The sequence below is a fragment of the Taibaiella soli genome (assembly GCF_003236175.1).
In the GTDB taxonomy this organism is placed as follows: Bacteria; Bacteroidota; Bacteroidia; order Chitinophagales; family Chitinophagaceae; genus QKTW01.
On record NZ_QKTW01000017.1, the window covers coordinates 1 to 57671 of the forward strand.

Genomic DNA, 57671 nt, shown 5'->3' on the forward strand with positions numbered 1-57671 from the left:
AAGTAATGCAATCAGGAATAAAATGGTGCTAAGGGTCGTTGCTGTCATCAAGAATCAAAGAAAATATGTGAATAACTATCAAAAAGCAGCATAAAAAGTATTTCGTTAAGTCATAGCAATCATTGCGATGAGTTGGCAAACAGCAAAGCTGTGGAAATGAAGTGGCAACCTGATTTCGCGACGGGAAAAAGTAACACAATAACTAAAAACAATTCCTCGCACTGGAAGTCCTCCTCCTCGGAGGAGCAAGAGGAGGTAAAAACTATATTATGAAACATCTTCACGGAGGCCGGAACATAAAACGCTTCCGCGAAATGCTGGGCATCAAACAGGAAGCACTCGCCTTTGAGCTTGGCGACGACTGGACGCAAAAGAAAGTATCGCTGCTAGAACAAAAGGAATCGGTGGAACCTGCGGTGTAACACACTTATTTCGCGGGATCTCTCCTATCGTCGAGATGACCGTATTATTATATACCTTCTAAAGCGAGAAATAAGTGCTGCGTTTATTTGTCATGCCGACGCACAGCCTAAGTCTTTGGTATATTATACGTAGCGCTATATAATACATACTAATAGGTATAGGTCACCTAATTGAAAAAAACTACATTTGGAACAATGTGGCAATGGTGAATGGTGAATAGTCAATGGCCAATAGTCAATGGTGAATCTCATGTGATTGTACAAATACCTGAGCAACACCATCTGCGGGTCATTGCGAGGAGTTTCCTAACAGCAAAGCTGTGGAAACGAAGTGGCAACCTGATTTCGCGACTGGAAAAATACGTTAACAACGAACAACTATATTATGAAACATCTTCACGGAGGCCGGAACATAAAACGCTTCGGCGAAATGCTGGGCATCAAACAGGAAGCACTCGCCTTTGAACTCGGCGACGACTGGACGCAAAAGAAAGTATCGCTGCTAGAACAAAAGGAATCGGTGGAACCTGCTGTATTGCAACAGGTGTCTGCTGTGTTGAAGATTCCGGTAGAGGCTTTTGAGAATTTTGATGAAGAACAGGCGATCACTTTTATTTCGAGTACACTAGGTGATAATGCCTTCAACTATGGTACTATTCATATCAATCCGATCGAAAAGATCATGCAACTGCATGAAGAGAAGATTGCTTTGTATGAAAGGATGTTGAAAGAGAAAGATGAGATGATGATGAGGTTGGAGAAGATGCTGGGGAAATAAGTTGAATACCTAAAGGGCATTAAAACACAACATGAAATCAGATTGCCACTTCGTCGTTCCTCCTCATCGCAATGACCACCTTAATATACACTCATAATAAGTAACACACTTTCAGGGTCATCACGAGGAGCCACCTAACAGTGAAACTGTGGAGGCGACGTGGTGATCTGATTTCGCATGAGACCAGCGAGGGCATCTGCACTTGTTGGGTACAAAGACCGCACTATTATAACACTTGCGTTGAGTAACACACTTTCCGGGTCATCACGAGGAGGCACCTAACAGTGCAAACTGTGGAGGCGACGTGGTGATCTGATTTCGCATGAGACCAGCGAGGGCATCTGCACTTGTTGGGTACAAAGACCGCACTATTATAATACTCGCCTTGAGTAACACACTTTCCGCGTCATCACGAGGAGCCACCTAACAGTGAAACTGTGGAGGCGACGTGGTGATCTGATTTCGCGTAGGTCCCGCGCGGTATCTACACTTGTGGTTCACGTTTATCTACTATTACAATACTCGCCTTGAGTAACACACTTTCAGGGTCATCACGAGGAGCCACCTAACAGTGAAACTGTGGAGGCGACGTGGTGATCTGATTTCGCACTGAAACTATTACATCGCGACGTTCACGTATTAACGCCAAACAGCGCGAAATCAGGTCGCCACTTCCTCGTGCCTCGTCATCGCGATGACCGTATTATTATATAACCGTGGGCATCACCTCATTCATTTATCTCTTCCCACAAATCCTTCCAATCAGGATTTCGCTTTTTTATCAGCACAATTTTAAATGCACGACTTCGACTCTTTAAGCGTTTTTCCCCGGCAATCGCCTCAGCTATTGTATCAAAGCGATAGTAGTAGACAAGCTTTACACAATTGTATTTTGCAGTGAAGCAATTGGGATAATACTTAGTGCGATGCTGCCACACTCGTTGAGAAAGAGTTGATGTAACACCGACATATAGTACGCTATTGGTAATTGTGGTCATAATGTAGACGAAACCAGCTTTTTGCATACTTCAACAATGTGCAAATCACATGCCAGTTTTGCCTAGCGCGAAATCAGATCGCCACGTCGTTCCCACAGCTTTGCTGTTTGGGAACTCCTCGCGATGACCCGCGGGAGTCATACACATGTTATCGCAAAAAACTCTTCAAAAATTATACCGGAGCATTGCCAGAAATCGTAAGGACGAGTCTCGAAAATCGTAAGGAGAAGTTTGGGAAATCGTAAGGACGAGTTGGACAAATCGTAAGGACGATTTTGATGGGTCTTCAAGGTGAGCCACTATGACGGATTTGAGGAGGGGGATTTTTAGAGTATTATATTGGAGACGTTGCATGCAACGTCTGTACGAAATATATGGTCGGTGAAAGGAAAATTTGAGGAATCCCATGTGGTTGTAGAGACGTTGCATGCAACGTCTCCAGGCAATTGAGAGCCGCGTTTATTTGTCATGCCGACAGAAGGAGGCATCCCGCGAAATGAGTAAGCGGCTAAATAGTATCCTGCCGTTGGGATGATAGCCCTGATGGTAGCGGTTCCCCCGCAGCGAGGCACGAGCGAGGAGTATGAGCGGACAGCAGGAAGGAAGATGAATGATGCAATGACCTGGAGCTTCTGAGCAATAGAAAGCCCCGGCATTGCTGCCGGGGCTTCGTGTATTATAATATATGCGCGAAATCAGGTTGCCACTTCGTCGTTCCTCCTCATTGCAATGACCCTCATTTTTTGACAAACGCGAGTACGCTGTCGAAAACTAAGGGCTTCGTGCCTTAGTGCCGCCGCGAGCAAGTCCCTTTGCAGCTTTGTGAGAAAACCCTCGCGTATTTTGTGCTCTTCGATTCCGTTCAGGGTGACAAACGCGAGTCGTTACCAAACGCGGGCAACTGACATTTCACGTTTGACGTTTCACCCGATTCACCATTCACCATTGACCATTCACCAAACTTACTCTTCCCATTTCTTCACGATCGTCGTTGCGATGTGACCACCGAAACCGAAAGTGTTGCTCATTGCGTAGCGAACCTTTTTCTTAACCGGTGTGTGAAGTGTGTAGTCGAACTTACCTACGTATTCTGGTTCTATCGTTTGTGTATTGATCGTTGGCGGAACGATATCTTCCTGCACTGCTTTGATACATGCAATGGCTTCAATAGCGCCTGCAGCACCAAGCAAGTGACCTGTGCTCGATTTTGTAGCACTTACGCTCAGTTCCGGTTTTACACCAAATACACGTTCCATGGCAATCAGCTCGCTGATATCGCCCAATGGTGTAGATGTTGCGTGCATGTTTACATAATCGATATCGGAAGGTTGCAGGTTAGCATCTTCCAGCGCAGCCAGCATACCGAGGTAAGCACCTTCGCCTTCGGGGTGTGTACCTGTAAGGTGATACGCATCTGCCGCCATACCGCCGCCTACTACTTCAGCCAGAATTGGAGCGTTACGTTTCTTCGCGCTTTCCAGACTTTCGAGGATGATAGCACCAGCGCCTTCACCCATTACGAAACCATCGCGGGTTACGTCGAACGGACGGGAAGCTGTTGCCGGATTGTCGTTGTTGGTAGAAAGTGCTTTTGATGCATTAAAACCACCAACGCCAGCCATGCTGATCGGCGCTTCAGAACCACCAGTGATGATCATGTCAGCTTTACCCCAGCGGATATAGTTGAATGCATCGATGATCGCAGTATTAGAGGTTGCACAGGCAGAAACAGTTGTAAAGTTGATGCCACGCAAACCGTATTTCATAGAGATCACACCTGATGCGATGTCTACGATCATCTTAGGGATGAAGAACGGATTGAAGCGTGGCGTACCATCGCCATTTGCAAATTCCATTACCTGATCCTGGAAAGTGGTAAGACCACCATTACCAGAACCCCAGATAACACCAATGCGATTGCGGTTCATGCTTTCGAAATCAATCTGCGCATCTTTTACAGCCTGCTCTACTGCAATGACTGCGTATTGTGTGTACAGATCGTATTTACGTGCTTCACTCTTTTCTATGTGCTGCAGCGGGTCAAAGTTTTTCAACTCACCCGCAAATTTTGTTTTAAACTTAGAAGTGTCAAACCTTGTGATTGGGGCAATGCCACTTACACCTTTAAGCATGTTCTGCCAAAAGTCTGGTACGTTATTACCAATGGGAGTAAGGGCACCAACGCCAGTAATTACTACTCGTTGCATATCGCTGTATTTAGTAAGAAAAAGTTTTTGTATTACTTTTCGTAGATTTTAATAGGCGCAAAATCATTCATCAAGCCTCTGTGAAGATTTGCTTTAAGTACCAAATGAAGAGCTAATTGGGCTTGCTCTGATAATTGTAAACGGTATGCCGTCATATAAAAAGCGACGCAAAAATAGGACGAAAACGTTTATCTGCAAGTTTTAGGCAAATTTTACCGTAATAACATTATAAAACAACCATATATCGCCTTTAATTGTGAGCTCATCTATTTAAAAAAGCGACTATTTTTGCAGCCGATTACCAAAAAACCGACAATAAATTGAAGAAATCCTATTGGACTGCCCTCGTCCTTATTTTATCTGTTTTTGCTTCTTCCTGCAAAAAATCACATGAATCGACCACCAATCCGAATAACGGCAACCCGGTCGGTCAAACAACGGGCTACCGCGTAGAGGGGATTAAAGATATCTATGTAATAAATGATGCGGATAACAATATCTGTAAATTGAACCTTTCGGTAAATGATACTGCAAAAATGCCCGAAAATATTAAGCTGGCATTAGAAGGATGGCCCGACGCCTGTTACGGCTATTTATCAACAGACAGTGCCAATGGCAACTACACCACTACGCTTACTGTTAATAACAGCGGAGCCAGCCCGGGTGTTTACCCAATACGACTGAACTGCACAGGTTCTCTGTCCGGGAAAATCAGTTATACTTTCAACCTGAATATTTTGTCAACAACAGACGACGCCAATTTCTTTCTGGGTACAGGAGCGGGCACAAGAGGAACGCAACATCTGCTTCCATATACAGACTATATTACAAAAGGCGACACGGCAGGAAAAATCATTTTCAGTAATTTCTCTGGTCTGGGTATTTCCATTTATGCAAATATCAGTGGCGATGCAAAAAAACAGGTAGCCCCGATGAAAATTCCGCTGCAAACGATTGACAACAAAAAATACTTTGGCGACGGATGGGTTGCATCAGGAAAGATAACCCACGACAAAACCTCATTCTTGTACTATAACTACAGTGTGGTTTCGTCAACTGGTGATACAACGAGTGAATACGTTGAAATGACGATTACACACTAAGAATAAAACGACAATCATTCTATCCACAAACCAGAATCAAACGTTCAAATGAAAAAGTCCTATTTAATGATCGCAGTGCTTGCACTTGCCGCCGGCATTTCTTCCTGCAGTAAATCCGACAGCAGCGATCCTTCGAACCCCAACAACAACAACAACAACAACCATCCGGTAAGCTACCGTATCGATGGTCTTACAGATGTTTCTGTGCAAGGTGACGCCGACAGCAACACGAGTGTTACGACCCTGATGATTTCTGATACCCTGAAATCACAACAGAAGATTACACTTTCATTGGAAGGACTACCGAACGGCTGTACTGGCGACTTCTCCGTAAACGGCGGTTATCCTTCTTACACCTCTGTACTTACCATTAAAGATAATGATGCCGCTCCGGGTGTTTATCCCGTAAAACTGAATGGTGAAGGTTCTATTTCTGGTAAAACAAGCCTGAGTTTTAACCTGACCATCCGTCCACGTACAAATTTTGCACTTTATTTTCTCGGCACCGGAAATGCTACAGTGGGCCTCAGTGGTGAATTTCCTCCATATACCGATCACATTACAAAAGGCGATACCCTCAACAGAATCGTCTTTAATAATTATGCCGGTCAGGGTGTAGCTGTGTATGGCGATATCACGGGTGATGTGAAGCATACAATGGCTGACATAAACATTCCGGTACAAACAATCGGTGGCAGAAAATTCTGGGGTAGCGGTAATGTTTGGAGCTCCGCAATGACGAATAGCGGATCCCAAATCATTTTCTCCTACAAATACACAAGGGCAGCCGGTGATACAGTTGGCGGTTATGTTACCATGGATATCACGCAATAGTTTTCAATAACTTACACTATCTTCGCGGCGCTAAAATTAAAAAAATAATAAAAATGAAAAAATCCTACTTGTTGCCCCTGGTAGTTTCTATCGGTCTTTTCTCCTGTACTAAAAGCGGTACAGACACAACTTCCGGCACTGGCGCCAACACGAACAAAACAAGCTATAAAGTAAATGGCGTTGTTGATGTTTCCATACAAAACAATCCAGACAGCAACACCAGCGTTACTACTCTGACAATAACTGATACTTTGAAATCAGCTCAAAAAATTACTTTGTCGCTGGACGGATTACCGAATGGTGTGACCGGAACTTTATCTAATACTAGCGGCTATCCTACTTATACTTCAGTATTGACCTTCGTTGACGCCAGCAATGCGACACCGGGTGTATATCCAATAAAACTGAATTGTGAGGGCTCCATTTCCGGAAAAGCTAGCTATACGATCAATCTGACCGTAAGAGCAGATCATGATTATGCAAATGACTGGATTGGGACGGCTGATGCTATTACCAGATTAGTCAACGGCGACCCTGGCCCTAGCTTTACGGAAACCATCACACATGGTGACCGTCCCAATCGTGTAGTGTTCCATAATTTCTTTAATGATGGTGTTGATGTATACGCCGATATTCGGCCAGATGGAGAAAATGTCGACATCCCGTCCCAAACCATAAACGGCGCAATTTATTCTGGTGGCCTCTCCACAGTCAATGATCCAAGCGGCAGACATATTCTCGGTGGTCGTGTAACCAGAACTACAAATGGCAACCTCCTTGGCTACGACATCGGGCTCACCATGCGCTAATTCAAGAGTCGGATAATTTCATAGAAAAGCTACCACTTCAAAGTGGTAGCTTTTTGTTTTTACCGCCCTATGTAAATTCTCAGCAAGTCGCACTCCGATGCAAATACGCATTATCTTCGCGACGCAAAAAAATAAAAAGAATAAAAATGAAAAAATCCTACTTGTTGCCCCTGGTAGTTTCTATCGGTCTTTTCTCCTGTACAAAAAGCGGTACAGACACAACTTCCGGCACTGGCGCCAACACGAACAAAACAAGCTATAAAGTAAATGGCGTTGTTGATGTTTCCATACAAAACAATCCAGACAGCAACACCAGCGTTACTACACTAACAATAACTGATACCTTAAAATCAGCTCAGAAAATTACTTTGTCGCTGGACGGATTACCGAATGGTGTGAGCGGGAGTTTGTCTAACACAAGTGGCTACCCTACATACTCCACGGTTTTGACTTTTGTAGACACCAATGCTACCCCAGGCGTATATCCTGTCAAACTAAACTGTGAGGGTTCGGTTTCAGGAAAAACAACGTATACAATCGATCTGACGATAAGACCAGATCATGACTATGCAAATGATTGGCTCGGCACAGCGGAAGGAGCGAATATCCCGTCGAATAGCCCTAATACTTTGACTTACACAGAAAATATCACACATGGAGACCGCACTAACCGAATTGTCTTTAATAACTTTGGTGGTTACGGAATTAAAGTGTATGCTGATATTATAGATTACGGCACTAATTTCACTATTCCTACGCAAACCATCAATAACACTACTTATTTTAGCAAGATTGATGGCGATATATACTCAAACCAATATGGGAAAAACCTGAACGCCCTTATTGAAAGAGATTCAAGTGGTGTTCCCTATTACTTCACAATGGCTGTGACAGTCCATTAATAAACCAATAATATTCCTGAAAGCCATCACTGCTTAGTGATGGCTTTTTTATTTTAATTTATCTTTATATATCAAAACGCAGGCCTATCGCATTTGTTTAACCATACCAAAAACAATCTCATGAAAAAATCCTATTGTATTATTGTCGCCATTGCCACAGCAACCAGTTTTTTCTCTTGCAGCAAATCCGACACTGGCGACACACTGCCTACTAACTACAGAATAGATGACATTCACGATATAGAATTACAACCATCGGGCACACAAACTTCCATTCTAAACCTCAGCGCTGTTTACACAGGAAAAATACAGGAACGTATTTCCCTTTCTCTTGAGGACGTACCTGCCGGTGTGGGCACCGATATATCGATAACCGGCGGCTATCCTGCTTTTAATACACAAATTGCTTTTACTGATTCATCGGCAACACCAGGCACTTACCCAATCAAACTGGTATGTGAAGGTTCGCAGACTGGTAAGAAATCTTATACATTCAATCTCGTTGCCAAACCTGAGATAGATTACAACAGCGTACTGGCTGGTACTTACACTGATTGCAGCAACGCCTGCACGTCTTCCGGTGGCTATACCATTACCATCAGACCAGGTGATAAACCCAACAAAATCTATATCGACAATATTGACAACACAGGAAGAACTGTCTTTGCAAATATTATCAACAACGGTCAGCAAATCAGTATTCCGGAACAGCTGGTCAACTATTTTATTTACCGCGGCGGTGGCGTCGTAGTTAACAGTTCAGAACTGCAGCTTAACCTGTCCGCAGTTTATAGCAGTGAGACGATCAATTGTGTGGTCTACATTTCAAAATAATAAAATCACTATCTTTTGCGTTTATTAAAAAAAACAGCTACACTAAATGAGAAAGTCCTATTTAGCGATCGCCTGTATTGCACTGGCCGCGAACCTTTCATCCTGCAGTAAATCCGACAGCACCGACACCCTGCCTACAAACTACAAGATTGACGGGGTGCAGGATGTCACATTACAGCCACTGATAAATCCGTCTGGCTACATGCAACTGACCGTCTCTTATGTCGGCAAAACACAGGAGCGTGTAGATCTTTCCCTGGAGGGTGTACCGTCTGGCTGTGGCGCTGACATCTCAGTAACGGGCGGATATCCTACATTCTCGTCTTCGGTAATGTTTACAGACACGTCTGCCAATCCGGGTACTTATCCGATCAAATTAGTTTGCAACGGTTCCAGTACCGGCAAAAAATCTTACAATCTAAATCTGACCATTAAACCTGAACCAGATTACGGATCGGCATTGCTCGGCACGTATTCAAATACCACTACCAGCTGCAGCACTACCGGCAATACTTATATTGCTACAATTACAGCAAGTGACAAAGTGAACAAAATCCTGTTAAACAATTTCGACAATGCGGGCACTAGCGTTTATGCACTCGTAACAAACGGTGGAATGTATTTTACTGTTCCGCAGCAAACGGTAAATGGTTATACTTATTCTGGCTCGGGCAGTATCTATAATGGTAGCACTACGTTAGAATTCAGCTATACAAAAACTTCTCCGAGCAGTAACGACAACTGCTACGTGCTTTTTACAAAATAATCTGATAAGGATTTTCATAAGAGCTGTCTCCGCCAGAACGCAGAGACAGCTTTTTCTTTTTATATTAGCTATTCATCAAAATTCAAATCACTATGGCGATACTGGCTAAACTCGGAAACTATAAAAACACAGGTCAATTATTACTCCGCGTCGGACTAGGTGCAATGATGGTTATACATGGTTATCCCAAATTGCTTGGTGGTCCGCAAATGTGGAAACAGATCGGCGGATCAATGAATAACATCGGCATTCATTTCGCACCAACGTTCTGGGGCTTTATGGCCGGCGCCGCAGAAGCCATAGGCGGATTACTGTTTTTATTAGGCCTTTGGTTCCGGCCAGCCTGTTTCTTCTTGCTGTTTACGATGTTTATGGCAGCGATGCATCATTTTAAAGCAGGCGACGGTTTAGGGCAAGCCTCACACGCCATAGAACTGGGCTTTGTGTTCATCGGTATGTTATTCATAGGTCCAGGAAAATATTCTATGGATAAGAAATAATGCACAAGTTTTTAGGCTTAAAGCCTAAAGCGCTTTCGAATACCTTTCGGAATATTCACGTCAGTATATGCACAAACCCGCAAAGCATCTAACTTTGCGGGTTTGTATTTTTTGACTTTTGACTTTTGACTTTTGACTTTTGACTTTTGACTTTTGACTTTTGACTTTTGACTTTTGACTTTTGACTTTTGACTTTTGACTTTTGACTTTTGACTTATTTTATAATCGTCACATTCGTTACAAACTTCTGATCGGCGCATTGCATGATGCAACAATAAACCCCGGAAGGAATATTCGCTACCGATAATTCCGTTTTCTGAATGTTGCCAGCAGCCGTCGAATAAACCAGTCGCTGTCCCATCATATTGTACAGACCAATTTCAACCGTACCACTTGTAGCAAAACCATTATTCCAGGAAATATTCAGCTGATCTCTGGCAGGATTCGGGTATACCGAACAGTTAATGCTATTGCCGTTGTAGCTCACATTATTGACCGATACTACGCCGTTTTGCTTGTAGAGATACAAACCACCCAGCACGTTGCCTATGATCATTTCATATTTACCGTCACCGTCCACATCGCCGATTGCAGGTGCACTGTAATATGGCAGATTTATATACGAGTACTGAGAATCTACCCTTACATAATCAGTTGTGACGTTGCCATTCTGAAAACCATCATAACGATAGAGCGCACCGCTGAAACTTCCCATTACCAGATAATCTTTACCAGTATTATCCATCTTGCCGATGTACGGTTTACTGAAACCACTAAACGGTTCGGTATGCGCATTACCCAGTTTATTCGTAATCTTCTGCAAACCAAGTGCAGTACCTGACGGACCATTATTCTGATAATAATAGATATAACCCGCCTGATAACCGATCAGCAAATCGGGTTTACCATCCTTATTCATGTCATAGATTACAGGAGACGCAGAACCACCGACATTGATGGTATTATAAGCTGCATCTTTCAAGGCATTTTGCGCCAGCACCCATATTGGCTGATCGGCTGCAGTAGCTGCAGTATTTCTGAAATAGCTGACCGTACCGTCTAAATGTCCGATCACCATATCATCTTTACCGTCCTCATCCAGATCGCCGAAAGCAAGTGAGGCACCCTGATAGTTATTAGCCCAGAGACCCATGAAATCATCAGTCACGAGCGTAAAAGACGGGTTACCTGTTGTGCTTGTGTTTTGATAATAAGAGACTTTGCTGCGCAATGGTCCGTTGTTATAAAAACCAGCGGAACCAAGAAAGAGATCCAGTTTGCCATCGCGGTCGTAATCATAGAAAACCGGATAAGACAAACTACCCACATCAACCGTTTCCCCGACAATTAAAGTATCAGTCTGATAACTATAAACGGGAGCAGATGCAGTACCTGTGTTCTTGTAATACATAACCACACGATAGTTTTCGGAGCTACCTTCCGCGTGCGGTGAAATAAGAATATCTTTCAAGCCATCCTGATCATAATCGATCCAAAAAACAGACGGCCAGTTTGGCATATGAGCCTGGAAACCGTTCATTTGCCATGTTGTATCCTGACTGATCATAGAATCTCTCGGCTGCGCGAATTGACTACGGCCATTTACCATCAGCTGTACATCTGCAAATGAAATGTTCCCGTCGAGATAATCATAATCGCCATCAGCATCAATATCAATCAGACAGATCGTATTACCCTGATGCAGTGTGGTTCTTTGCGCGCCATCCGGATTGGCCAGACGGCAGGAATTGGTACCGCCCTGACTGCAGGAATACGCCAGGTTTTGCTTACGGTCGAAGCCCTGATACGATTTTCCCCAGCAGGCATCTGCAAAACAAGCCACAATAGAATCACAAGACATATGCTCTTCCATCTGGCAATTCTTATACAGTGAAATAGCATTCCCCAAAACAGAATACGACATAAAATCAAGATCACCATCACCATCGATATCTGCTACACCAGGAATATCATTTACCGCCACGTAACAATTGACAGAATTACCTGTAGGATCTTTATACCAAAGATCTTTATAGTAGGTAAACGAAAGTTCGTTGTTGCTGTTATAATATCCTTTGTAGATGCCGAAACCTGCAACGCTGCCCTGAATCAGATCAGGAATATTATCACAGTTATAATCTTCCAGTTTCAGGAAGTTTTCAACCACCGGAAAATTATCGGCATAATGTGGTGCATATTGATAATCGGGATTACCTGCCACACCGTGATTGATAAATGTTTTAACACCGCCAGTGCTGCGCTCGTAAATCACCAGGTCTTTAACGCCGTCATGATTAAGATCGGCCATTGCAAACTGCGGATTATTAAAACCACCCGTCCAGGCAAATTTCTTGGGTGTATTTCCCCAGTAAATATGCACACTAGTATCGGGCTGGTATATTTTTCCCTGAAACTGAGCATGGCAATACTGACCTAAAATCAGCAATTGTGCCACAGCAAGTGTAAAGAGTTTCTTCATTTAGAAAAACGTTGCTTTTGGGTTTTAAATAAATTGGGCTTCGGGAAGTTAATAAAGTTATAACATCATGGCCATAATCGGGTCAAAATGAATATTCCCTATTATAAAACAGATAAAAAAGGGAAAGCGTTTGCTTTCCCTTTCAGTTTTTTTAAAATATTCTATTACAACGGCTAAAAATTACCCATTTACCAGCTTTCCGATCTTAGCCTGCGCAATCGGGTGATAATTTTCTTTATAGCGGGCAAACAGCTCTTTAGCCATTTTCTCTTTACCGGAGTGCATCATTGCGCCATAAAGTGGCTCCAGGAATTTCTGACGACCTACTTTGCTCAGAAACTGCTCCATTGCCGGATAAGCAGGTGTATAATTAGCATGTACGGCAGCTACAAACCACAGATCAGCAATTTCACTATTACCGGTTTGTGTAAAATGGAACGCTTTATCTAATGCGGCCATCTGCTCAACGGTCAGCGTTTCAGGCATTTTACGCAGGAAATGCTGCCATTCGTGTGATGTCCAGTTCTTTGTATTTTCCAGTTTCTCCGGCGCAGTACCATTCAGGAAAGCGGTACGCGCAGAATCCACTTTATGGAAACGTTCCATATCGGCACGAGGAGCATTGGCAGGAATACCCGGACCATAAACCCAGGCATTGATATCTAATTTTTTCTCCAATGCAGAATCTCCTTTGATCAGGTTTTCATGCAAATAAGCTAAAAACTGTTCGGTTGTAATGGAATGAAACGCATGTTCATCAAAATACTTTTTCAGGAATGCATCGAATTTTTCACGACCTACATTTTGCTCAATCAATTCCAGGAATAAAGAACCTTTTTCGTAAGGAATATCAGAAAGACCATCATCCGGATCACGGCCCTTCAAATCAAGTTTCAACCAGGTATCACGCGGATCTTTCGCATCGGCAATTTCTTTTTCCAGATCCTGATAACCGAGTTCCCAAAGCATGTCTACATAACTTTTATCAGTCATTGCTTCGGTAATACGACGTTCAAAATAAACGGTAAAACCTTCGTTCATCCAGATATCATCCCAGGTTGCGTTGGTTACCAGATTACCGCTCCAGTTGTGCGCCAGCTCATGTGCAATGAGATTTACTAGGGAACGGTCGCCTGCAATAATTGTCGGTGTTGCAAAAGTCAGCTTCGGATTTTCCATACCACCAATCGGGAAGCCCGGAGGCAGAATCAATACATCATAGCGACCCCAACGGTAAGGACCATATAATTTTTCGGCAGTAGTAACCATTTTGCCCATGTCGGCCAGTTCCCAGGCTGCCTTATCGATCATGGTTGGTTCTGCATAAACACCAGTGCGGTCATCAATCTTTTTAAACTTGATATCACCTACCGCCAGCGCCATCAGATAAGCAGGTACCGGTTTGTCCATTTTGAAATGATAGATACCGCTGTCGTTCAGCTGCTGCGGATTCTCCGCACTCATCAGTGCCAACAGTTCTTTTGGCACCGCTACACGTGCATCATACGTAAAGCGGATACCCGGACCATCAGCGCAAGGCACCCAGGTACGCGCATGAATCGCTTCTGACTGCGTATATAGGAACGGATATTTTTTACTGTCGGTCTGCTGTGGTTTCAGCCATTGCAGCGCATCGGCATTCTTTCCGGTTTTATAATAAACGGTAACATTCTTCGTATTTTCTTCGATCGGAATGTGCAATGCACCACCCATGTAGTCTTTCGTACTATCGAGCGTATGGTTTACCTTCTTGCCATCGGCAAGTACACTGTCGATGCTCAGATCGTACGTATCGAGACGCAGCTCTTTTTGCTTATTCTTATTGTCGATCGTCCAGTTGGCACTACCCTCTATCTGCTTTTTATCAAAATCAACTTTGATATCAAGATACAGATGCTCCAACGTTACGCTATCAGCATTCGACCAGCTGTGACTGTCTTTAATCACAGCAACGGTTGTATCGTTTTTGGTGTTTTCCTGCACAGGTTTCGGATTGTTGTTACACGCAGCAAACAAAACCGCCGAAGCCGCCAGTGCCGCAAAATGGTTTTTATTCATTTTCTTATTTGATCCAGCTTTTAAAAGAAGGGTGAATTTAAATCATTTTAAGCTGAAAGCATAAAGCTGATGCCCAGCGCTAAAAGCTCAAAGCCCCCACATAGTTACTCGATTGTGTTTGTAAACCTTAAACCGGCAGCTTTAGGCTTTAAGCATTGAGTTTTTTGACTTTTTGAATTTTACAGCTCGTCTTCGGCACGCTTCACTGCATTCCAGTTACTTTTACTATAGCTATCCCATACCAGCCACAACGCAATTCCCGACAGTATCATAAATAATGGCTTCAGCATCCAGAACTTGATAGCCAGATAATGACCGAGGCCAAACAACCCGATAATAGCAAAGGCACCAAAAACCCGCAATGTCCGACCCGCGCTGTTACTCAGTTGCTCTACTGTAGAAAACGGCAATGTGCGCGATCCCATCAGCATCAGTATTAAGGAAAACAGCGTCACATTCATCAAGCCCAATAACAGATCGCTAATCGCGGGAACGCCCCAGATTGCTAAAATGAAAATAGAAATAGCCACAAAAAACGGCAGATAAAATTTCAGCCACATCGCCTTAAATGCACCACCCATAATCCTTCCCGGTGTTTCTACCGGCAACGCTCTATAAATCCACGACGCTTTGTACTGATCGGAAATCGATACATAATTCAATGCCTGTATCATAGTAAATGAAGACATGTAAATCAGCAGCAGGTGAAATTTCCGGTCCACCATCACTTGCAGGACGTTGGTTTCAGAGCGAGAATTGAACAGCAAGTACACAAAATAAATAGGCACATACGCAAACGACGGGTACACCTTCATCTTAAACGAACGGCTCCTTGATGTCTGTAACCAGGCCAGCATAAATCCGGCACGCGCTTCATCGTTTTTATTAACCAGATAAGCCAGTTTCTTGTAAAAACCTTCACGCCTTTGCCGCTTCACTTTCGCAGCATGAACTTCTACCGCATCCAGTCCGCCGAGATTACGGGCAAACTGCGGCGCCAACCATTTTACCGTCGCATAAATACAGAAAGCCGGAAACACAATTGCCAGTATACTCAACCAGGTACTGCCTGCCATTCCTGTTCCGGGAAAAATCCAGGTCCAGCAGGAAGCCAGCCAATACGAAGGAAAATAACGGATCCATGAATAATGCTCCTGTGTCATACCTGTTATAGCAGCACTTTTCATCACCTGCGGCAACAGATAGTAACTCGCAAAAAGCAGAATGGAAACACCAATCTGAAAATAATTGATTACTTCTTTAAACCGCTCCGGCTTTGCTACTTTCAGCAACAACAAATAAAAACCATTCACAGCAAACAAAGCCATAAACACCATCAACAGCAACGGCACCACGAAGAATAAGCCCGCAGGCCAACCGTAAGCAATCGACAAATAAACCCAGCCCGGCAAAGACATCGGCACCAGTATCCGGAACAGATAAATGAAAATATGGAGTACCCGCGACAGGAATAACGTCTGATCATTAATGGGCCGCGGCAGCAACACCGTCTTATCACGCGTATCTATGAGTACGTTGGAGAAATCTGTGATCAGCAGAAAGCTGAGCATAAACAGAAACAAAGAATAATATGCCCAAAGCGAAAAGACCAGGTCTTTCATTGATACCAGCGGCATCATATAAACGAAACCTGTTACCAGTGAGAGGAAAGCATTCAGCCAGATGCTGTTCTTCTGTTCCTTTTTCTGTCTGCGCGCACGACCAAACGCCAGCGGTTTCCGGTCATCCTGCATCAGTTTTACCTGCAGTAATGCTTCTAACTGCGGGATATCCGCACCCATGTTTTTATAGACCCCGGACGGTAGCATCGCCAGTTTCAGCAATAATTTATTCATCACTTATCCGTTGTCTTTATTTTGTAATGCCGTAGCAATAGCGTCAGCTCTGTCTTGCAAATCTTCGGTAGAGGTCAGCTTCGCAAAAATCTGTTCAAGTGAATCATTGGTATTCGCACGCAATTCGGCAATAGTACCATTGGCAATAATATTACCTTTATCAATGAGCATAATGCGGTCAGAAACCTTCTCTACCACATCCATCATATGCGAACAATAAAAAATAGTCTTGCCTTCCTGCTTCAATACCTGCAACAATTCTTTCACCATAATCACAGCATTCGCATCCAGACCAGAAAGCGGTTCATCTAAAATAACGATAGAAGGATTGTGCAGCAGACCCGATGTAAGCAGCACCTTCTGGCGCATCCCTTTCGAAAAACTATCCATCCGCTGATCCATATTACTTCCAAGCCCAAAAGAATCCAGCATTTTTTGTGCACGTGCTGCAATTACATCTTCCGGCAAATGATACAGACGACCAATAAAACTCAGGTATTCGCGCGGCGTCAGCAGATCATACAATTCTGCCAGCTCCGGCACGTAACCAGTCATCCGTTTTACTTCCAGCACATTCGCCCGCAACTCCTTTCCTGCAACCGTCACTTCGCCTGAATAGTCATCAATAATACCGGTAAGAATTTTTACCGTAGTGGATTTACCCGCGCCATTCGGACCAATATAACCGATGATCTGACCGGGAAATATTTCGAGGTTGATATTATTTAAAACAGTCTTGTCCCCGTAGCTTTTAGAAAGATTACGGATCGTAATAATTGGTTCCATCTACTAAAGATAATAAATACACCCCTAGCCCCTAAAGGGGATTTACAGCGGGAATTATTTCCTTTTGCAACCAGCATTATTACTCCGGTTGAGCCTGAGTTGCGTCGCACATTGCAGCGATAGTGCTACTATTACATCAATGTGGCGAATGGGTTTAAGTGATAATATGTTTGCTCCTGATTTTTTATTTCATTTTGGCTGCACTCGTGTTTGTCACCCTGACGAAGGAAGGGGCCCGCGTAGTGTGTGCCTATATTGTTGCGGGATCCCTCTTGCATCGGGATGACAGTGGAATTATACACTCGCGTTTGTCACCCTGACGAAGGAAGGGTCCCGCGTAGTGTGTGCCTATATTATTGCGGGATCCCTCTTGCATCGGGATGACAGTGAAATTATACACTCGCGTTTGTCACCCTGACGAAGGAAGGGTCCCGCGTAGTGTGTGCCTATATTATTACAGGATCCCTCCGTTGTCGGGATGACAGTGGAATTATACACTCGCGTTTGTCACCCTGACGAAGGAAGGGTCCCGCGTAGTGTCTGAACTTAAAATACGCGGAATGGCAACAAGCGCATTAAACACTCGCACCAGAAATTCTTTTCCTCAAGGAATTACAGAAAGCCTAATTCTTCAGCAGCTTAAACGCGTGCGTCCATTGATTCTGCGTTAAACCAGGAATACACCACAGCATACAAAGTGGCTCAATAGCCCGTGCCGCTGTGGCACGACCCATATCCGCAGTTTCCCAGCCAAAAAGATCAAGGATACGCGTTACCTGTTGCTTTGCGGATTCATTATTACCACAAATAAACATCGTAGGCGTTCCGTCTTTAAAAGACGGATTCACCATAAAAGCGTTGCCAACTGTATTAAATGCTTTTACAAAATGAATAGCCGGAAACCGGTTTTGGAGTATCTCCATCAGCGATTCATCCAGACGCGTAAAGAAACGCAACACGCCATCTTCCGGTGGCATATCGTCAATCGGATTTGTAGTATCAATTACAATTTTACCTTCCAGATGCTGCGGGCCAATCTGCTCTATGACACCCGTTGCCGAACCGCCCTGCACTGCCAGCACAATCATGTCACCAAATTTGGCTGCTTCTTCAAAACTGCCCACATGCGCTTTTGCGCCACCCTCTTCTTTCCAGTCGCTCAATTTGGCAAGATCGCGCGAACTCAACATCACTTCATGTCCGTGTTTCAGAAAGCCTCTCCCCAATGCATGTGCCACTGCCCCCGATCCAAGAATGCCTACTTTAGTCATAACGGTAATTTTAATATGAAAGTAGATGAAAAAGTCAAAACCGAAAAGACAAAACTCAAATCCTGAAATTAGAGATGATAATACGATCAAAACTGATTGAAATACAATTGAGAAAGGAAGCGAATAAAAGTCTGCGATGAAAGATATATAAATAACGACACCTGCTATCAAGTATACGGTGGCTGATATACAAATGACGGAGCCAACTATACACTTGACAGAGGCAAGTATACAAATGACGAAGGCAAATACACAAATGACGAAGGCAAATACACAAATAACGGAGACAACTATACAACTGACAAAGGAAAGTATACAAATGACGAAGGCAAATACACAAACGACGGAGCCAACTATACAGTTGACGGAAGCAAGTATACAAACAACGAAGGCAAATACACAAGTGACAGAGGCAAGTATATAAATGACGAAGCGAACTATACAATTGACAGAGCGATCCACCTGCACATCACCATTCGGGTCTTTGACGTTTGACGTTTAGCCTTTTACGACCTTAAACGAAAAAAGCCACCCTGGACAGGGTGACTTTTACTAAAGCGTTTTTTTGATAGATGGAAACTAAATTATTTGTTTGCTCTAAAAACAATAATTTATCAAATCTAACTTTAATTGAAATAGCATTTTATCACCATTTTTTAGGATTTTTGCAGCAGACAAAAGCATAAAAAAAGCTCCGGAAGAATCCGGAGCTACCACCATAATGAAAACTATTACTGCTTTAGGTATTGCTACCCGTTTCATATTAGTGCTACCCAAACAAAGGTTATAATGAGGTATTAAATTGTTCTCTTTTACTAACGCAAACATATTCTATCCGGCCTATCTGTGCTCTCACCCTTTTCTGTACATTTTATCCCCAATTTTTGCTATTTCTTCTAGCCGATAGCTTGAATATTTTGTCGGCGAACCACAATTAGTCCCAATGCCCAGTTTCAACGCCCTTGTACTCGATGATCATAAAATGTTTGTGGAAAGCTTCGCGGAACTCCTCAAAAAAGTCGCATCGTTTACTGCTATAGACCTCAGTTACACGGTAACGAATGCCAAAGAGCTCCTGCAGAAGAAGAAATATGACTATCTCTTTATGGATCTTATGATTCCGGGAGATGATCCGTCACAGTTTATAGCACATTGCAGAACCCAGTTTTCGCAGATCAACATTATCGTCATCAGCTCCACTTCTGATCCTGTTCTGATTAAAAGATTACTAGGCCTCGGTATCGATGCATTCGTATCAAAAACAACAGGAAGTGAAGAATTGAAAATGGCAATTGAACGTACCTGGGCCGGCGAAAAATATATCAGTACTGACATGTCCACGCGACTGGCTTCGGTTTCTTTCATAGAAAGTAAAGTGCACCTGACGAAAAAAGAACTGGAAGTGATGCGCAATGTGGCACAAGGATATACTATTGCAGAAATGGCCAAATTAATGCACCTCAGCCCACATACCGTTATTTCACATCGCCGTGCTATCATGCAGAAACTGGGTCTTCGCTCAGCCACTGAGATAGTACGTTATGCTTATGAAAATAAGATATGTTGAGTGTGACTATATAGGAGAAATATTCCATAATATATTTGCCGCATATTGAGAACTGTATTCATTATTCTGCTGTCCACATTATTTGTAACCAAAGCCTTATCTCAATCCATATCAGATGCAGGCTTCCGGTCGCTTTCCCATGCGCAGCAGGAGGATACGGCAAGTACGTGTATCCAGCGCTATATGCAAAGCGGCGTACCATCTTCGGAACTGGTACGATCCATACATATTATCAAGGATGTATACCGCAGTCAGGTTTCGGCTAGCGAAACCGAGCTACCCTCAACGGTTGTATTAGGTAAATACCGCCAGCTGGGCGATATCTATTCACTCAATGGATTTGTGAACATTGACAGCGGACTGTATTTCTACGACCGTGCGCTGAAAGTAGCACAAGACCTTAAATACAGCCGGGACATTGTCTTAATTCAGATCTTTCGCTCCAGCCTGCTGAATCAAAATCCGAAAACATTGCCCGAAGCGATGTCATCTTTACTATCTGCAGTAAAAATTGCCGAGTCGCAAAACGATGAGTATATACAGGCATTACTGTACAGCAGCATAGGCTGTTTGATGGGCGATACCTACGATACCACTTCCCTCACTGCTTACTACTGCCTGAAAGGCGCTTACCTGTTTTATAAGCTGAAACAGATGAATGAGTTTAACCTTTCAGTACTCGCTTACATCTCTTCGCTCAACAATGTTTATTCGCAGTATAACATGCCGTCAGTACTGCGGCGTGCTGATTCGCTATCAACGGCACTCCGGCATTTTGATGCGTCTATCAACTTTTTACCGGGGGCAGAGTTCTATGTCAATGCCGGTTATCTCGCGCTTAATAAACGGGACACAGCAGCCCTGATCCGTTATGCAGACAGCGCTGAAATGGTGAATGAACAAGGCCTGCAGATTTTCTCGCTGCATAAAAGAGCTATCCTCATCAAGTTATTTTCTTTGCATTATGATAAGAAATATGAGGATTTCGTAAAGCTGCTTCATTCTTCATTGATCGCGCAGGACACAATGCTCAGCGGTTCTGATCAGTTGAGTTTATATGATATTACAGGTAAAACATTTGCAGCGTTACACCAGTACGACAGTGCCTATCATTATACGCAGCGGTACAATGAACTGAGGGATTCGCTGCAGTTCGACGCTTACAAGGCAAAACTTTATGTGATTACTACGCAGTATAATCTTAATCAGAAACAGGTAGAAATTGATCAGCTGGAAAGAGCTGATAAAGAACATACGATCATTATGCTTATCGTTTCGATAAGCTTGCTGGCTGTCATTTTACTTTCATTTATCTACATGAGAATCCGCTCCGCGAAACTGCAGGAGAAAATACATGCACTGCATCATTCTACCCGCCACCAGATTATAGAACTTCAGGAAAAAGCACGCATCGCTAAAGACGAAGAAAGAAAACGCCTGGGACTGGAACTGCACGACGATCTTGCGGCTACGCTTGCCGCGTTAAAGTATAAGACCGAACTGATGGTGATGAATTCCAACGATCCGGTGCAGAAAAAACAACTACATGATATCGCAGAGCGGCTCAACCGCGCCTATGATATCACGAGGGGGAAATCGCATGAATGGTATAAGCCATCGGCATTTGATGTAGTAGATGCGAGCTTTCCCGCACGTGTAAACAGTATTTTGCAGGAAACGCTGCCCAATACTTATCAGACGGAGATCACTATTGATGACTATTCATTGCAGAATATCCTGTTGCAACACAAAATTTACCTGTTGCTGATTATCCAGGAATGCGTGACGAATATCCTGAAACATGCGAAAGCGCACAAAGTAGAAATTCTGCTTTACGGTGATAATGAAAATGTCATCCTTTCTATCAATGATGATGGCAAAGGCATGGACACGAAAAATATCAATCGTTCAGGTATCGGTCTTAAATCTATTCAGCAGTTTGTAAGAGAAATGCTGGGCGCCTTCAACATTTCCAGTAAGCCCGGTGAAGGAACTTGTATCAATATTATTATTCCATCGGGAGATTCGTTTCTCTAAATATGGCCTGTGTTTCCACGGGATTAAAAAAGTTATTGAACCACTCGCCATGTCACTTCGACGACAGGAGAAGTCTCGCTAAATGCGTGTACTCACAATACCCGGGATCCCTCTTTCATCGGGATGACGAGCCAACTATATCCATTGCCGCATCAAATCCTTTCGATCTCATCGCATTTAATGCATCGTTGAACAACGCAATGCCGTAATAAAACTGTCCTTCGGCTTTAGTAATATCAAATCTTCCTTCTTGCGCCAAACGTCCGATGTCTGCAGAAGTAAATTGCAGCGACTCCGGATATTGTGCCGTCAACTCTTCAATGACAGCTGCGGATAATTGAAACATGAGTGTGGCATAAATAAGACGACAAATCTGACGCATCAAAAAGAAACGTGCATAACGATAATCATCCATCGTATCACCAAAATATGCCGCCAGCAAAGCGCGTTCCAGTTTAAAAACACTGGCAAATGAAATAGCTGCTATCGCCAGATCCACATAACGGTCATTTGCAAACGCAGCATCCCAATCAATAATGCGGATACGCTCTCCGTCAAATAAAATATTATTCGGATTAAGATCATTGTGGCTGGAAACCTTGTCCGTATCATGCCATGGATAAACCTCTTTTATCCGGTCATAATAAGTAAATGCTTCTTCAAAGGCCGCACCGGTCAACACATTTGAGGCCTTAAACTGCGCTATAAAACCATCTGCCATCGCACGCATGTCATTTGTTTTTTCAAAGACAGGCATACCATGCAGCTTCCGAATCAGCTTACCAAGTTCCGATGCAAGTTCCGCCGGATCAGTGAAGGACTCACGTATCGGCTTTGCTTCGATAAATTCATAAATACTGACCCCTTCTGTATGATCCGCGTAAAATACTTTTGGTGCTATACCAGCTGCAGCAGCAATACTTGTTGTTGCATAAATATCGGCAACACCTGGCGCATCCAGTTTCAGTACATATGGAATAGCTGCTACCATAATTTTATAAACACCAGCACCAGAAAGACCGCCTTTAAGCAAAATGATATCGCTTGCATCCTGACCGAAAGTGTTTTTTATAGCATTCGTTACAAAAGCTACCCTTTCGGCGGGAATAATATTGTTCAGTTGTGTTGTTTCCATAATTCTGTATTTATCAGCCAACCAAAATATCAGTCAGCGGTTTCAGACTTTTAGCGTTATCGTTAGAAATAATATCGCGGGCTGTAGCATTGGCAGTCACCAATGCATCTTCAAAAAGCGTTTTTCCGGTTTCTGTAAGCACTGCGTAAGTTACACGGGCATCTCTTGCATGCGATTCGCGGGCTACCAGCCCTATTTTCTCCAATGGAGCCAGCATACGCGTAACTGCCGAAGCCGTCAATCCCGTTTGCTCCGCCAGATCAATGCGCCGTAATTTACCTGCCGGCGTCTGATACAGCAAATACAACAATGCAAAATCACTAAATCCGATACCATGCGTACTAAGCCGGTCGAATTTCCGGGAAATAATCACCTGCGCTTTTGCGAGGTTCAATAATAACTTCAAAGAGTTATTCGCAACAATTGACATATACTTGAGTAATCAATGAGTTTGCAAATGTATTACATTGATGGAAGAATACAAATAAATAGAACAGGCGGATGACATTAAGCCATCCGCCTGTTCTATTCGTATCGAAATTTAATCCGTCAATATTTAAGACTGCAGCCCAAACATCGACATCATCTTATCCAGATTTCCAGTTGCGTGCATCCAGGCAGTTTGCTCCAAAGTCATTGCGGTTGTTTCCGAAGCACGATGCAACATTTGTTTTTCGTAGGCAGAAATTGCATCATGAACATTCATGAAAGATTCATTCAGCAAACATTGTGAAAGTTCCAGCGCATCGAGCATCGCCATGTTTACGCCCTCACCGGCATATGGCGGCATCAGGTGAGCAGCATCGCCGATCATGGTAAGATTTGGCAAAGTTTCCCATTGTTGATCCAAAGGCATATAATACAACGGCCGGGGAATGAAAACAGCATTGGCAGTACTGATCATATGTGCCCATATTGGATCCCAACCCGGAAATGCTCCCTCAAACCACGACAGAACATGTTCGTTATTTGACCAATCAATTTCGCTATCCTTCGTCCAGGATTCAGCTGCATTAAAACCGCAATAAAATGCCAGACTGCCATCGCCTTTTGAACTTACAATAATTGTTTTGTCATCGCCGAGGGCAAATATCTTTCCACCGTTCAGCAAAGTGTGCATTTCGGGCACATTTTCTGCAGCATCATAAACTGCGCCTTCCAACGCTGTAACACCGGAGTATACAGGCTTAATCGGCGTGATGTACGGGCGAATCTTCGAATTGGCACCATCGGCACCAATTACGATGTCTGCATAGTATTTGTTACCGTTCTTGAATTCAATATCAAACCCCGTTCCATTTTTGTGCAATGCTGCAAATTGACTGTTCCAGACAACAGTATCTGGTTTCAAAGAATCCAGTAATATTTCACGCAGCGGACCTCTGTCAATTTCAGGACGTGCTTCATCATAGTTTTTACCTGCGTCGTCATCATGTAAAATTGCAGCGCCCTTATCCACCACACGCATTTTATCCGCACCTGGGCGATAATTGGCTACAAATGCATCCATCAGGCCTGCAGCACGTATAGCCGCCAAACCGGATTCTTCATGCAAGTCTAAAGTGGCACCTTGCACACGCGCGCTGCGGTTTACATCACGTTCGTATACTTTTACGATTGCACCATTCATCTGCAACAGACGGGCAAGTGTAAGTCCGCCAGGACCACCGCCCACAATAGCAATAGTTTTGTTTTGAATTGTATTCATTATTTACTTTTTATGATTGTTTTAATAAGCCTGAGATCACCGCTTCACAGGTATCACGCAGTACTTTATCTGTAATGATCTGTTTCGGACGATCAAGGTGTTCGAAATATTCGTTCATGAGATCGTAAAACGGTGCAAACAATAACGCCCGCTGCACTTCAAAAGGAAGGCTCTTTACAATACCATTCTTCACCTGCATTTTCAGGAAGCGATGAATCGGCGCAAAGAACTGACCTTGTTGAATATTCCTTTCTGCGTAAGCTTTATTCAGCAAGGGAGAAGTCTTTCCGTATTGCATCAGGGAAAAAGCGTAGCGATTGTTCTTCATGTATTGAAACCCGTTTTGCCAAAGTTTCTTTATCCCTTCGGCAAATTCCATTCCTTCATCAAAACCGGTCAAAATTGCTTTTTCATAAGCGCCCAACACCTCATCAATAAACAACTTGATCAACAGATCTTCTTTGTTTTCGTACTTGAGATAAATCGTACGTGGCGAAATATTGGCCGCCTGTGCCAGCTTCTGCATGCTAAGATTTTCCAATCCTTCTTCAGAAATTATCTGCAATGCTATATTGACAATTGCTTCTTCTTTTACTACACTTTTCGGCCGCATAAAGTTTCTGTTTTGATATGTTTGGTAGCACAAAAGTAAGTAAACATTCATTTACTTATGTCAATAGAAAGTTAAATGGGCATATTTACCATATCAACACCAGGAGATGGACTAAGTAAGATGTGCCACTATTACGCGGGATCCCTATTTCGTACCATTGACACATTTAAAATTGAGTTCAATTTCAAGGCTCTTAGTTTGGCAGCACAGCAGCAATGAAGCTCAATCGAGCGACCGTCTAAGCCACGGAGTGATCTGGCTTAGACTGCCCTTTTTTGCCTACTTTTTTTGGCATAAAAAAAGTAGGAGAAGAATGATTCGAAGGTTGCTAGGGTTGCTAGGGCTACTATCGCCTAATCAAGGTGTCATTCCCTTTTGATTGCGGGCACCGAATAATTAGTCGGGACTACAAACGCAAGTGATGAGTCTCAGTTAGAAACCTACAAACAAAACCGCTAGTAGCGCCAGGATAGCAGGTAAAGCCTGAACAAAAAAGATAGTGCGTGAAGCGGTAAAGCAACCATAAATACCCGCAACAATAACGCAGGAAAGGAAAAACACAGCCACATTATGTGACCAAACGGGATCACCAATACATAATGACCAGATAAGACCTGCAGCAAGAAATCCGTTATACAAACCCTGATTCGCTACTAATGTCCTGGTCTTTTCAAACATTTCATCGGGCATGGCGCCCTTAAATGCTTTCTTGCCTTTGGTAGTCCAGGCAAACATCTCCAGCCAGAGAATATATAGATGCTCTAGCGCAACGAAAGCAATCAGCAAAATGGGAATGTATTTCATGAGCGGTTAGATGTTCGTCCATGAAATTAACGAAGAAGTCAGGATTTTCTGACAGCTTTCTTTTGCTCCGTCAATTTCGTGCCGTCCCAGAGCAAGGTCTTTGTCGACTTTGTTGTTTTAAAAATGGGCTCACCGTGTTTATCATTCCTATCCGTGGCCTCCTCTGTTTGCTCCTTAAACAAAACGACATTGGGCTTACCGCCCTTCTCCGCAGGGAAAATTAGTTTTTCTTCATGATAATAAACACCAGCATCGCCTACACTCATGGTTTCGTACAGGGGAATGATTTGTTTATTGCGATAGCCGTAATGGTAAGTATTTGTTGGCACGCCACAAGCTTCTCCACCAAAAGACAACGACAGAATATCGTCGACATTTTTCAATCCTTTACCTTCGGAAATAATTGCAGTAGGATAAGTCGCATGTTCTATAAGGCGCTTAAAAGAAACCACGCGTTCCACACCTTTAAATACTTTAATCTCCAGCGACATCATACGTATCGTGTCCCTCATTGATTGTTTCGGATCATCTTTAAAAACAATAGTCGTGTCTTTATAAAAAATCCGGCTGATGCCGCAAACAAACTTCATATCATCTTTGTACAGGGGAGCCAAAGCCAGTAATCCCGACCAGATATAACCTTCTGCCACCTGATTATTCTTCGTATATCGAACTTTCAGCCAGGGCGCTTCTATGCCACGAATCGTCTGATTTTTCTCTGTCGTCTCTAAAATCCAGACCCTGTGTGATGCCAATAACGTATCTATTAATTTACTGCTGGTGGAAGGTGCATTTCTAATATAAGCAGTATCTGAAAAAACAAAAGTATCATGGTTGTTTTCAAAATAACCAAGTTGTGCATGGGTATATGTGACAAGAAAAACTAAGGATAGCAGTAGTAAGGGGGACTTCATTGGCGCAAATATAATTTAAGTAAAAAATCAAAAGCTAAAATCGTCGTACAGAAGAACACTGCGCAACAGGCATAAAAAAGAGACGCTCCGATTGGAACGTCTCTAAATATTTATACGAATTGAAATGCAATGTTCTATCCTTCCACGCCAAGATCGTTTTCACCGTTTTGTCTTGTTGCCGGCGGTGGTGGTGGGACTGGCGCTGGTGTTGGTGTTGGCGCCTTCGGAGCTTCCGCTGCGGGCGGCTCTGGCTGATGTTGGCTCAGCTGCAATACTATTGGCTGCTGCTGACGGCCCTGTTGGGAACTTTCAATAAAGTTGCTGTAGGTGCCGTATTGCGTCATGATCTGATAGCCCGTTTGACTGAGACCAATTTTACCGGCATTGCCAAAACCAACAATCGGATTCACGAAACCAGAATTGATCAGTACATCCCAAACACGTTCCTGCTCCTTGCGGCTCATCTTTATTTTAAACGGTTCAAATATCTCCTTCTCCAGGCTCAGTGCATTTTTATCAGAGTTTTCGAAAAGCATTTTTAAAACGAGATCAAAAATATTCCGGTCGGTTGCCAGGTGGTTGTGCATGAGTTCAGGGTATTTTTTGCTAATCGCGTCCTGCGCCTTTTGTTTCTTGCTAATTCTCAAATGTTTTTTCATAAAGTCTATTTTACGTTATAATAACAATGACGGCATCGGGGCTCGTATATATCTTTTTCTCCTAACAATATCTTGCCACCGTCGGAATTCTTTCTAAATGAATAACTTGCAATGTCGCCACACTGTACACAGATGGCGTGTAATTTGGTAATATAATCCGCGCGGGCCAGCAGATCAGGAATCGGACCAAAAGGCTGTCCTTTGAAATCCATATCAAGGCCGGCAACAATTACGCGGCTCCCGGTAGCGGCAAGATGTTCTACCACATTGGGCAATTCGTTGTCGAGAAACTGTGCTTCATCAATTCCTACTACATCTACGCCGGAGGCGAGCAATAAAATATTCTGCGAACTATCAACCGGTGTGGAACGTATTCGCGAGGCATCATGCGATACTACATCGGTTTCATCATAACGCACATCAATCGCCGGTTTAAAAATCTCTACCGTTTGATGAGCGATCTGCGCCCTTTTCATGCGCCGGATCAGCTCCTCCGTTTTACCGGAAAACATTGACCCGCATATTACTTCAATCCATCCTTTTCTTATCGACGATCTCTGTGGTTCAATAAACATCTACCAGTAATTATACCCAAGTGTAAAAATAGGGAAATGGACTCGTGATTGTGTCGGTATTTTGCCATAGTTTTCCCGCTATTTTCCCCATAACTGCAAGCTATTAACAGATGAAATCTTCGTATTTGTTATTTATTTTTAGCATATAGCAAAAAGGTGCTTCTACATTCTTAATTTTATTTATAAACAGACGGTTATGGAACGCATTAATGCCACGTTGCAAAGGATAAAGGATCTTTACGAACAGAAAAACACGAAAACGACGATTGATATTGACCTGATGCTCGATTTTACGCGAGTACTCTATGCCGATCTGCTGGAATGGCGCAAAACGGTAATGCCGGCCATTATTCATGACCCGTCGCTGGCGGAAATTACCATAGCGATGGATAAAGCACATTCCGAACTGGCAAAAGCCATGTCACACGCGCCTTCTATTGACTTAGGCGTGAATGTGCAATATTTCGACTCAGACGATAAAAACAAAACGACGGCCACAAGGAAAACGCCACCTGCACAAAGCGCACCTCAAAAACCGCCTGTGCCGCCAGCTCCGCCAAAACAAGAACAAAAACCGGAACCTCCGAAACCAGAACCTAAATACGAAGCACCGCAACCTGAGCCAATTGTCTATTCTGTTACGCCGGAACCTGCGCCGAGTCAGGCTCCGATTCCACCGGCCGCAGATATTCGCAGACAAATAGGCATCAATGATAAATATCTTTTTATCAGCGAGCTTTTCGGGAACGATAAGGAAGCATACGAGACAGTAATCACAGAACTAAATAGCTTCGACAGTCTTTCAGAAGCGCAAGATTGGCTCAAAGCTGCCGTACATCAGCAATTCAGATGGAATGAAGATTCTGACACCGTGCAGATGTTTTACACCATACTGATGCAGTTCTTCGCGACAAGATAACTGGTAATTTTTTGCGTAGCGCCGGCGTTTTCCTTCACATACTGCGCCGCCGCTTTTGACGCATTGGTGTAAGCATCCGGTTCAGTTTCCCAATAGCGGATGCAGTTAACTAATTGCTCCGGCGATTCTATTTCGAACCCGCCACCACATGCCACGAGTGCAATGGCTTCGAGAAATTGATGATAAACGGGACCGTACAAACAAGGCATTCCATATACAGCAGGTTCCAAAACATTGTGTACGCCTGCTTTTCCGAAGCCGCCGCCAATCCAGGCAATGTCTCCGCAACGATACAATTGCAGCAATAAACCCACTGTATCGATAATGACCACGCGTTTGTTCGCCCAGTCGGTCTCATCACTCCATTTACCGGCCACATCGCCCCAGAGTTTTTCCAGGTCATAAATATGCGCTTCGTGCACTTCATGCGGCACCAGAATCAATTTCCAGTTTTCCGGTAGCTGCGCAAATGCTTTGTGCAAAAGGCGTTCGTCATCCGGCCAGGTACTCCCTGCCACTAATATCTTATGCTGATTGCAAAATGCACGGATTTTTGGCAAGTCTTTCACAGGCTGATCTAAAGCCTCAATTACACGGTCAAAACGAGTATCTCCGGAAACGGTAACTGAGTCGTAGCCGATCTTTTGAAGTAACCGTTGTGAAGCACTATTCTGAACAAAAATATGCGTAAAGGCAAACAACATCCGGCGCTGCAACTGGCCATACCATTTAAAAAATCCCTGATTGTCGCGGAATATCGCAGAAACTAATAACAAAGGAATATCGCGATTTCCTATTGCAGAAAGGAAATAATACCAGAAATCATACTTTACAAATAAGCAGAGCTTCGGCTGCACATACTCTAAAAATAACCGTGCATTACGCGCGCTATCGGTTGGCAGGTAAAAAACATAATCTGCACCTTCATAATTTTTCCGCACCTCATATCCCGAAGGAGAAAAGAAAGTGAGCACAAAAGCAAATTGAGGATAATCTTTGCGCAGTTGTTCCAACACCGGCCTGCCCTGCTCAAATTCGCCCAATGACGCACAGTGCATCCAGATACGCGGACGACGCTCATTGATCAATGCATATTTGATCTGCGGCAGCAAGCCTTTGCGGCCTTTTACAAACAGTTTTGCCTTCGGATGAAACAACGCGGCTATCCGCAATACCAGCAGGTACAGATTGATGCCGAGCCAATAGAGCACGATACCCATAATGGCTTATTGAAAATAATAGTCTTCAGACTTACGATGGAAGATCGGAATATACCAACCGCCGCGGATACCGAAAAGGATATCTGTACGCTTATCCTCACCGGAACGGCGCACATCATATAAATAAGTACGGCGGCCCTGATCAAAGGCAGCTACAAAATCGATACCGATCGTATAGTTGAGCAGCTGATTGGCAGCAAAGTGATTGTAACCTATATACTGCTCGTAGTAAATACCATTCGTCAAGCGGTCGTAACCTTTTATATAATCGCCTTTAATGGTGCTGATATTATTGGCCTTGTCAAAAATTTTGATTTTGTGCTGAATAAAACCGACACCTGGCATCACCAATAAACCATTTTCGCCACCTTTCGATTTTCCGAATGTAAAAATATAACCACCCTGTAAGCCGATCATATAGCCCCGTTCGTAAATGCCGACATTCATACGGTGACCATCCTGATCAATAAACGCGCCCTGGTCGTCGCGGATATTATACATCAGCGAATCTTCTTTCACGTTATCCCCGAAAAGAAAATCATATTTGACACCGAAAATCCAGTTGCTTTTGGTTTTATAATTTGCAGAAGCGCCCAAACGAAAACTGCCGCCAAAACGATTAATCATATCGCCACCCGGCCGGTCATAACTTGCGTTTACTCCAAATACAAAACCCTGATGGCGTACACCTTTGGGAGCTTCGCCCTTTGTGCCGAATAGATCATCCTGAGCCTGACTATTTATAGAAAGAAAAAGAAGACAAGTAATTAAAAATGCAAAACGCTGCATAAGACTATTCTGTTTCAATGCGTGAAGATAATAAGATTGTGCGTTTTGCGCTTCACATTACGATCAAAAGGGAAATTTAGCTGACAATTTACCACATTAGCAAAACACACATTCATATTTAGTTACATCTTCTTATCCGTTATCCCCTTTACTTTCAGCATAAAACCTGTATGTTTGCAACCGCTAAATTTTGGCTATGCACAACTTACAAATGGTTGACCTGAAGCGTCAGTATGAAAAAATAAAACCAGAAGTCGATGCAGCGATTCAGAACGTTCTGAGCACTGCAGCTTTCATTGGAGGACCGGATGTAAAAGCATTCGGCGAAGAACTGGCTCAATACCTCGGCGTAAAACACGTAATTCCGTGTGCCAACGGCACTGATGCGCTCCAGATTGCCCTGATGGCACTGGGTCTGCAGCCGGGCGACGAAGTAATCACTCCTTCTTTTACATATATCGCAACAGTTGAGGTTGTAGCATTGCTGCGCCTGAAACCTGTTTTTGTAGACGTACACGCAGATACCTTTAATATGGATATCGAAAGCGTACGCAAGGCAATTACGCCAAAAACCAAAGCAATTATTCCGGTACACCTTTACGGCCAGAGTGTAGATATGGAACCATTGCTGGCACTGGCTGCGGAGCACAACATTCCGGTAATAGAAGATAATGCACAGGCGATCGGCGGTCATTATACTTTTGCTGACGGCACCAAAAAAATGAACGGTTCAATGGGCATCATTGGCTGTACGAGCTTCTTCCCTTCCAAAAATCTGGGTTGTTACGGCGACGGCGGTGCAATGTTTACCAACGACGATAAACTGGCTGAAGAGCTGCGTATGATTGCCAACCACGGTCAGAAAGTGCGCTACTACCACGAAATGGTAGGCTGCAACAGCCGTCTGGACAGCATGCAGGCTGCAGTACTGCGCATCAAGCTGCGTCACCTTGACGAATATTGCGATGCACGCCGCGCGGTAGCTGATCATTATGACGCTGCATTTTCCGGCAATAAACATATTGTAACACCTGCGCGTGCTGCCAACAGCAAACACGTGTTTCACCAATATACACTGCAACTGAAAGGCGTGAGCCGCGATGAAGCGCAGAAACTGCTGGCTGAAAAAGGTATTCCTTCTATGATCTATTATCCGGTGCCAAGCCATAAACAGAATATGCTGAAAGCGTTTGCTGAAAACCAGCAGGCACTGCCGGTAACGGACATGCTTACTGATTGTGTTATTTCCCTGCCAATCCATACAGAGTTCACGAAAGAAGAACTGGAATATGTAAGCAGCAATTTCTTAGCTATTGTAGACCAACTGAGCAAATAAATGAACGTTATAACCACTCCGTTTGAAGGATTACTGATACTGGAACCACGTGTTTTTAATGACGACCGCGGTTACTTTTTCGAGAGTTTTAATGCGAATGCGCTGAAACAACATACAGGTTTCGGTAATCAGTTTGTACAGGACAATCAGGCACGTTCTACAAAGAATGTTTTGCGTGGTCTGCATTATCAGAATGAGCCGACCCCACAAACAAAACTGATCCGCGCGCTGGAAGGCGTGATTTGGGATGTTGTGGTAGATCTTCGTCCAAACAGTAAGACTTTCGGTCAATGGTACGGTGTAGAGCTTTCTGCTGAAAACAAACGCCAGTTCCTGATTCCACGTGGTTTTGCGCATGGCTATTCTGTGCTGAGCGAAACTGCCGAGATCTTCTACAAATGCGATAACTTTTACGATAAATCTGCCGAAGGCGGTCTGCTCTACTCCGATCCGGAATTAAACATCGATTGGAAAATAGACCTCAATCAGGCGATCATCTCCGAAAAAGACCTGGTACAACCAACGCTGAAAGAAGCGACTTACCAGTTTGCATAAGCAATAAAAGATTTGATGAATAGACCGCGACAGTAGTGTTGCGGTCTATTTTTTTGTGCCCCACTCGCGTCACTGCGACAAAGGAAGCAGCCTGCGCAATATGATGGTCCACCCCCTGCGGGTCTTCCCGATGACGAGGAACGAGGAAGTGGGGATCTGATTTCGCGATGGGAAAAACACTCGCGTCAGCGCGACGAAGGAAGCAGCCTCACAAACCCAAATTATCCGGAGACGTTGCATGCAACGTCTCTACAAACAGCACAAACCCTCACGCAGGACACCCCCCTGCGGGTCGTCCCGATGACCACGAAGGAGGAAGTGGGGATCTGATTTCGCGCAGGGAAAATACATGGCGCAGCTCCTCATTAGCATTAAGCCGAAACCTGTTCTCGTATTTGGCCTACCTGCTCCCCCAAAATAAGCGGACCTATCTCTGACGTAGATCGACCTACCTATGAGGATAGGTGCACCTACCTCCAATGATAGCCCGACCTTACCCTAAGGATAGCTCGACCTACCTCCAACAATAGGTGGACCTACCTCAAACAATAGCCTGACCTTACCCTGATGGTAGGTAGACCTACCTCCAACGATAGGTGCACCTACCTCTAATGATAGCTCGACCTTACCTTAAGGATAGCTCGACCTACCTCCAACAATAGGTGGACCTACCTCCGATGGTAGCTCGACCTTGCTCTAGAATAGGTCACGCAAAAAAACCGGTAAGCACAAAAAAAGCCCCCACCAAGGTGGAGGCTATTATTAAGTATTTCAATGGTTTATTGCGGATTAGCCGGAGCAGCATTATTCGCCGCCGGATCTATAGCAGCTTTTCTACCGCCGTAACGCTTGTTCCAGTCGTCGATTTCGTGCATTGCGGTATCCAGAGAACTGTTGCCGGTACGGCCTACCTGAAGAGAAGCGGCATAATTATCCGTATAGGTCATGATATCTTTACTATTAGCGATCTGAATATTGGTAATCTGTTCAGAAAGCGCCATCAGCGATTGGCGAAGGTCTTCGAGGTGCTGATCATAATCTAGCGCGTCTGCCAGTTGCTGCGGATCATCATTGCGCGAGAGACAATCTGGGTGCGCCAACGCGATGCGGGACAAAAGGCGAACGTAACCTTCGCGGCCTTCGGCCATTGTGCGCATCCCCATTTTATCGGCAGCGGTAAGCGATATGGCAAATGGCAGCAATGTTTGTCTGAAACCATCTACTGAGTTCTTATAGCTGGTAAGTGCGGCATCTGCAATGCGCTGCTGGATCATTTTGTTCATCTAGAAGATTTATTTAGTTAACCTTCTGTTGTCAATGACTGTGCCGGATTTTGCAAGGAAATGTTAAAAAGGGATTCAGCAGAATCAAAGTCCTTTTGCAGAGGATTGACTAGCAAATACTCATACCCATTTTATTATTTTTATAACCTAAACCGATCAAATGTCAAGTACTACCGAAGAACAGCTAGAATTGGAACTTTTTAAGGAACCCCAAAACACCTTCAGCAAACACCTCAATATAAAAGGAAACGAGCGCATCTTATTTTCCGCGAAATTCGGAATGGGTAAAACAACCTTTTTAAAGCATTACTTTGACCTTCCTGAAAACAAAAAGAAGTACAACGTCATTCATCTTTTTCCTGTCAATTATTCAGTGGCCACCAATGAAGACATTTTCAGGTATATCAAATACGATATAATCCTCGAAATGATTCTGGCCGGTATGCCTGTAGAAGATATTGAATTGACACTCTCAGATACGCTTCTTTATATCCTTCCCCAACATATAGATACTCTTATCATTACACTGATAACCATGCTAGGATTGGCTGGGAAAGACGTTTCAGAAACAGCTGGCGTGATTCCGGCAATTATAACAGCGGGTAAAGAGTTGAAGGAAAAAGTCGAAAGGAAGCACAAAGAGATAGAGAGTACTAATAGTGATGCCAAACAATTACTAGAATATGTTGACACTCTTTCGAAACGGGAAGGTTCAATATTCGAGTATGATCTGGTAACCGAAATTATTGCAAAAACACTAGGGGATCTTAAAGAATCTAGTGATGAGCGCAAAGAATCTGTTTTGATTATTGATGATTTAGATAGGATAGATCCAGATCATGCTTTCCGCATTTTAAATGTTTTTGCAGCTCATTTTGATTATCGAAACCGCCAACTTTCTAATAATAAATTTGGTTTTGATAAGGTGATTTTTGTTTGTGATATCGATAATATAAGGAACATATTCAAGGCAAAACATGGACCTGATGTAGATTTTAATGGCTATTCCGATAAATTCTATAGTAAGAAAATTTATTTCTATGACAATTTTTCCGCTTACACCGATTGGGTGAAGAAAAAGCTCTCGTTTGTCGAAATGATAGACGAAAGTGGACAATACGCGCCATTGCGCATTTCTAGCTTCCTATATCAAGAAGATCTTTTTAGCATCTTATCTGCATTTTTAGCTTATAAATTGATTGATTTGAGAAATGTAGACAAATGGGAAGGCGGTAAACTCCATTATTCTAAAACCGAACGGGTAAACAACGTAGTTATCAACTCGGACCAATATCCGATCATTATCGTCATTAAATTCCTTGTTGAAATAAAAGGAAGCGTTTCTATGTTGCTGGAATTATTGAATCAGCTACAAGGAAAAAGTCTTTCGATACAAGATTTGCAATTGGAAAAATTGTGCGTTAATCTCATCATACTTATACTAAAAATCCAAACGGGGCTGAATGGTACGGAACCACTCTACTATGATTTAAAAGGAACAAAAGTGCGGCTGTCCTATGGTGTTGGGAATTCCTTCAACAATTTCACACCGGCACAAACTACTGTAAAAACCACGGTTTTCGCTCCGTTAGGAGTACCTGACATTCAAAAACGATATGAATATAGGGATGACGACCTTGTGACCCTGCTCATCGAAGCCCTGTCCATACTAAGGCATGTTAGAATTTTATAGTTGAAAGACATGGTTTAACACCAATCAACAAATAGAGAAGCGCGGCTCTCGCCGCGCTTCTCTATTGCTTATCCAACAATTTCTGCAACAGCTCCACCTTCTCCCTTTCACTTTGCAGCAACCGTTCGTAAAGCTGTTTATTTTCATCTAAAGCTGCCAACCATTTTTCTGTAGGATTGACGATGTAATCACCATTGAAACTTCCGAGACCTGAAGAATGATCAGTAATTGTATTTCCAATAAAATTAATAGCCGGGTCTTCTTGCAATTCAAAAGCTTCTACCGGAATTTTCAGAACGTTAGAAAGCTGTTGCAGGATAGCGTCATCAATAACTTCCTTTTGCTCCAGCAGCGAGATTTTCTTCTGGCTCCAGTCGTCGCCCATTTCAAAGGCAAGCGCTTCTTGCTTCAGTCCTTTCCATTCGCGAAACTTGCGCAGGTTTTTTCCGTGATGTGCTTTATTGTGATTCGCCATAGCTTACAAATATATACAAAGGGAATTGACAATGAACAGTTGACAATTGACAATGCTCTTGCTATTAGGCTACCCCTTCGTCGCAGTGACGCGAGCGGGGTGCAGACGTTAGTAGCGGGATGGTTACGGGCTTTGTGCGCTGGCAGCTTTCTAAGTTATGCCTTATAGTTACTTGGAGCAGCGATGTAGTCATTGCTATTTCACAGCACAAAAAATTCCTGCTATGAAGCGTAATCAAATACCGGCTGTTATTTATACTGACCGTGAACTGCAACCGATGTTTCTTTCTGGCAATGAAATCGCCGATCCGCAAAAGGTGCTGTCACAGTTCTTTGATCGTTATACCCTGCCCGATTTCCGTGCCTGTTTTGGGTCGTTGCTCAATGATGCGTTGCATAACACCGTGCTGCCGGAAGATGTGGTGAAAGCGCATCAGGCGCTGGCGCTGGAGGTGGTGCAAGTGGTGGAAGCAGCGTTTCTGTTGGAGGATAGAGGTTAGCCTGTTTTTCGTGAGGGAGAACTCGAGTTTAGGACACACAACATTTCGCAAGAGTCCTCCTGCGTCGGAACAGTGGTAGTGTTTTTCCCGGCGCGAAATCAGATCGCCACGTCGGCCTTTGGTGGCCTCCTCGCGATGACCCGTATTTTGTCGGCCCGTCGCGTAGTACCCCCTTCGGGTCTTCCCGATGACGACGCAGGAGGAAGTGGGGGTCTGATTTCGCGTTTTGTTTATTGCCAGGAGCGGGCTCAATAACAGCACCGTTGATGAACGGAGCGTCGCAACTATGCTTCATCGGAGTAAAAAAGTTGGTGGCAAAAGGTTTGCCCGGCGTCCTCGGGACGGCATGTGTGGTGTGTTCTTCGCGAGTACCTTTATTTGGTGCAGTTTGCTTTGTCGTCGTTCCTCCTCCGCGCAATGACGCGAGCGAGCGGCCCACACTATATAGATTATGTTTTTTCTGGGTCATCCCGATGACGACGAAGGAGGAAGTGGGGATCTGATTTCGCGTTTTGTTTATTGCCAGGAGTGGGCTCAATAGCAGCACCGTTGATGAACGGAGCGTCGCAATTATGCTTCATCAGCGTAAGAAAGTTGGTGGCAAAAGGTTTGCCCGGCGTTCTCGGGACGGCACGTGTGTTGTGTCCGTCGCGAGTACCTTTATTTGGTGCAGTTTGCTTTGTCGTCGTTCCTCCTCCGCGCAATGACGCGAGCGAGCGGCCCACACTATAGATTATGTTTTTTCTGGGTCATCCCGATGACGAGGAAAGACCCGTCTTTTCGTGGCAATCCACGAGTGATACCCATGTTATGGATACCCTTATTTGGTGCAGTTTGCTTTGTCGTCGTTCCTCCTCCGCGCAATGACGCGAGCGAGGTACCTATATTTCGCGGGATCCCTCTTTCATCGGGATGACATATTAAAACACATTAAAACACATTAAGCACATTAAACACATTAGCCATTATCGCACTAAAAAACAGATTCCCCACATTAAACATATTCCGCACATTCACCATTTAATCATTTACCCAATTAACCGCTCAACCATTTCGCTCAAATAATTATTTTTGCAGGCATTCAAAAAGAAGGATCTATAAATGTCGGCAGAGAACAATCATAATGAACAGAGTACGGTTTTAATTACTGACATGTACCAAAGCTGGTTTTTGGATTATGCCAGCTATGTAATCCTGGAGCGTGCCGTTCCGGCGCTGGAAGATGGTCTGAAGCCGGTTCAGCGACGTATTCTGCACGCAATGAAAGAGATGGACGATGGCCGTTTCAATAAAGTGGCCAATGTGATCGGACAAACGATGCAGTTTCACCCGCACGGTGACGCTTCTATCGGTGATGCTATTACCAACCTCGGCCAGAAAGACCTGATGATTGATACTCAGGGTAACTGGGGCGACGTTCGTACTGGTGACAGCGCGGCGGCAGCCCGTTATATTGAGGCGCGTCTGTCGAAGTTTGCGCTGGATGTAGCCTTCAACGGAAAAACTACCGAATGGCAGCTGAGTTATGACGGTCGTAAGAACGAGCCGGTGACTTTGCCGATGAAATTCCCGCTTTTGCTGGCGCAGGGCGCAGAAGGTATTGCTGTTGGCCTTTCTACCAAAATATTACCGCACAATTTCGTAGAGCTGCTTGACGCGGCTATTAAATACCTGAAAGGGAAAAAATTTGAACTATATCCGGATTTTATCACCGGCGGCATGATCGACGTAAGCAATTACAACGATGGCGCACGCGGCGGTAAAGTGCGGGTAAGAGCACATATTGAAGAGGTAGACAAGAAAACGGTTGCTATCCGCGACGTTCCTTATGGTTCTACTACTTCACAGCTGGTAGACAGTATTCTGAAAGCTAATGATGCTGGTAAAATCAAGATTAAAAGCGTTGCGGACAATACGGCGAAAGACGTGGAATTGCTGGTGACACTGGCGCCGGGTATTACCACCGATCAAACAATTGATGCGCTGTATCTGTTTACGGATTGCGAGGTTTCTATTTCTCCTAATGCTTGTGTTATTATCGATGACAAGCCGCATTTCATTGGCGCAACTCAATTGTTGCAAAGCTCTGTGGAGCATACGAAAGGCTTGCTGCTGAAAGAACTGGAAATTAAACTCAGCGAACTCGAAAACGACTGGCATTATTCTTCGCTGGAAAAAATCTTTATCGAAAAACGTATTTACCGCGACATCGAAGAAGAAACAACCTGGGAAGGCGTACTAGCAGCTATCGACAAGGGTTTGGCGCCATATAAAAAGAAATTCCGCCGCGAAATCACGCAGGAAGACATCGTAAAACTGACGGAAATCCGCATCAAGCGTATCTCTAAGTTTGACTCTTTCAAAGCGGACGAACATATTAAAGGTGTAGAAAACGAAATCGGCGAGGTTAAAAACAATATTGCCAACCTCACGGAGTTTGCAATCCGTTACTACGAAAACCTGCTGAAAAAGCATGGTAAAGGCCGGGAGCGTAAAACCGAAATCCGCACGTTTGAAACCATTCAGGCAACACAGGTTGCTATCGCGAATGCCAAACTTTATGTGAATTACAAAGAAGGCTTTATCGGTACGAGCCTGAAGAAAGATGAATTTGCCTTCGATTGTTCTGACCTCGACAATGTGATCATATTCCGCAAAGACGGCAAAATGATGATCACTAAAGTTGCGGACAAAACCTTTGTGGGTAAGGATATTCAGTATATCGCCATCTTCCAGAAAAACGATGAGCGCATGACCTACAATATGATTTACCTCGACGGTAAAACAGGCATCGCTTACGCAAAACGCTTTAACGTAACGGGCATCACCCGCGATAAAGAATACGATCTGACGAAGGGCAACCCGAACAGTAAATTGCTCTACTTCAGCGCCAATCCAAACGGTGAAGCGGAAGTACTCACGATTTCACTTTCTCCGGGCAGTAAAGCACGTATCAAATCATTCGATTATTATTTCGAAGAACTGGATATCAAAGGTCGTAGCGCAGGTGGTAACCAGCTCACGAAGTATCCGGTGAAAGCAGTTAAGTTCAAAGAAAAAGGTCGCTCTACCCTTTCTGCCATTAAGATCTGGTATGATCCGGCAACAGGTCGTCTGAATAAAGAAGAAAACGGGCAGCTGCTTGGCCGCTTTGAAGAAAATGACCGCATAATCGTGTTCTACAAAGACGGAAACTACGAGCTCACCGATTTTGAGCTGACCAACCGTTACGATACAGACGCTATTCTGAAGATCGAGAAATTCAATCCGGAAAAAGTCGTTACAACGATCTATTACGATACCAAAACCGATCAACACTACGCGAAGCGCTTCGTGGTGGAAACACAAACGCTGAAAAACAAATTCCTCTTCATTAAAGAAGGCGAAGGTAACAGCGTGGTAATGGTAAGCACACAATCGGAACCAGTGGTGATTTTGCGTAGTGGCAAAAAACGCGCCGACATGACGGAAGAGGAAGTTTCTTTATCGGAAAGCATTGAAGTGACCGGCTGGAAAACAATCGGTACAAAAATCGGTGGTACTGATCTGAAAGAAGTATTGGTGGTGGGTGAAGAAGATAATAAAGAACCGGAAGCCCCGACTTTGTTTTAAGCATCAATAATGCTGAAGGCTTAAAGCGCAAAGCATAAAGCTTGCCTGTGTGATTATCATTATCAACTGTCAATAGTTAACTGTACATTGAAGAAACTCATTTTATATAGTCTGCTATTTGTAACTGCAAAAGCGTTTGGTCAAAATGATCAAACGCTTTTGCGTACCAGGCTTAACAACCTGACTACCGAACAAACAGATGCTTTCGCGAAAAGCATGATTCTGTCGCCATCTGATCATCAGCTATTTGGCGCTTATCTGGCGAAAACAATGCCAACCGGACCAGAAAAAGATACAATTACACTGGGAACGATAGTAAACCGCTTTCTTGCCTATAAAAAGGACCAGGATGCGAAACTAGCCGCAGGCAATCAATTCGGTACCGATTCCTTCTTTGTCCGTACACCAGATGGTGAAAGGATCTTCCTGGGCATGGGTCAGTTGAGTTTTGATAAACTGGTGCTGCAAAACATGAATGACCTTCCGGCGTCTTACAAAGACTCGCTGTCAAAAATCGGATTTACGGATATGGAAGTTGTGGCCAATGCAATGCCCGCACTTCACCTGGATCCGGAATCCGCGATGATTTTTGGCAATGTGCTGATGACTTTGCACGAGCAACGCAAGGACCTGAAAAAATATAAAATAGGCGACATTCTGGTGATTACAGAAAGAATTAAAAAGGAACCTGCATTTAGACAGTTTGCGGATAAAATGAAGTAGCGGCGATGCAACGGCACACATGGAATAACACGTATGTTTCATAGTAGTACTGTTGATAAACGGAGCGTCGCAACTATGTTTGATCGGAGCGAAATGCTCATTGTAAAAAATTAATTCAAATTTCCAGTTTTTCGCTGCGCGAAATCAGATCCCCACTTCGTCGTTCCTCCTCATCGGGATGACCCTCATTTTGTACGTATTTTGTGTGTGTGAGACAAACTATCCGCTTTGACCTTTAGGCTGCCAACGCAGCTTTTGACTTTTGAATTTTGACTTTTGAATTTGCCCAATTCGCCATTCGCTTCTCCACGAAAAATTATTACCTTCACGAATCAGTTTTGTTAGAAAGTAGGATTTCGTATACATGAAAAAGATTGAACTGGAAATAGTCGCATTATCCCATAGCATTACCCAAACTCATTCATACGCAGTTGTACTTGGAGAAGTAAACGGTCTGCGCAGACTGCCAATCGTCATTGGCGGGTTTGAGGCGCAGGCGATTGCAGTAGCGTTGGAACGGATGCAGCCAAGTCGTCCTCTCACACATGATCTGTTTGCCAATTTTATGTCGACATTCGGCATTGAGCTTACAGAAGTGATCATTTACAAACTGGAAGAAGGTATTTTCTTTGCTAAGCTGGTTTGTCAGTCTGGCAACGAAGAAGTTATAGAAATTGATTCCCGTACTTCCGATGCTTTGGCACTGGCAGTGCGCGCTAATTGCCGCATTTATACTTACGAAAATATACTGGAAGCTGCCGGTCTCTACCTCGACCAGAGCACAGAAGGCGGTCAGGGTGCCGAGCAACCTGATCCTAAATCATTATCCGCTACACCAAGCACTCCTGTAAGTACAAACAAGGATCTTAAATCATTGAATATGGAAGAATTAAACACCTTGCTGCACCAGGTATTGGAACAGGAAGACTACGTTCGCGCCATTTCTATCAGAGATGAGATCAACAGCCGGAAGAGCAAATAAAAATGTCACAGAAAAGTTAATTAAGCCAGCAGCCGTCTCCGGTTGCTTAAACTTCTTTAATTTACGACGGTCCACTTTAATGTAAAGAAATTATTAAATGAAAAAAACTTTATTGATGGCCGCTTTTTTAGGCCTCATCGTGAGTCAGGAAAATGTGCAGGCACAGGAATTTAAAAGAAATTGCGGATTCGGCATTGCACTGAATAAATACGAAGCAAAAGATCCCTCCTTTAGAGAAAAAGTCCACGCCTATCAGGCAGAACAGGTAGCACAATACCAACAGTTGCGGGTGAATGGTGCTTTAGAGCGTGGCACAGGCATTTCGCCGATTCCGGTTATTTTTCACATTGTTGTAGACTCTGCATTGTATAATCAGATGGGCGGCGCTACCGGCATCGCCAATCGCGTTAATACACAAATGGATGTTCTGAACAGAGATTTCAATCGTCAGAATGCGGATAGTAGCCAGATTCCTGCTGTGTTCAAAACTGTATATGGCAATGCTAATATCCAATTCGGATTGGCGCACCGTCAACCAGATGGCACCACTACTCCGGGTTACGAAATCAAAATAGTAAGCAGCACCGTAGCAAATAGTATTGCCGGTGGTTCCAATTCGCTTTTCAGCGCTGCGAAATATAGCAATCAGGGCGGTCTTGATGCCTGGGACAATACCAAATATCTGAACGTATGGGTAACTAAGACCGGTGCAAATACAGGCAATGTGATACTGGGTGTTACCGTTCCGCAAAGCAGCATCAACTACGGTCAGGCGGCGCAAGCTGAAAAAGGAATTGTGCTCAGCGGATATGCAATTGGCGTTCAAAGTTCAGCCACCAACGGTCAGACCTTCATTTCAGGCATTACGGGCGGCCGCACGTTGACGCACGAAATGGGCCACTTCTTCGAAATCTGGCACGTATGGGGTGACGATAACGGTCGCTGCCCTGGTCATCCAGGTGGTCATGACGACGATATCGCAGATACACCGCCACAGGCAGATGCAACTTATGGCAACCCGACTTTCCCGCTATATGACAGCTGCTCTGCTGCAGGTACAAACGGCATCATGTTCATGAACTATATGGATTATGTAAATGATAACGCGATGCACATTTTTACTAACGACCAGATCATTAATATGCAGGCTTCACTTAACGGTGAAAATTATACATTGACACAACACCCTGAACTATTGGCATGGCCAACTGCCGTTACAAACGTAGAACAGAAAAATAATTTTGACATCTATCCTAACCCGACTACGGGATCTTTCAACATATCTTTCAACGGAAGTGGCGTACTGAAAGCCATTCACGTACTGGATATGATGGGCAAGAATGTACAAACGATTAATATCAATAATCAGCAGAACGGTATTTATCCAATCGATTTGTCTGGGATGAGTAAAGGTATTTACTTTGTGCAGTGCCAGTTTGATGAAGGTGTGATCAGCAGAAAAATAGTATTACAATAATAATGACAACACAGCTTACTTTATCTGAAGTTTTACAACAGTCCAACTTAGATAAAAACCTGCTCGCAATAGCAGAAAAAGTACAACATCAGCAGCGCCTTACCGAAGAGGAGGGCGTTTTGCTTTTTGAAAAAGGCGAACTCGGTTTTGTAGGCGCGCTGGCTAATCATATCGCGCAGCGTCTGCACGGCGGCAAGGTCTATTTCAACCGCAATTTCCATATAGAGCCAACAAATGTTTGTGTGTTTACCTGCAATTTCTGCTCTTATTCCCGTCAATACAAGCATCGCGACGATGGCTGGGAAATGAGTCAGGAACAAATGCTGGATATCGTACGCAAATATGATGGGCAACCGGTAACGGAAGTCCATATCGTTGGCGGTGTACATCCGAAGATGAACCTGGAGTTTTTCTGCGAACTGATCAGCAAAATCAGAGCACATCGTCCAGAGCTGCATATTAAAGGTTTTACCGCAGTAGAACTGGATTATATGTTCCGCAAGGCGAAAGTATCTGTAGAAGAAGGTTTGCGTATGATGAACCAGGCGGGTTTACAGTCATTGCCAGGCGGTGGCGCTGAAATTTTCCACCCGGAGGTACGTAACGTAATCTGTGAAGATAAAGTAGACGGCGAAGGCTGGCTGAATATCCACGGTACGGCGCACAAGTTGGGCATGCATACGAATGCAACCATGCTGTATGGACATATTGAAAAGTATGAACACCGCGTTGATCATATGAGTAAGCTGCGTACGCTGCAAGATGAAACTAGTGGTTTCAACTGCTTTATTCCGCTTAAATTCCGCAATAAAGACAACGATATGTCGAACATTGCAGAAGTGAGCATCATTGAAGATTTACGCCTGTATGCGATTTCCCGCATCTTTATGGACAACTTCCGTAACCTGAAAGCTTACTGGCCAATGCTCGGCAGACAATCAGCACAGCTGACGCTTTCTTTTGGTGTGAATGACCTGGACGGCACAATTGACGATACTACCAAGATTTATTCAATGGCCGGTTCTGAAGAACAAAATCCATCGATGAGTACAGAAGATCTTTGTGATATGATTGAAGCTGTCGGTAAAATTCCGGTAGAGCGCGATACGGTGTACAATGAAATTAAAGTGTACGGTACTGCAGCGGCATCGCTGTCTTAGTATCTTATCAATATTTATTAAGAAGCCACTGCGTGTAACACGCAGTGGCTTCTTTGTTCTTTTTTAATAATCTGACACGAGAGCGCTGCGCTAACTCTTGCCAGTTTTTTTAAGAAGAAAGTACCTCTTTGCTGGTGCGATATGCCGTTCCTTTAAAAATCGAAACAATTTCACCTGCTTCATTTCTGGTAATGATATCATACACGCCGGTTTTATAACCATCATGGAGTTCTTTCGCTTCCACAAAAAGCACATCACCTGTTTTCGCAGCGCGTACAAAATTCACGTGTACATCCAGCGCTACACTAATGCGGCCCTGCGTGTTGCATGCAAACGCGAAAGCACTGTCTGCCGCTGAAAATACCACGCCGCCGTGCACAATACCGAAACCATTCAACATCTCGGCACGCACCGTATAATGTAGTTTGCAATAACCTTCTGCATATTCATCAATTTCAATCCCCAGCCATTTGCTGAAAGCATCGTCGGCCAGCATCCGTTCTTTAATCTGTTCTAATTTCGTCATGTTATGCTAAATGTCTGCGGTCATCAATATGGCTTACCTTACCGCCTTCACTACGCGGAATTGTTCCGGTTACGGCAAGCGTCACACGCATGCTTAGACCACAATTGTCTTTTATTTTTTTAGAGAAATATCCTTTAATGTTACGCAACAGATCGTATTGCTCCATGATCGCTTCGTTGATCTCAGAAATTTCCAGCGCTTTCAGCACTTCATCCCTCAGCTCTACCACCACATCCACTTCGTCCATACTACCCTTCCGAGTAACGATCAGCTGATAATAAGCACTCAGTTCACCGATTTCATTGATGATTTCTTCGATCTGTGTATGGAATAAATTCACACCGCGAATGATCAGCATATCATCTGAGCGACCACGAATCGGGCCCATTTTGATATGCGTCCGCTTAATCGATTTATCGTAGTAAATATTCGTTATGTCGTTGGTATAATAGCGCAATACCGGCATCGCTTTTTTAGTAAGCGTTGTAAACACCAATACGCCCAATTCCCCTTCTGGTAAAGGTTCACCAGTATGCCGGTCTACCACTTCCGGAAAGAAATGATCTTCCCATATATAACTGCCGGTGCCCTGTTCGTCTACATCTTCCATAGATACCCCCGGTCCCATCACCTCACTCAGACCGTAGATATTTACAGCTTTTACGCCCAAGCCTTTCTCTACCTGTGCACGAATCGTTTCGGTCCATGGTTCTGCGCCAAGCACCGCATATTTTAAATTAATCGCAGAAAGAGGAATGTCTCTTTTCTTTAATTCCTCGGCCAGCGTTAATGCATAAGATGGCGTACAGCTGATTACTTCCGATTGAAAATCCTGCAGCAGCATCAACTGACGATCGGTTCCGCCACCGGAAATCGGAATCACAGTCATCCCCAGCTTTTCGGCGCCATAATGCAGACCAAGACCACCGGTAAATAAACCATAACCATAGGCGTTCTGCAATTTCATTCCTGGCCGACAACCGCCAGCTGCAAGGGAACGTGCTACAGACTCCGCAAAAATGTCAATATCTTCTTTGGTATACCCCACAACCGTTGGCTTGCCAGTAGTACCGCTGGAACAATGCAGACGCATCAATTCCTGCTCCTTGACAGCAAATAATCCGAAAGGATAATTATCGCGCAGTGCTTTTTTATAAGTAAACGGAAGTTTGTGTATTTCTTTCAGGCCCTGAAATGTGGCGGGATTTATATTAGCCTGATCCAATTGCTGTCGGTAAAATGGGACACGATCGTAAACATAAGCTACTTGTTCTTTCAACCGCTGATCCTGCAGTTTGCGTAGCTCTGTTAAAGCCATCGTTTCCATTGAGGCGTTGTAAAGCATATCTAAAGTTGGCGTTTTTTAGGCTTTTTATCAAAAGAAAATACGAATCGATCTCTGAAATTCCAAAGCTGTAATTACATTATATATGGGACGACAGGCAATGAGTAAATAATAATTAACTCAAAATTCAAAAGTCAAAATTCAAAAGATGTTCCCTCATCTGAATTTGTCGCGTTTGTACAATCCTGGCATCGATACATTCCGGAATTTTGTGCTTTCAATTTATCTATATGAACACAACCTTCGAAAGCAATCAACGAATAAACGATCATCCTGTTTACGATGTTATTATTTCCGGTGCCGGGCCCGTGGGGCTATTCCTTGCATGCGAACTGGCTTTAGCTAAATGCTCCGTGCTTATATTGGAGCAAGCAGAAAACCCTTCATCTCCATTAAAAAGACTTCCTTTCGGCATTCGCGGACTTTCCGCACCATCCGTTGAAGCGATTTATCGTCGCGGCATGCTGGGTGAACTAACATTACACAAACGCGTTCAAAATCCACATCAACATGCCAAGGAAGGTGCGCAGCGCCAGGCTGGACATTTTGCAGGCATACCGTTTCAAGAAGGCAATATTGATACATCCGACTGGAAATATCGTTTACCATGTGCTACGGCTCCCAATCTGCTTTCAGAAATGGAAGAGTTGGAAACAGTTTTCACACGAAAAGCTGAAGCATTAGGCGTGACTATTAGACGAGGATTTGCAGTTATCAATTTTCAACAGACTGAAGATACTGTAACCGTTGAAGCAAATCATCAGATGTTTAAAGGCAAATGGCTTGTAGGCTGCGATGGTGCACGCAGCATCGTGCGTAAACTCGGTGGCTTTGAATTTGCCGGCACGGAGCCTGAATTTACTGGTTATACTACCCTGCTCGATATTGCGGACCCAGAAAAATTAAAACCAGGCAGAAACGTAACGGACAAAGGCATGTATATGCAATCGCAGCCAGGCTACGTACTCCTCCAGGATTTTGACGGTGGTGCTTTCCATCATTCCAAACAAGCCATCACGCGCGAATATATACAAGAAGTATTGCGTCGCATTTCTGATACAGATGTTACGATCAGCGCACTGCACACAGCCACCACGTGGACAGACCGCGCACGGCAGGCTACTGCTTACCGCAACGGCCGCGTGCTACTAGCCGGAGATGCAGCACACATCCATTCTCCATTAGGCGGTCAAGGACTCAATCTCGGATTGGGCGACGCAATGAATCTAGGCTGGAAACTTGCTGCCACTATTCATAACAACGCGCCGGAAGGCCTGCTGGATAGTTATTATAACGAACGATATCCAGTCGGTGCGCAAGTACTGGATTGGTCGCGGGCACAGGTCTCCATCATGAAACCAAGTCCGGAAGCGAGGGCGATGTACGCGATCGTCCGTGACCTTATGAACACGTCTGATGGGGCCACTTATTTTGCAGCGCGGGTCTGGGGCGTGTTTATGCATTATGATCTGGGTGGCGGCCATCCATTAACGGGCTACAGTGTTCCCAATTTCGAATTGATGAATGACACTGCCGTTGGCGAGCTCATGCACGGCGGCAACGGGATATTGCTCGATTTTGACAATGATACTGCTTTGAAAGAATTGGCAAGCCGTTACAATCACCTCGAGTATGTTTCGAGTGCCGCAAAAGACGAATTAGGTTTGCGTATTGTATTGATTCGCCCGGATGGTATTGTAGCGTGGGCTGCTGATAACAATCCTGAGCATGAAACGCTCAAGGATGCAATAGATCGATGGTTTGTGCGCAAATCAGCCTAGCGATTTTTCCATTGCTTCGAATCAAAGAAATCAAGACTAAAGAAAACCAGGTTTAAATGAAAAGGCATTTTGCTAAAAATCCTCTGGCATTTCGAAGCTCATTCGTTCTTTTGTTTTGGGATGTGTAAATGAAAGCGAAGCTGCGTGTAAATGCAAACGTGCGTCGGGCGTACCATACAGATCATCGCCAAGAATTGGCGCATTGAGTCCGAGCTCGTGTGCGGAATGCATGCGCAACTGATGTGTACGGCCGGTCAGTGGCCAGAAATGAATTCTGGTCGTTGTTTCGGTCTTACCAACGACTTTCCATTTGGTGATGCTTTTTTTGCCAGTCTTGAAACAAACCAATTGTCTTGGCCGGTTAAATAAATCACCCGTCAACGGAAGATTAATCTCTCCTTCGTTAGATTCAATTATTTTAGAAAGCAACGCTGTATAACGTTTGCTTACGGTCCGATTTAAAAATTGTTTCTGTAAATGACGGTGCGCAGCAGGCGTTTTAGCCACTACCAGAAGTCCGGAAGTACCCATATCTAATCGATGTACAATCAGCGGCTCAACGTCTGCCCACTTTAGTTTAAGCCTGCTGTAAACAGAATCTTCAATATCAACGCCGGGAACAGAACGTAATCCTGCCGGTTTATTTACTACCACGAAAGAATCATCTTCATACACAATCTGGAGATTGATATCTTCCGCCGTCGGTTGTAAGAAAGGATTTTCATCTGTAGGAATACCTTCCAGCATATGCGCTAAAATGGGCTTGCATTTGCCCGTACAAGCAGGATAAAACTGTTTGTGTTTTCTTACCTCGGATTTGGGCGAAGCGCCCCACCAGAATTCGGCCATAGCAAGCGGTTTGTAACCGTTAGCAAACGCATATTGCAGCAATTTGGGCGTTGCACATTCTCCGGCCGCAGACGGCGGTTTTCCAAAAGCAGTCTGACTGAAAATATCCTTCAGGCTTTTGTTTTTACCGTCCTTATTCAAAAAAACATATTGCTCGAAAAGTTGTTCTTGTAAAGTAGCAGATCTTTCTTTCCGTTCGTTTTTTAATGCCTCAATCTGATTTTCAAATGCTGTAAGATTGGCGCTGTTTTCTGTCAACACTTGCTTCCACTGGTCTGTCAGCACTTTTAATCTATGCTTATCGTGCAGACTTTGTTTGATCAGATCGGTTTCAATCAGTTCATATTCCGCCGGTGTTGTTGTTGCATTAGCTTCTTCGCGAAGTTTTGCACGGAGCTCTTTATTTTCCTTAAGCTGCTTTTTCATTTCTGTAATTTCCGAAGCAGACCGGCTCGAAAATTGCAATAAATCAGATTTCAGACGCAAATATTCTTTGCTATTTTCTATTTCTTCAATCTTCGTGTTGATCGAATTAATGATTTCCTGTTCTTTGAGAAAGAAACTGTTTTCTACCAGCATATCGAACACCGGTGGAACAAACGAGGGATGATCATTCGTGCCAGCAAGCTTACCGGAAAAAGCCCACAAATAGCCGGGTTTCCCCCCTTTATCAAGCACCACTAAAACGCCAAACATTTTTCCGATAACCATATCTTCCCGCTCCGGTGTAAGACCGAAATTATGATCGAGATCTGTTTGTGTTTCGAGATAATGCACCAGCGCATCCGCAGCGATGACCGCCAGCGGATGTGGTTCATAATAAAATGGGAAAGTAAATTGCCCTGGCAGGGCTATTTCATTTATTACACTGTCCGGAAAATAAAAAAATCTGGGATCGTTGACTCTCAAGCTCTATCGCGTCTTTAGGCTGTAAAGTTACGGTAATAGGCAGACAGGTGGGTCGATTTATCGTCCGCTGACCGTCTTATCAAAGCATACCCATTTGCACAAACACAGAAAATCAGTGCAAAACATTCAATGGTTTAGTAAACGACCAACTGGATATAAGCTAACTTATTATTTTTAGTTAGTCTTAATTGTGTTGGCAAATCAGGGAACCGCTCCACAACTGTTTCCCTTGCGCATCTTTAAGTACAACCCAATAGGTTCCACTTGCTGCGTTACTGATATCTACTTTATTGATTTTGCCCTGACATTGCATTCTGTGTATCAATTTTCCGTCTGCTGCAAACACGCGTAAATCATAACCGGGATCCGTCCAGAGTCCTTGTAACTCGATTGTAAAAATGCCCGTGTAAGAAGGATTGGGATATACAAGGACTTGCTCAGATGAGCTCACAATCGAATTTGTCGCGGTATCAATCTTTCCTGCTGATGCCGACAATCGGCTTGCAGGAGCGGTTGCCTCGATCGTCACAGCGTTTAAAAAAAGCTCTTGACCTTCAGTAGCTGTAAAAGAAAAAGTGCTCTGTAAATTAATCTCTTTCGCCAGTACCAAAGTTTTTAAATTATTAGGTCCGGGAATCAAATCAAAACCAGAAAAGCTAACAGTAGATCCGCTGAGCAATGACCAACCCGGATTATTGGCAGTGTAAACAGGATCCGCTGCTGCAGCGAGTCCCGCATTTCCTGTTATAATTAACGGTGTTTGAAATTTCGCAACAACCGATTGATTATTTACTGTTACTGTCCTTTTATAATCACCGCTAGTTAACAGCGATTCACGAGAGCGATTTTTCCAGCAATGCTGCATAATAGCATCTTTCAACGCATCTATCTTAATCGCCTTTACTTTCTGTGAATACCTCGGCGGCCATCTTCCATTTTGAAAATCGGTATACACCAAATCCGAAGATGGGACTTCAGAAGGATCACCTGCTTGCGACAAAATGCCGATGAGCGCAGGATTGTTTGCATCTTGCCGGATCACCGGCGCACCCGAATATCCTTGCCCGATATTATTTGCATTACCGGAAAGATCTGTCCAGAAAGTATAGTCGGTGTAAGGCGCCGAACGAGCCGCATTATAAACCATCCCGTCTGCCTGACGCTGAGGCATCTTGTATGGATGTCCGAGGGAAAAATATCGGTCATTGCCATCAAGAACTGCGTCAAATTCATATCCTTGCATCGCAAAACTCGTGCTTGTAATAGCATCTTTGTCCACGAGCAGCAAAATTGCATCGGGCACAACATCAGCTACCACTTCGGCGTTGAAACTTGTCTTATATCCAGACTGTAGACTGTTGTACCGAGCATCTACAACGGAAGGTTTGCCGTAATATTTAAGATAAGCATCGAACGCTACTTTTTGTCCCACTTGCACATTTTGTCCTCTGAACACATGTCCTGCGGAACAAAAACACACTTTATTGTCATCTCTGAATGTTTGAATAAATGTGCCTGTTGCATTTCCGGGTACTGGCACGGGCAAGGGAATCATGAAAAGACCATCAAAAAATGGATAATAGCTTCCCATCTGATATATGCCCACAACTGCTTTGCTGGCGTCCGAAATATAAGCAGCCTGATTTGCTGCACTATTGTAGTATTTGAAATACTGCGCGTACGCTCCCACCGGAGCTTCGGGCATTTCGGTCCATTGAGCATTTACAACCGACACAGACCCTATGCCTGCCAGCATGATGATCCAAACGACAAAATGTTTTATCTGCATAATATTGCTTCAGCAAAAGCTGTTCTTGTTTGTCCTTTCATTTAAAGATTGCTACTGCTGTGGTTTGCCGCAACAGCGAGTGCATAAAACAGTAGCAACCTTGTGAGATTTTCTATCGTACCTACATCCTGTTTGCTATCCAATAGCTTCTGCAGTTTACTGAGCTGCATTTGCTGTATTGCGGATTTCTCTTAGGTTTCGGAAAATGAAAAAGCGTACGGGGGGACGAGCTAAGATCAGATCGGGGATCAGCGGTATCTCATTAGTTTAATCAGACGCAAAAGAAGTAATCTATTTATTAACACACAAATAAATAATTCATTTACACCTGTTTATATACCCAAAAAGACAAAACAATATCGTTCAAAAGCAGCGTGAGAAGAAGCGCTTGAACGATCATTTCTTTGAAAAAAAATTTTAGAATACCAACAGCTTGAAGATCTAATGCTTTATTGGTTGGTTGCTGTATGGAATATTGATGGATTCCGTTTGCTATTGCCGGCAGACTTTAAAACAACAGATATGGTGCGTTATTATGATACACTACTGTTGCCTTTATTTTGTAAGCTGCCTCGATATTCTCTGGTGTGAGTACATTAGCGGTTTCGCCGCTCGCAGCAATTTGCCCATTCAGCATTAAGACAAGTTGATCACCATATTTCGCAGCCAGATTTAGATCGTGTACAACACCTACGACAGTCAGTTCATCATCAGAAAGCAGCTCGCGCACCATTTCCATAAAACGGTATTGATAATGCACATCGAGGAAAGTGAGGGGTTCGTCTAAAAACAAATAACGCGGTTTTCCTTTCTCCCAGATCTGTGCCATCACTTTGGCAAATTGTACACGCTGTTTTTCTCCGCCGCTTAATGATTCATAATTGCGCTCCGCGAAATCCGTTATTTCAAAATAATCCATCGCGTCCTGGCAAATCGTCAGATCTTTTGTGGTTGGCTTTCCCGTAAAATGCGGATAGCGGCCCATAAGCACTACTTCCCAAACCTGCAGCGGAAAAGAGCATTCGATATGCTGCGATAATACAGCTCTGTGCCTGGCCAACTCCTGCTGACTATATGATTTGAGATTTGTTTGACCATAATGAACCACGCCGTGCGTAGGCATCAACGCACCACTCATGATTTTGATCAGCGTTGATTTACCCGCACCATTCGGCCCAATAATCAAATTGAATTTGCCCGGTGCAAACGATGCATCGATATGATCCAACAAAATTTTGTCTTCTATCTTAAAACCGATATCCGTTACATGAATCATAATCAGAAATAATAATTTTTCCGGTTCAGTAAGATGAGAAAAACGGGCACACCGATCAATGCTGTTACAATACCAATCGGAATTTCAGCGGGTCTTAAAAGTAAGCGCGAAGCCAGGTCTGTAATTGTAAGTAAAATGCCGCCGAGCAAACTACTGCCAATGATAAGATAACGATTGTCGGCACCTTTCCAAAGGCGCAGCAGATGCGGCACAATAAGCCCCACAAAGCTGATCACACCTGTAAAAGCCGTGGCCGTAGCGATCATCAGTACATTGAGCACTAGAATATTTCGCTTTAGTTTTTTGACATTCACGCCCAATAACTCCGCCTGCTCGGTTCCGAGAATCAGCGCATTTAACGATTGTGTGTAACGCAGCGAACCAACAACGCAAATTAACGTAGTGATAAGAACAATGATGACGGAATGCCAATTGGCGCCACTAAGTGTCCCCAGATTCCAGAACGTAATAGAGCGAGCCTGCGGATCGCGGGCGATGTAGGATAAAAAGCCAACGCCGCTAAAGAACAACGCATTGACGGCAATACCCGTGAGTAATAGCGCGACAATTGCACTACGGTCTGCATTCGTTTTTCGCGATAACTGAAATACCATTGTGGTAGACAACATAGCACCGGCAAATGCGGCAAACGGCAAGAGCCATTCACCTGCATTAAAATGAAAAGCGGCGCCCAATACAAAATACAAGGCGGCACCAAACGCCGCACCACTGGAAGTACCGGTAAGGCCGGGTTCTACAATCGGGTTACGAAATAATGCCTGCATCAAAGTGCCACCGACCGCAAGGCCTGCGCCCACAAGCACACACAGTATAGCCCGCGGCAATCTTATCTGTATCAGAATACGTTCCGGCAAACTAAGGTCATCCTGCCCAGACAACGTCTTCCGGATGCCAGAAAAAACATCTGCGAATGAAATGTCTACCGCACCAAATCGTACGGAACACAAAAATGCCAGCACTAATGCTACCGCCAGCAAAGGGTATACACCTTTATATTTTCTATGGACGGATGCGCGTGCTGTCATGAATCAGTTTTTCAAACGCGAGTACATTGGCACCGGTACGCGGGCCAAGGTAAATCATGTCGTGCTCCTCTACTCTATAAATATGATTACTGCGCGCAGCTTTGGTTCCGGCAATACCCGGCAGCTCCTTTACTTTTTCAACAGAGCCCAAACGGTCATAACCGAAATCGGTAAGTAAGATCACATCAGGATCGGCTTGTGCTATCATTTCCGGAGAAAGTGGCTGCATGCCTTTATTGCCATCCACCGGCATTTTGCCGCCCGCCCATTCGATCATTTTCGCAGCATTACTTTTCTTTGTGAGTGCCATATAAATATTCATTGCCTGACCGAAATGAATGATGAGCACTTTTGGCGTGTCGGTATATCTTTTTGCATCTGTCAATGCTGTTTCCATTTCACGCCCAAGCTTCTGACACAGGCTATCGGCTTCTTTTTCTTTATGGAAATAACCACCCATTTCACGAATCAGCGATTGGGTGCGTTCAATATTTACCACACTGTCCTGAAAAGTCTTCATGGGAATTTTCAGATCATTGAGTTGTTTTACCACATGTTCCGGCCCAATGTTGTTGTCGTGAATGATGAGCGTTGGATTGTTGGCAATGATTGCTTCTGCGCTTAATGCACGATGATATCCCACTGTAGGCAAAGTCTTGATTGCCTCAGGATAAGTGCTGGAAATATCTACTGCTACAATATCTTTTTGTGCACCAAGTGCAAAAATGATTTCATTGTATTGCTTGGCCAGACAAACGATTCTTTCCTTATGATCACCGTTGTCTTTATTGCCAAACCGGCCACAGGATGCCAGCACTGCCAGCACCAGCATACCAGGAATTATTTTTTTCATTCTGTTTTTTTGTTTTTTAAAATTTAGGCTAAAGGATTCATGAGTTAAAACTAACTAGCTGCAACGTTCATCGCCATCTACCATTTTAACTCTTTAACTAATTGACCCTTTAACCCCAAAATCACTCTCGTATCAATTTACCATTATACTGCACCGTACCATTGCTTACCCTGTAGAAATAAACACCCGATGGATAAGCACCAAGATCAAGTCTGCTGGTGTATGGCTGGTCCTTCACAACTCTGCCCTGTACATCTGTAATGATGATACGGAATTTGTCACTCTGCTCTAATGCAGGAAACATAAAGATGCCCGTTGCAGATGGGTTTGGCGCAATATGCAGCACATTGTATTTAATATCATTTACATTGCTACCATAATAGTCAGTTCTGACTTTGAATTGACTGATTATCCAGCCATCAAGGCTATCCGCAACACTGTCACTTACGAAACGAAAGCGCAGATAAAGCAGCTGCGGTAAGCCATTGCAGGCACCTGTAACCCTTACGGGCAGTCCGTCAAAAAATTGAATATAGGAGGTAATCCATCCGGAGCTGGTTCCTGAAAACGCAGGCTCCCCGTCTTCCAGCGTATCAGTAACCGTGTACATGCTATCGAAAAGCAATGCCTGATAGAGCTGTGCATCATAACAATTACCTCTTACATTATACCAGACAACGGAATCTGTTGAAAACTCCACAATGCCACCATCTTTACCGGGCGTCGTTTGGTATTTGTGTCTAAAGGAAAGAATGGTATTAAAAACCCTGTTCCACTTCACCACAAACGAACCATTACTATTCACCGGATAAGGCTGAAGGGTGTCCGTCATCATTCCATATATCTGGCTACTATCCGAAAAAAACGGCTTAACTGTATTACCGAGTTGCCAGACACTCATCCCTGCGGTGTCAATACTCAGTGCGCTCCAGGAGCTGTGTGCCGAAAGCGGGCTATCTGGCTGAAACTGTACGTAGAAACTATCAATTGGATTTCCATACCGGATCTGTGCCTGACAGAATTTAACCGTAACTGCCATCAAAAGCAAGAAAAGGAGTAGCGTTTTTCGCATAAAAGAAAGGCTTTAGGAGCAAGGCGGGATAGGACTCCGCCTTGCCTGTTCACCCTAAATTTAAAACTTATAACTAATATTCAAACCACCGTAGAAAGTACTATTATACGGTCCCGGTAAAAATACTTTTGGCGCTGCACCACTGTAATTTGAATTCAATACTGCCAATGTATAATAAACACTGTTCGTCAGGTTTTGTGCACCGGCGTAAGCATCCATCATGAAGTGTTTGCCGAACTGATGTTTGTAACCGAGCTTCGCCTGTAGCAATGAATAGGCATTGGCATAATGCTGATTGTCGAAAGTCAGCGGTTCTTTGTCTACGTATTGAAAAGTAGTTGTCAGATAAACGCCCCATTTCGTTGCGAAATCAATTCCGGCATTGAACAAATGCGGCGGAACGCCTGCTGCTTTATTACCGCTGTAGTCGATCGTTTTGCTATCGTTATTATTATCGCTTTTGAAATTCTTGTAGGTAAAGTCGCTGTACGTATAACTTACAAACGGACGAACCATCGTAATTACGTGCGAACGATCCTGCTGGAAGGTATAGGCGAGATCCAATTCGAGACCATTGTTGACCTGTGTACCCGCGTTGGTAGTAAAGGTGTAATCAATAGAACCGGACGGTGTAGTATGCGCCTGCGTCGTCAGTTTATCCTGAATATCCATGTGGAAGAGCGCTACTTGATAAGAGAAATGGCTTTGTGCCAGATTGCCTTTTGTGCCGACTTCATACATCATCGCTTTTTCCGGTTTCAAATCAGTATTTACTTGTCCGATTTGCGGAATTACAACCTGTCCGGTAGTTGGTGGCGTATAACCTCCGCTCACATTGGCATACACCGAAATGTTTTTACCAAAACTGCGCTGCAACGCAATACGCG

General features: G+C 43.9%; 52 protein-coding genes (1 of these 52 running past the window's edge). 23 read left to right on the top strand and 29 right to left on the bottom strand.

The window, feature by feature from the left end:
* Nucleotides 1-269 precede the first annotated feature (269 nt).
* Both DN068_RS11500 and DN068_RS11505 read left to right on the top strand, forming a co-directional pair.
* Nucleotides 270-422 carry a hypothetical protein gene (locus DN068_RS11500; RefSeq protein WP_243630223.1) on the top strand — a complete coding sequence of 51 codons (153 nt, stop codon included), beginning with the start codon at nucleotides 270-272 and terminating at the stop codon, nucleotides 420-422.
* Between the two features lie 385 nt (nucleotides 423-807).
* Nucleotides 808-1200 (top strand): helix-turn-helix domain-containing protein, encoded by a 393-nt coding sequence (locus tag DN068_RS11505; protein WP_110999074.1) that lies wholly within the window; start codon nucleotides 808-810, stop codon nucleotides 1198-1200.
* 728 nt (nucleotides 1201-1928) lie between these two features.
* Here DN068_RS11505 and DN068_RS11510 read toward each other — a convergent pair.
* Both DN068_RS11510 and fabF read right to left on the bottom strand, forming a co-directional pair.
* On the bottom strand, nucleotides 1929-2225 hold the full coding sequence (locus DN068_RS11510) for a GIY-YIG nuclease family protein (RefSeq protein ID WP_110999075.1): 297 nt from the start codon (nucleotides 2223-2225) through the stop codon (nucleotides 1929-1931).
* A 935-nt stretch (nucleotides 2226-3160) separates the two neighbouring features.
* Nucleotides 3161-4405, bottom strand: a complete 1245-nt coding sequence (gene fabF / locus DN068_RS11515; protein WP_110999076.1) for a beta-ketoacyl-ACP synthase II — start codon at nucleotides 4403-4405, stop codon at nucleotides 3161-3163.
* 320 nt (nucleotides 4406-4725) lie between these two features.
* Here fabF and DN068_RS11520 point away from each other — a divergent pair, with 320 nt between their 5' ends.
* The 7 genes from DN068_RS11520 to DN068_RS11550 all read left to right on the top strand — a co-directional run bounded on the left by DN068_RS11520 (nucleotide 4726) and on the right by DN068_RS11550 (nucleotide 10153).
* Complete coding sequence (locus tag DN068_RS11520) at nucleotides 4726-5508, top strand: hypothetical protein (protein ID WP_110999077.1); 783 nt, start codon at nucleotides 4726-4728, stop codon at nucleotides 5506-5508.
* Between the two features lie 48 nt (nucleotides 5509-5556).
* Nucleotides 5557-6342 carry a hypothetical protein gene (locus tag DN068_RS11525; protein ID WP_123985320.1) on the top strand — a complete coding sequence of 262 codons (786 nt, stop codon included), beginning with the start codon at nucleotides 5557-5559 and terminating at the stop codon, nucleotides 6340-6342.
* 53 nt (nucleotides 6343-6395) lie between these two features.
* Nucleotides 6396-7151: a hypothetical protein gene (locus DN068_RS11530; protein WP_110999079.1), complete on the top strand. Its 756-nt coding sequence runs from the start codon at nucleotides 6396-6398 to the stop codon at nucleotides 7149-7151.
* Between the two features lie 146 nt (nucleotides 7152-7297).
* Nucleotides 7298-8053, top strand: a complete 756-nt coding sequence (locus DN068_RS11535) for a hypothetical protein (protein WP_110999080.1) — start codon at nucleotides 7298-7300, stop codon at nucleotides 8051-8053.
* Between the two features lie 120 nt (nucleotides 8054-8173).
* Complete coding sequence (locus DN068_RS11540) at nucleotides 8174-8887, top strand: hypothetical protein (RefSeq protein ID WP_110999081.1); 714 nt, start codon at nucleotides 8174-8176, stop codon at nucleotides 8885-8887.
* A gap of 46 nt (nucleotides 8888-8933) precedes the next feature.
* Nucleotides 8934-9653, top strand: a complete 720-nt coding sequence (locus DN068_RS11545; protein WP_110999082.1) for a hypothetical protein — start codon at nucleotides 8934-8936, stop codon at nucleotides 9651-9653.
* Between the two features lie 92 nt (nucleotides 9654-9745).
* Entirely contained in the window at nucleotides 9746-10153 is a 408-nt protein-coding gene (locus DN068_RS11550) for a DoxX family protein (protein WP_110999083.1), read from the top strand.
* 214 nt (nucleotides 10154-10367) lie between these two features.
* Here DN068_RS11550 and DN068_RS11555 read toward each other — a convergent pair whose 3' ends face one another.
* From DN068_RS11555 to DN068_RS11575, 5 genes are all read right to left on the bottom strand, one after another.
* Nucleotides 10368-12632 carry a T9SS type A sorting domain-containing protein gene (locus DN068_RS11555; RefSeq protein ID WP_110999084.1) on the bottom strand — a complete coding sequence of 755 codons (2265 nt, stop codon included), beginning with the start codon at nucleotides 12630-12632 and terminating at the stop codon, nucleotides 10368-10370.
* Between the two features lie 180 nt (nucleotides 12633-12812).
* A complete protein-coding gene (locus tag DN068_RS11560) occupies nucleotides 12813-14690 on the bottom strand; it encodes a M1 family metallopeptidase (RefSeq protein ID WP_110999085.1) in 1878 nt (625 codons plus the stop codon).
* A gap of 179 nt (nucleotides 14691-14869) precedes the next feature.
* A complete protein-coding gene (locus tag DN068_RS11565; protein ID WP_110999086.1) occupies nucleotides 14870-16546 on the bottom strand; it encodes a hypothetical protein in 1677 nt (558 codons plus the stop codon).
* A 3-nt stretch (nucleotides 16547-16549) separates the two neighbouring features.
* Nucleotides 16550-17332: an ABC transporter ATP-binding protein gene (locus tag DN068_RS11570; protein ID WP_110999087.1), complete on the bottom strand. Its 783-nt coding sequence runs from the start codon at nucleotides 17330-17332 to the stop codon at nucleotides 16550-16552.
* A gap of 623 nt (nucleotides 17333-17955) precedes the next feature.
* Nucleotides 17956-18603 (bottom strand): NADPH-dependent F420 reductase, encoded by a 648-nt coding sequence (locus DN068_RS11575; protein ID WP_110999088.1) that lies wholly within the window; start codon nucleotides 18601-18603, stop codon nucleotides 17956-17958.
* A gap of 178 nt (nucleotides 18604-18781) precedes the next feature.
* On the opposite strand from DN068_RS11575, the gene DN068_RS11580 reads away from it, so the two are divergent.
* From DN068_RS11580 to DN068_RS11590, 3 genes are all read left to right on the top strand, one after another.
* Complete coding sequence (locus DN068_RS11580) at nucleotides 18782-19027, top strand: hypothetical protein (protein WP_123985321.1); 246 nt, start codon at nucleotides 18782-18784, stop codon at nucleotides 19025-19027.
* Between the two features lie 519 nt (nucleotides 19028-19546).
* Nucleotides 19547-20170: a response regulator transcription factor gene (locus tag DN068_RS11585; protein WP_110999090.1), complete on the top strand. Its 624-nt coding sequence runs from the start codon at nucleotides 19547-19549 to the stop codon at nucleotides 20168-20170.
* A 45-nt stretch (nucleotides 20171-20215) separates the two neighbouring features.
* Nucleotides 20216-22207: a sensor histidine kinase gene (locus DN068_RS11590; RefSeq protein WP_110999091.1), complete on the top strand. Its 1992-nt coding sequence runs from the start codon at nucleotides 20216-20218 to the stop codon at nucleotides 22205-22207.
* 115 nt (nucleotides 22208-22322) lie between these two features.
* On the opposite strand, the gene DN068_RS11595 is transcribed toward DN068_RS11590, so the two are convergent.
* The 8 genes from DN068_RS11595 to DN068_RS11630 all read right to left on the bottom strand — a co-directional run bounded on the left by DN068_RS11595 (nucleotide 22323) and on the right by DN068_RS11630 (nucleotide 28615).
* Complete coding sequence (locus DN068_RS11595; protein ID WP_110999092.1) at nucleotides 22323-23342, bottom strand: choline/ethanolamine kinase family protein; 1020 nt, start codon at nucleotides 23340-23342, stop codon at nucleotides 22323-22325.
* 13 nt (nucleotides 23343-23355) lie between these two features.
* On the bottom strand, nucleotides 23356-23748 hold the full coding sequence (locus DN068_RS11600; protein WP_207798915.1) for a MarR family winged helix-turn-helix transcriptional regulator: 393 nt from the start codon (nucleotides 23746-23748) through the stop codon (nucleotides 23356-23358).
* 150 nt (nucleotides 23749-23898) lie between these two features.
* Nucleotides 23899-25050, bottom strand: coding sequence for an FAD-dependent oxidoreductase (locus DN068_RS11605; protein ID WP_110999094.1), 1152 nt, complete (start codon nucleotides 25048-25050; stop codon nucleotides 23899-23901).
* Nucleotides 25051-25060: 10 nt separating this feature from the next.
* The gene (locus tag DN068_RS11610; protein ID WP_110999095.1) at nucleotides 25061-25663 is read right to left on the bottom strand and encodes a TetR/AcrR family transcriptional regulator; all 603 of its coding nucleotides are present in this window, start codon (nucleotides 25661-25663) and stop codon (nucleotides 25061-25063) included.
* A 432-nt stretch (nucleotides 25664-26095) separates the two neighbouring features.
* On the bottom strand, nucleotides 26096-26467 hold the full coding sequence (locus DN068_RS11615; protein ID WP_110999096.1) for a DUF1304 domain-containing protein: 372 nt from the start codon (nucleotides 26465-26467) through the stop codon (nucleotides 26096-26098).
* A gap of 38 nt (nucleotides 26468-26505) precedes the next feature.
* Nucleotides 26506-27381 (bottom strand): SH3 domain-containing protein, encoded by an 876-nt coding sequence (locus DN068_RS11620; RefSeq protein WP_110999097.1) that lies wholly within the window; start codon nucleotides 27379-27381, stop codon nucleotides 26506-26508.
* Between the two features lie 134 nt (nucleotides 27382-27515).
* Complete coding sequence (locus DN068_RS11625) at nucleotides 27516-28040, bottom strand: hypothetical protein (protein ID WP_110999098.1); 525 nt, start codon at nucleotides 28038-28040, stop codon at nucleotides 27516-27518.
* 5 nt (nucleotides 28041-28045) lie between these two features.
* Entirely contained in the window at nucleotides 28046-28615 is a 570-nt protein-coding gene (locus tag DN068_RS11630; protein WP_110999099.1) for a thymidine kinase, read from the bottom strand.
* Between the two features lie 196 nt (nucleotides 28616-28811).
* Between DN068_RS11630 and DN068_RS22275 the strand changes: the two genes are divergently transcribed.
* On the top strand, nucleotides 28812-29534 hold the full coding sequence (locus DN068_RS22275) for a hypothetical protein (protein ID WP_207798917.1): 723 nt from the start codon (nucleotides 28812-28814) through the stop codon (nucleotides 29532-29534).
* Here DN068_RS22275 and DN068_RS11640 read toward each other — a convergent pair.
* Nucleotides 29498-30754 carry a 3-deoxy-D-manno-octulosonic acid transferase gene (locus DN068_RS11640; protein ID WP_110999100.1) on the bottom strand — a complete coding sequence of 419 codons (1257 nt, stop codon included), beginning with the start codon at nucleotides 30752-30754 and terminating at the stop codon, nucleotides 29498-29500. The two genes, DN068_RS22275 and DN068_RS11640, sit on opposite strands and share 37 nt — an antisense overlap.
* Nucleotides 30755-30760: 6 nt before the next feature.
* Nucleotides 30761-31543 (bottom strand): hypothetical protein, encoded by a 783-nt coding sequence (locus DN068_RS11645; protein WP_110999101.1) that lies wholly within the window; start codon nucleotides 31541-31543, stop codon nucleotides 30761-30763.
* Nucleotides 31544-31739: 196 nt separating this feature from the next.
* Here DN068_RS11645 and DN068_RS11650 point away from each other — a divergent pair, with 196 nt between their 5' ends.
* A complete protein-coding gene (locus tag DN068_RS11650; protein ID WP_110999102.1) occupies nucleotides 31740-32879 on the top strand; it encodes a DegT/DnrJ/EryC1/StrS family aminotransferase in 1140 nt (379 codons plus the stop codon).
* Nucleotides 32880-33434: a dTDP-4-dehydrorhamnose 3,5-epimerase gene (gene rfbC, locus DN068_RS11655; protein ID WP_110999103.1), complete on the top strand. Its 555-nt coding sequence runs from the start codon at nucleotides 32880-32882 to the stop codon at nucleotides 33432-33434.
* Between the two features lie 779 nt (nucleotides 33435-34213).
* On the opposite strand, the gene DN068_RS11660 is transcribed toward rfbC, so the two are convergent.
* Nucleotides 34214-34717, bottom strand: a complete 504-nt coding sequence (locus DN068_RS11660; RefSeq protein WP_110999104.1) for a hypothetical protein — start codon at nucleotides 34715-34717, stop codon at nucleotides 34214-34216.
* A gap of 160 nt (nucleotides 34718-34877) precedes the next feature.
* On the opposite strand from DN068_RS11660, the gene DN068_RS11665 reads away from it, so the two are divergent.
* Nucleotides 34878-36410, top strand: a complete 1533-nt coding sequence (locus DN068_RS11665) for a P-loop NTPase fold protein (protein ID WP_110999105.1) — start codon at nucleotides 34878-34880, stop codon at nucleotides 36408-36410.
* 61 nt (nucleotides 36411-36471) lie between these two features.
* Here the strand turns inward: DN068_RS11665 and DN068_RS11670 are convergent, their stop codons facing one another.
* Nucleotides 36472-36885 (bottom strand): helix-turn-helix domain-containing protein, encoded by a 414-nt coding sequence (locus DN068_RS11670; protein ID WP_110999106.1) that lies wholly within the window; start codon nucleotides 36883-36885, stop codon nucleotides 36472-36474.
* Nucleotides 36886-37108: 223 nt separating this feature from the next.
* On the opposite strand from DN068_RS11670, the gene DN068_RS11675 reads away from it, so the two are divergent.
* From DN068_RS11675 to mqnE, 6 genes are all read left to right on the top strand, one after another.
* Entirely contained in the window at nucleotides 37109-37384 is a 276-nt protein-coding gene (locus DN068_RS11675; protein ID WP_110999107.1) for a hypothetical protein, read from the top strand.
* A 1101-nt stretch (nucleotides 37385-38485) separates the two neighbouring features.
* The gene (locus DN068_RS11685; protein WP_110999109.1) at nucleotides 38486-40996 is read left to right on the top strand and encodes a DNA gyrase/topoisomerase IV subunit A; all 2511 of its coding nucleotides are present in this window, start codon (nucleotides 38486-38488) and stop codon (nucleotides 40994-40996) included.
* Between the two features lie 87 nt (nucleotides 40997-41083).
* Nucleotides 41084-41719, top strand: coding sequence for a hypothetical protein (locus tag DN068_RS11690; protein WP_110999110.1), 636 nt, complete (start codon nucleotides 41084-41086; stop codon nucleotides 41717-41719).
* A 364-nt stretch (nucleotides 41720-42083) separates the two neighbouring features.
* A complete protein-coding gene (locus DN068_RS11695; RefSeq protein WP_110999111.1) occupies nucleotides 42084-42701 on the top strand; it encodes a bifunctional nuclease family protein in 618 nt (205 codons plus the stop codon).
* A gap of 97 nt (nucleotides 42702-42798) precedes the next feature.
* Nucleotides 42799-44178 carry a zinc-dependent metalloprotease gene (locus tag DN068_RS11700; RefSeq protein WP_110999112.1) on the top strand — a complete coding sequence of 460 codons (1380 nt, stop codon included), beginning with the start codon at nucleotides 42799-42801 and terminating at the stop codon, nucleotides 44176-44178.
* Between the two features lie 2 nt (nucleotides 44179-44180).
* The gene (gene mqnE, locus DN068_RS11705) at nucleotides 44181-45338 is read left to right on the top strand and encodes an aminofutalosine synthase MqnE (protein WP_110999113.1); all 1158 of its coding nucleotides are present in this window, start codon (nucleotides 44181-44183) and stop codon (nucleotides 45336-45338) included.
* Nucleotides 45339-45447: 109 nt separating this feature from the next.
* Here the strand turns inward: mqnE and paaI are convergent, their stop codons facing one another.
* Together paaI and DN068_RS11715 are read right to left on the bottom strand one after the other, a co-directional pair.
* Nucleotides 45448-45864 (bottom strand): hydroxyphenylacetyl-CoA thioesterase PaaI, encoded by a 417-nt coding sequence (gene paaI / locus DN068_RS11710; RefSeq protein ID WP_110999114.1) that lies wholly within the window; start codon nucleotides 45862-45864, stop codon nucleotides 45448-45450.
* A gap of 1 nt (nucleotide 45865) precedes the next feature.
* Nucleotides 45866-47209, bottom strand: a complete 1344-nt coding sequence (locus DN068_RS11715) for a phenylacetate--CoA ligase family protein (RefSeq protein ID WP_110999115.1) — start codon at nucleotides 47207-47209, stop codon at nucleotides 45866-45868.
* 230 nt (nucleotides 47210-47439) lie between these two features.
* Here DN068_RS11715 and DN068_RS11720 point away from each other — a divergent pair, with 230 nt between their 5' ends.
* Complete coding sequence (locus DN068_RS11720) at nucleotides 47440-48990, top strand: FAD-dependent monooxygenase (RefSeq protein WP_110999116.1); 1551 nt, start codon at nucleotides 47440-47442, stop codon at nucleotides 48988-48990.
* Nucleotides 48991-49062: 72 nt separating this feature from the next.
* Here the strand turns inward: DN068_RS11720 and DN068_RS11725 are convergent, their stop codons facing one another.
* The 8 genes from DN068_RS11725 to DN068_RS11755 form a co-directional block, all read right to left on the bottom strand.
* Nucleotides 49063-50748 (bottom strand): RluA family pseudouridine synthase, encoded by a 1686-nt coding sequence (locus tag DN068_RS11725; RefSeq protein ID WP_110999117.1) that lies wholly within the window; start codon nucleotides 50746-50748, stop codon nucleotides 49063-49065.
* Between the two features lie 184 nt (nucleotides 50749-50932).
* The gene (locus tag DN068_RS11730; protein ID WP_110999118.1) at nucleotides 50933-52537 is read right to left on the bottom strand and encodes a T9SS type A sorting domain-containing protein; all 1605 of its coding nucleotides are present in this window, start codon (nucleotides 52535-52537) and stop codon (nucleotides 50933-50935) included.
* 41 nt (nucleotides 52538-52578) lie between these two features.
* The gene (locus tag DN068_RS22430) at nucleotides 52579-52707 is read right to left on the bottom strand and encodes a hypothetical protein (RefSeq protein ID WP_262508850.1); all 129 of its coding nucleotides are present in this window, start codon (nucleotides 52705-52707) and stop codon (nucleotides 52579-52581) included.
* Between the two features lie 338 nt (nucleotides 52708-53045).
* Nucleotides 53046-53813 (bottom strand): heme ABC transporter ATP-binding protein, encoded by a 768-nt coding sequence (locus DN068_RS11735; RefSeq protein ID WP_110999119.1) that lies wholly within the window; start codon nucleotides 53811-53813, stop codon nucleotides 53046-53048.
* Nucleotides 53814-53815: 2 nt separating this feature from the next.
* Nucleotides 53816-54859 carry a FecCD family ABC transporter permease gene (locus DN068_RS11740; protein WP_110999120.1) on the bottom strand — a complete coding sequence of 348 codons (1044 nt, stop codon included), beginning with the start codon at nucleotides 54857-54859 and terminating at the stop codon, nucleotides 53816-53818.
* Entirely contained in the window at nucleotides 54834-55712 is an 879-nt protein-coding gene (locus tag DN068_RS11745; RefSeq protein ID WP_110999121.1) for a heme/hemin ABC transporter substrate-binding protein, read from the bottom strand. The genes DN068_RS11740 and DN068_RS11745 overlap by 26 nt, the downstream gene beginning before the upstream one ends.
* Nucleotides 55713-55833: 121 nt before the next feature.
* Nucleotides 55834-56784, bottom strand: a complete 951-nt coding sequence (locus DN068_RS11750; RefSeq protein WP_110999122.1) for a T9SS type A sorting domain-containing protein — start codon at nucleotides 56782-56784, stop codon at nucleotides 55834-55836.
* Nucleotides 56785-56844: 60 nt separating this feature from the next.
* Nucleotides 56845-57671, bottom strand: the final stretch of a protein-coding gene (locus DN068_RS11755; protein WP_110999123.1) for a TonB-dependent receptor. 1501 nt of this gene lie beyond the right edge of the window; 827 of the gene's 2328 nt are visible here — the last part of the coding sequence; its start codon lies beyond the right edge, outside the window; its stop codon occupies nucleotides 56845-56847.

Coding starts and splice junctions, on each gene's coding strand:
- DN068_RS11610 (WP_110999095.1), bottom strand. CDS start 25,663: ATGCGGCCGAAAAGTGTAGTAAAAGAAGAAGCAATTGTCAATATAGCA.
- DN068_RS11565 (WP_110999086.1), bottom strand. CDS start 16,546: ATGAATAAATTATTGCTGAAACTGGCGATGCTACCGTCCGGGGTCTAT.
- DN068_RS11740 (WP_110999120.1), bottom strand. CDS start 54,859: ATGACAGCACGCGCATCCGTCCATAGAAAATATAAAGGTGTATACCCT.
- mqnE (WP_110999113.1), top strand. CDS start 44,181: ATGACAACACAGCTTACTTTATCTGAAGTTTTACAACAGTCCAACTTA.
- DN068_RS11700 (WP_110999112.1), top strand. CDS start 42,799: ATGAAAAAAACTTTATTGATGGCCGCTTTTTTAGGCCTCATCGTGAGT.
- DN068_RS22275 (WP_207798917.1), top strand. CDS start 28,812: ATGGAACGCATTAATGCCACGTTGCAAAGGATAAAGGATCTTTACGAA.
- DN068_RS11575 (WP_110999088.1), bottom strand. CDS start 18,603: ATGACTAAAGTAGGCATTCTTGGATCGGGGGCAGTGGCACATGCATTG.
- DN068_RS11560 (WP_110999085.1), bottom strand. CDS start 14,690: ATGAATAAAAACCATTTTGCGGCACTGGCGGCTTCGGCGGTTTTGTTT.
- DN068_RS11530 (WP_110999079.1), top strand. CDS start 6,396: ATGAAAAAATCCTACTTGTTGCCCCTGGTAGTTTCTATCGGTCTTTTC.
- rfbC (WP_110999103.1), top strand. CDS start 32,880: ATGAACGTTATAACCACTCCGTTTGAAGGATTACTGATACTGGAACCA.
- DN068_RS11715 (WP_110999115.1), bottom strand. CDS start 47,209: ATGCTTTACAACGCCTCAATGGAAACGATGGCTTTAACAGAGCTACGC.
- fabF (WP_110999076.1), bottom strand. CDS start 4,405: ATGCAACGAGTAGTAATTACTGGCGTTGGTGCCCTTACTCCCATTGGT.
- DN068_RS11555 (WP_110999084.1), bottom strand. CDS start 12,632: ATGAAGAAACTCTTTACACTTGCTGTGGCACAATTGCTGATTTTAGGT.
- DN068_RS11745 (WP_110999121.1), bottom strand. CDS start 55,712: ATGAAAAAAATAATTCCTGGTATGCTGGTGCTGGCAGTGCTGGCATCC.
- DN068_RS11645 (WP_110999101.1), bottom strand. CDS start 31,543: ATGCAGCGTTTTGCATTTTTAATTACTTGTCTTCTTTTTCTTTCTATA.
- DN068_RS11505 (WP_110999074.1), top strand. CDS start 808: ATGAAACATCTTCACGGAGGCCGGAACATAAAACGCTTCGGCGAAATG.
- DN068_RS11550 (WP_110999083.1), top strand. CDS start 9,746: ATGGCGATACTGGCTAAACTCGGAAACTATAAAAACACAGGTCAATTA.
- DN068_RS11510 (WP_110999075.1), bottom strand. CDS start 2,225: ATGCAAAAAGCTGGTTTCGTCTACATTATGACCACAATTACCAATAGC.
- DN068_RS11650 (WP_110999102.1), top strand. CDS start 31,740: ATGCACAACTTACAAATGGTTGACCTGAAGCGTCAGTATGAAAAAATA.
- DN068_RS11540 (WP_110999081.1), top strand. CDS start 8,174: ATGAAAAAATCCTATTGTATTATTGTCGCCATTGCCACAGCAACCAGT.
- DN068_RS11500 (WP_243630223.1), top strand. CDS start 270: ATGAAACATCTTCACGGAGGCCGGAACATAAAACGCTTCCGCGAAATG.
- DN068_RS11525 (WP_123985320.1), top strand. CDS start 5,557: ATGAAAAAGTCCTATTTAATGATCGCAGTGCTTGCACTTGCCGCCGGC.
- DN068_RS11695 (WP_110999111.1), top strand. CDS start 42,084: ATGAAAAAGATTGAACTGGAAATAGTCGCATTATCCCATAGCATTACC.
- DN068_RS11750 (WP_110999122.1), bottom strand. CDS start 56,784: ATGCGAAAAACGCTACTCCTTTTCTTGCTTTTGATGGCAGTTACGGTT.
- DN068_RS11545 (WP_110999082.1), top strand. CDS start 8,934: ATGAGAAAGTCCTATTTAGCGATCGCCTGTATTGCACTGGCCGCGAAC.
- DN068_RS11620 (WP_110999097.1), bottom strand. CDS start 27,381: ATGAAGTCCCCCTTACTACTGCTATCCTTAGTTTTTCTTGTCACATAT.
- DN068_RS11660 (WP_110999104.1), bottom strand. CDS start 34,717: ATGAACAAAATGATCCAGCAGCGCATTGCAGATGCCGCACTTACCAGC.
- DN068_RS11615 (WP_110999096.1), bottom strand. CDS start 26,467: ATGAAATACATTCCCATTTTGCTGATTGCTTTCGTTGCGCTAGAGCAT.
- DN068_RS11625 (WP_110999098.1), bottom strand. CDS start 28,040: ATGAAAAAACATTTGAGAATTAGCAAGAAACAAAAGGCGCAGGACGCG.
- DN068_RS11570 (WP_110999087.1), bottom strand. CDS start 17,332: ATGGAACCAATTATTACGATCCGTAATCTTTCTAAAAGCTACGGGGAC.
- DN068_RS22430 (WP_262508850.1), bottom strand. CDS start 52,707: ATGCAGCTCAGTAAACTGCAGAAGCTATTGGATAGCAAACAGGATGTA.
- paaI (WP_110999114.1), bottom strand. CDS start 45,864: ATGACGAAATTAGAACAGATTAAAGAACGGATGCTGGCCGACGATGCT.
- DN068_RS11670 (WP_110999106.1), bottom strand. CDS start 36,885: ATGGCGAATCACAATAAAGCACATCACGGAAAAAACCTGCGCAAGTTT.
- DN068_RS11735 (WP_110999119.1), bottom strand. CDS start 53,813: ATGATTCATGTAACGGATATCGGTTTTAAGATAGAAGACAAAATTTTG.
- DN068_RS11640 (WP_110999100.1), bottom strand. CDS start 30,754: ATGGGTATCGTGCTCTATTGGCTCGGCATCAATCTGTACCTGCTGGTA.
- DN068_RS11665 (WP_110999105.1), top strand. CDS start 34,878: ATGTCAAGTACTACCGAAGAACAGCTAGAATTGGAACTTTTTAAGGAA.
- DN068_RS11535 (WP_110999080.1), top strand. CDS start 7,298: ATGAAAAAATCCTACTTGTTGCCCCTGGTAGTTTCTATCGGTCTTTTC.
- DN068_RS11730 (WP_110999118.1), bottom strand. CDS start 52,537: ATGCAGATAAAACATTTTGTCGTTTGGATCATCATGCTGGCAGGCATA.
- DN068_RS11585 (WP_110999090.1), top strand. CDS start 19,547: ATGCCCAGTTTCAACGCCCTTGTACTCGATGATCATAAAATGTTTGTG.
- DN068_RS11675 (WP_110999107.1), top strand. CDS start 37,109: ATGAAGCGTAATCAAATACCGGCTGTTATTTATACTGACCGTGAACTG.
- DN068_RS11595 (WP_110999092.1), bottom strand. CDS start 23,342: ATGGAAACAACACAACTGAACAATATTATTCCCGCCGAAAGGGTAGCT.
- DN068_RS11720 (WP_110999116.1), top strand. CDS start 47,440: ATGAACACAACCTTCGAAAGCAATCAACGAATAAACGATCATCCTGTT.
- DN068_RS11605 (WP_110999094.1), bottom strand. CDS start 25,050: ATGAATACAATTCAAAACAAAACTATTGCTATTGTGGGCGGTGGTCCT.
- DN068_RS11630 (WP_110999099.1), bottom strand. CDS start 28,615: ATGTTTATTGAACCACAGAGATCGTCGATAAGAAAAGGATGGATTGAA.
- DN068_RS11685 (WP_110999109.1), top strand. CDS start 38,486: ATGTCGGCAGAGAACAATCATAATGAACAGAGTACGGTTTTAATTACT.